We start from the raw sequence: 57,194 nt of genomic DNA, 5'->3' as shown, positions 1-57,194 counted from the left end.
TGTCAACTGACCCGCATTCGGGTGTATCAACCCAGACAGCAGACCTCCTAGGGAGGACTGACCATTGCCTGAAACGCCAACGATACCAAGGATTTCACCGGCATGGACAGCGAAAGACACATCATCCAGCCGCAACTCACCGTCTTCTTCGACGCGCACATCGCTTGCGATCAGGACTGGCGCTCCAATCTCGTGGTCCTGACGTACAGGCCGTTCCACCTTGCGGCCAACCATCAGTTCTGCCAGTTCTCCGGGGGTGGTTTCAGAGGTTTTGCGTTCCGCAACCATCTTACCGCCACGAAGCACTGCCACACGGTCAGAGGCAGCCATGACCTCATGCAGTTTGTGGCTGATGAAGATAAGCGAAAGACCCTCTTTCGTCATGTCGCGCAGCGTCTCGAACAGGCGCATCGCCTCAGGCCGGGCCAGAACGGCGGTAGGTTCATCCAGGATCAATATGCGCGCGTCGCGATAGAGCGCTTTGAGAATTTCGACCCGTTGGCGTTCACCCACGGACAGTGACCTGACCTTGGCTTCGGGGTTCACAGGCAGGCCGAACCGATCTGCGATCTGCAGCAACTTTTTGCGCGCCTCGCCACGAGCGGAACGTGCTCGTGTCAGGGGCTCGGAACCAAGCATAACGTTTTCAAGAACCGTGAGGTTGCCGGCAAGAGTGAAGTGCTGGTGTACCATTCCCACACCCACCTCGATCGTTGCGCGCGGCAGGCCCGGTGGCAGCTCTTGACCAAACACCCTGACAGAGCCTTCGTCAGCAGCGTAATGGCCGAACAGAATATTCATTAACGTCGTTTTTCCCGCGCCATTTTCGCCCAGCAGGGCAAGGATTTCCCCCTCTGCCAGCGTGAGGGTCACATCATCATTTGCGGTAAGCGTTCCGAAACGCTTGGTAATGCCGATTAGTTCCAGAACCTTGGTCATGCGGGCAAGCCTGCGATTGGGGACGGAAAGGAAAGTTCGGGCGCGCGGGCCTCGATCAGTGCACCGAGTTTTAACAGCGCAAAATCAGAGCCAGGGGGGCCGATCAGCTGAACACCAAGCGGCAAGCCGTTAGCCATGCCAAAAGGCAGCGCCAAAGCTGGCAAGCCCGCCACATTGGCAAGCGCGGCGTTGGGGGCAAAAGCCTCCAGCCGCACCATGTGATCGTCTGGGGAGGAGCCAGACAAATCCAAAGTGCCAACTACGGGTGGCGCAGACGAGAGGACCGGCATCAAGACAGCATCGGCGGAGTTAAAAAGCTTGCGTGAGCGATGTGTCAGACGTGCGAGCTGACGAGAGGCCGCAAAAAGTGCGGTGGCAGGTGTCGCACGGCCCTCGCCGGCCATGGCGGCGGCAAGCAGGGGGACCTGATCATCAGAGATTTCGAGAGCAGTGAGCCACTCGGCCAAGGAAACTGCTAGTATGGTTCGGGCAATGGCGTGAGCCTCGGCTCCTATCCGGTCAGGGGCACGAATATCAAACACCTCACAGCCTGCATCGCGCAGCGCTTCAGCGGCACTTTTCGCGGCACAACACTGGTCAGCTCCGCAACGCTCTGGCAATGCAATCGCGACACGAGGGCGTTCCGGCAGGGCTATTGGGGCCATGGGCTGGACTACAGCTTCAAAGGCGGTCTTCACGTCACGGACCGACCGCGCCAGGATCAGCTCAGAGGCTATGCCCATCAGGTGATTGGCAAAATCAGGGCCACCGGGCACCGCACCACGAGAAGGCTTGAGCCCGGTCAAACCGCAACAGGCTGCAGGCACTCTGATGGACCCGGCTGCATCCGTGGCATGAGCAATGGCAACGATACCGGCTGTAACTGCTGCTGCAGCGCCACCGGATGAACCACCGGGTGTCAGCGCGGGGTTCCATGGATTGCGGGTCGCAGCCATGCCATCGGGTTCGCATGTCAGTGAAAGGCCAAATGGGGGTGTTGCGGTCAGGCCGAAAGGGATCAGGCCGGTTTGGCGCAATCCCTGCAACAAGCGACTGTCGGCTTCGGGTTTACGCTCTTGTGCGCGGATTGCAGCAGATCCCGCCGCAGCCGGTAGTCCTCTTGCGGAACCACCAAGGTCTTTCACCAAGAACGGAACCCCGTGAAATGGCCCGCGCTGTTCAGCGGGCAAAGCATCTGCCGCCATCGCCTCAGCACGGGCCATATCTTCGTCCAGATAGACCACGGCCCCCAGATCCGCCCGCGCGTGGCAGGCGGCAAGGCTCGCATCCATCACTTCGCAGGCAGTGATCTGGCCTGCTGTGATGGCAGCCGCTAGAGCTGTGGCATCGGTCACGTCAAAGCCCTCGGGATCAGGAGGGCTCGCTTTCGTCAATCGGAACGTTCCATTCACCGGATTGGATCGCGGCCTGTTTGGCCTCCATAGTCGGGATGGCGTCAGCTGGCACTTCTTCGGCGACATAGATCAGCTCATTGCCGCCATGGGCCATAAAGGAGTACTCCGTGTAATTGCGCCCGGTGGGATTACCCGCCTGCACATCCGCTACGATGGCTTCGATGGTTGGGCCATAATTCCAGATCGCATTGGCAAAGACCGTGCCTGGGTAGCGCGGTGTATAGTCGATAAGAGAACCGATGGCCTTCACACCACGCGCTTGGGCGGCGTCCGCGGTACCAATGCGTTCGCCAAACAGGATATCCGCTCCCGCATCGATCTGGGCAATCGCAGCTTCCTGCGCGCGAGCTGGATCGAACCATGCACCGATAAAGCCGTTGACGAAGGTGGCATCTGGGTTCACTTCACTCACGCCCATGCGGAAAGCATTAATCAACAGGTTCACCTCGGGGATCGGATAACCACCGACCGAGCCATAAACGTTGCTTTCGGACATTTGCCCCGCGAGCATTCCTGCCAGATAGGCGGCCTCGTGGTTGCGGGTGCCAAAGACACCAAAATTGTCACCTTCCGGCCCACCGGAAGAGCCCATCAGAAATGCGGTGTCGGGATAATCGCCCGCCACTTCTCGTGCTTCGCGTTCCACTGCGTAGGATTCGCCCCAAATGATTTGCGCACCGCCTTCGGCATACTCGCGCATTGCGCGGGGATAGTCGGTTGGAGCTACTCCTTCTGAAAACTCATACTCTATCAGGCCAGCGTCAGCGGCTTCCTGCATCGCCACATGGATGCGGCTGTTCCACGCATTTTCGACCGGAGACATGTGCACTCCGGCGACGCGCGTCGCAGATTGCGCGTTGACGCGGCGGACATAAGCCGGCAGGGCCAGCGTGGCCGCGGCTCCGACCATCAGTTGACGGCGGGTTGTGGTGAGTTTCATTGGTAGATCCTCTTCTGTTGGTGGCAATTGTTCTTGTTCTTAAGCTTCCTGAGTATTGGGCCTGGGCGCGTAGTCTGCGGGATCCAGGGTCGTGGGGCGGCCGGGCAACGAAAGCGCGGCCATTCGGGGTTCTGTACGGGCCAACACCTTTCCGTTTTTGATAACGGCCAGGCGGGTGGCTTTCGTGCGAATAGCTTCAATCGGGTCACGCGCTTGCAGCACAACCATATTGGCAGGGCCGCCTTCGCGGATTGTCGGGTTTGGCAGGCCCATGGCTTTGGCGCCATTCTGGGTGACAGAAGTAAACGCCCATTCCATAGCTTCGCGAGATGTCATCGGCACGGCATGCACGCCCATATGAGCTACTTCCAACATGTCGGCAGAACCAAGCGAATACCACGGGTCCATCGTGCAATCCTGTCCGAAGGCGACATTTACACCTGCCGCGCGCAGCTCTGGAACGCGGGTAAGACCTCGGCGGCGCGGATAGGTGTCCGAACGCCCTTGCAGCGTTATATTGATGAGCGGGTTGGGCACCACGTTCATGCCGCTTTCTGCGATTAGCGGAATGAGCTTCGATGCATAGTAATTGTCATACGAATGCATCGCCGTAACGTGGCTGGCCGTGACACGGCCTCCAAGACCAAGGCGCGTGGTCTCGTAGGCCAATGTTTCCACATGTCGCGACATCGGATCGTCACTTTCATCGCAATGCAAATCCAGCATCAGGCCGCGATCTGCCGCAATTTCAGCCAGTCGCGTAACCGACCGGGCCCCTTCCGACATCGTGCGTTCGAAATGTGGGATGCCGCCCACTACGTCGACACCCATATCAAGGGCCTGGATCAGGTTTTTCTCCGCGTTTTCTGCGCGGTAAAGGCCATCTTGCGGGAATGCTACCAGTTGCAGATCAATATAGGGAGCGACCTGCTTGCGGACCTCCAATAGGGCTTCAACACCAACTAAAGGAGCGGATGAAACATCCACATGCGAACGGATGGCCAGTAACCCCTGTGAAACGGCAAGGTCGCAATAACGCATGGCGCGCTCAATCACTGTTTCGGGTGTCAGCAGGGGCTTCAACTCACCCCAAAGCGCAATGCCTTCCAATAGTGTGCCCGAGACATTCATGCGCGGCGTTCCCAGGCTCAGGGTCGCATCCATATGGAAGTGCGGGTCGGTAAACGGGGGCGAAACCAAGCGCCCAGCCGCGTCAATTTCTTCGCCCGCCTCAGCCTTGATCTTGGGGGCAATTTCTGCGACGCGGTCACCCTTGATCGCAATATCCAGCGGCCCTCGGCCATCTGGCAGGCGGGCTTGTCTGATGATAATGTCGAGCATTCATCCTCCCCCAAATTTGACCACATGGTAAAAAGTATTCCCAAAAAATGCTAATTGTTTTTGCGGCATCTGAGGAACCGGCGCATCCGCCACTCTCGTACGTGCCGATTAACAAGGTTCGGATCGACCAATCTAGCATTTGAAGCTGTCATATCGGCCAGCGTCCGCATTCTGGGTTTATGGCGCATTCCTTGTTGGCGCTTTTTCAGCTTTACGTCCCATCAACGATCAATATTAGCGATCCGCGACCGAGCCTTGATAGGCGTTGAGTTTCGCAATCAATTCCGATCCCACCGAGGCTTCTTTTCTGGAGCAAAACTCTGCCCACACAGCACCATAAGGAAGATCCTTGAGCTCTTCAGTCAGTGCTAGGCGAGAGGAGAAGTCCAGCGCATCTTCTGCTGCACGTAGACGATCCCAGGGTTTCAGAAAGGCTTGCAATAGGGCTTTTTGCATGTTGCGAGTACCAATCACCCATGCGGTCGTGCGGCTGATCGTGGCGTCGAAGAAGTCCAATCCAATATGAGTTCGCTTAAGAAGATCACCACCCACCAGCTCGTGTGCCATGGCGAGAATATCGTCGTTCAAAAGGATGACGTGATCACTGTCCCACCTCATTGGGCGGGATACGTGTAAAAGAACCTCGGGCATAGAAAGGGATACTGCTGATAGCTTATCGGCAATGCTTTCGGTTGGATGGAAGTGCCCCATGTCCAAACATAACAGCGTGCCCTTTCGGATTGCGTATCCAAGGTAAAACTCGTGGCTGCCCACGGTGCATGCCTCAACACCGATACCAAAGAGTTTAGACTCGACTGCGTCCTTCATATGTTCTTTTGGGTCGGTCAGCATGGCGTCTAACGACGCCTCTAGTCGTGCGCGAGCTGCCATACGGTCAACAGGGATGTCTTTGTAGCCATCTGGCACCCAGATGTTGTTGATTGCAGGCAAGCCCAGTTCTTTACCCATCTTCGCTGCGATGTCGCGCGTGCGACGGCCATGTTCGATCCAGAAATCGCGGATACCTGCGTTTGGATGGGACAGAGTGAGATTGTCATCCGCTTTCGCGTGGGCAAAAAAGGTCGGGTTAAAGTCCAATCCGATGCTTTGGTCCTTCGCCCAATCGACCCAGGGGACAAAGTGGCGAAATTCGATTTCATCGCGATCCGGCGACTCGTCCGTATCCAGATACATGGCGTGCAGATTGAGACGGTGAGCGCCCGGGATTTGCGAGTAGGCAAACTCCAGATCAGCTCGAAGCTCGTCAGGGTTGCGCGCGCGCCCAGGATGATTTCCAGTCGCTTGGATACCGCCGCCTGAATTGCCAGATCGATTTTCGAACCCAACAACGTCATCACCCTGCCAACAATGAACCGAAATCGGAATGTTCGTCAGTCGTTGAATTGCTGTTTCGGTATCAACACCCCAATCTGCAAACTGTGCCTTGGCACTCTCGTACCCCATTCTCCCACCCCCCTTTTAACGCGTGAATGCTTGAACATTCCCCGCATCAACATTCAGAATGTTGCCCGTCGACTTGGAAGATGTCTCTGCGGCAAAGAAATAACAGGCTTCGGCGATATCTTCAGGCAGAACAGAGCGTTTCAGCATCGAGCGATTGCGATACATTTCTTCAAGCCCCTCTTTGTCGGTTCCATAGGTTGAAGCTCGCTGCTCTAGCCAGTCGCCTTCCCAAATTTTGGAGCCTCTCAGAACAGCGTCCGGGTTCACTACGTTGACCCTGATACCCGCTTCGGCCCCCTCCAGCGCAAGACAGCGTGCGAGATGGATCTCGGAAGCCTTCGCTGTACAATATGCCGATGCGTTGGGTGACGCCGCAAGACCGTTTTTGGAGCCCACAAAGACGATTGATCCACCGAGATCCTGCATACGCATTACCTTAAAGGCTTCACGGCTGACCAGGAAGTAACCGGTCGACAGGATGTCCATATTTCGGTTCCAAAGCGCTAGCGTCGTGTCTTCGACTGGTGCTGAAGAAGCGACGCCTGCGTTCGACACGAGGATGTCGATGCCTCCGAATTCGACAGACGTCTCTTTCAACGCGAGTGCCACGGCAGCTTCATCCGTTACATCCATCAGGACGGATCTCACGACATCCACTCCGAACTTTTTGTTCAGCGCAGTTTCAGTGGCCGCCAGATTTTCAGCATTGATATCGGCCAACATTACACAGGCACCTTCAGCCAAGCAACGCTCGGCGGTTGCCGCACCGATACCGCCAGCGCCACCGGTGATAAGGGCTATGCGCCCGGCGAGCGATTTAGGCTTTGGCAACCGCTGCAGCTTGGCCTCTTCCAAAAGCCAGTATTCAATGTCGAAGGCTTCTTGTTCGGGAAGACCGCAATATTCGCTGACCGCGCTTGCCCCACGCATCACATTGATTGCGTTGACATAGAACTCACCAGAAACCCGTGCCGTTGCCTTGTCCTGTGCGAAAGTAATCATGCCGACGCCTGGGATAAGATAAACCACCGCATTCGGGTCACGCATTGCAGGCGAGGTTTCATGTTTGCAGCGTTCATAGTAGGCAGCGTAGTCATTCCGATAGGCTTGCATCTGGGCAGGAAGACCTTCCAAGACCTCATCAACTTTTTTTCGCAGGGGATCAAATTGCACGACAAGCGGTCGGATTTTCGTGCGCAAGAAATGATCAGGACAAGAGGTGCCAAGGGCAGCAAGTGGCTCTAGTTCTCTCGCATTTATGAATTCGAGAACTGTGTCTGAATCGTTGAAATGCCCAACCATATGCTGGGCGCTGCTGACGAATCCACGAAACGCAGGCATAAGGCGGGCAGCAATGGCGCGGCGCTCATCTGGCGAAAGGTTCACATGCTTCGCTCCACCGAAGGCAGGCACATCCTTTGAACGTTTTGCCAGCCAATCAGTTGCGACATTTATGACATCGATCGTGCAATCGTAGCAGTCCTTCGCCGTGTCAGCCCAAGTAAAAAGCCCATGGCTCTCCAGAACCACGCCTTCTGCATGTGGGTTTTCAAGGCAGAATTTTTCCAGCCAAAGGCCGAGCTCATATCCGGGGCGCTTCCAAGGCAACCAGCCGATCCGATCACCGAAGATCTCTTGCGTCAATTCTTGCGAATTCTTTGAGGCCGCAATTGCAATGATCGCATCTGCGTGGACGTGATCAACATGCTTACGCGGTACATAGGCGTGCAGTGGCGTGTCGATAGAGGCAGATCGGGGGTTCAATTTGAATGTGCAGTGCGGCAAGTAAGCGACCATCTCATCTTCAAACTCTACCCCGCGATAAAGTCCTTTCAGAGCGTTCAGCTTCTCCATGTACAGCGTTGCGAACCCATCGAGCTTCATCGACCCAATGTCGCCTCCCGACCCTTTGACCCAGAGCACCTCTACTTCTTGACCGGTTAGCGGATCGGTTTCCTTGACCTTGGCAGAGGTATTCCCACCACCGTAATTGGTCACACGCTTGTCTGATCCAAGGATGTTGGAGCGATAAAGCAGCAGGTCCGATTCGGACATTCCCACCACAGCTTCCGTGTCCCATTGGTTTTCTAGAAGCTGATTCTGAAATGTTTTCAACATTTTGTCCTCTCTGTCGCCCAGTTCGGAGATGGGAAGATGTTGTTTAGAGCCTTAATCTGATATGGCGACATGTCAATCACTAACAATCAAATACAATCAGCATTTAGCGCAATTTGATGATTCATGATTGAAAATGATTGACAGAAGGGCCGAATCTGCGCACGGTTCAGGTCACGGGAGGCGCACTTGCACGAAAAAGAACGACATAGAGTCATCCTTTCAGCGGTTCAGGATCGCCCGGTGGTAACCGTAGTTGACTTGTGCAGCTTGACGGGTGCTTCCGAGGCAACAATCCGGCGCGACATATCCAACCTGCATATGCAACAGAAACTCCGCCGTGTACGCGGTGGCGCTGAGGCCATGACGCCTCCCCAGTTCGTTGGACTTGCCGGTCGGCCCTTTGCGGTAAACGAAACGCTGAGGATCAAGGAGAAGCAAGCCATCGCGCGCGCGGCTGTTGGGATGTGCGAAGATGGCGACAGTATCATAATCAATGGCGGCACGACGACGTTCCAGATGGTGCATCCACTAGCCAGCCGTCGGCTTCAAGTTTTTACAAACTCGTTTCCAATTGCCGAGCATTTGCTGAAGCACTCCAAAAACACAGTCATGCTGTCGGGTGGTGCGATATACCGCGAACAGAACATTATCCTGTCGCCGTTTGACAATGATGTAACGCGCAATTTCTATGCGAGACGCATGTTCATGGGTGCACAAGGGCTTAGTGCAATTGGCCTTATGGAAGCCGACCCACTCCTGATCCAAGCCGAGCAAAAACTCATCGGCCAGGCCGACGAACTCGTCGTTCTAGTTGACAGTTCGAAATTCAGTCAACGGTCGAGCCTCGTTTTGTGCCCGCTTGAACGTATCTCTACCGTCATTACTGACGACGGTATCCCGGACAATGCGGCGGCCATGCTGGAAGCTGCAGGTGTGAAACTGGTCGTCGCAAATTCAGGCGGCATTCAAAGCGAAGAGGCGGCCTCATAATCGATTCATAGACGAACTACACAATATGACCTTGAGGGAGGATCAAAATGAAACGTCGCACGTTTACTTCGGTTGTTGTCGGGCTCAGCCTCGCGGCAAGTATGATGGGAACAACAGCAATAGCACAGGACAACATGCGCATTGCTTTGGTTGTAAAGGCTCTCGGCATTGGCTTTTTCGAAGCCGCAGCTGAAGGCGCCGAAGAGGCCGCTGGCGAGCTTGGCAATGTCGAGATCATTTATACCGGTCCGACCGATACCACCGCAGAAGGTCAGATTGAGGTCATCAATTCGCTGATCGCGCAGGGCGTCGACGCCATTGCGATCTCGGCAAATGACCCTGACGCGGTTGTACCCGCACTAAAGAAAGCGATGGATCGCGGTATCACTGTTATTTCGTGGGATTCTGGGGTGGCCGAAGGCGGTCGCCAGATGCACCTGAACCCATCGTCGACTGACCTGATCGGGAACACGATCATCAAGCTCGCTGCCGATCATATGCCGGACGGAGGTGACGTAGCGATCCTGTCAGCATCTGCGACAGCGACCAACCAGAATGCGTGGATTGAGGCAGCAGAAGGGTTTTTGCCGAACTACGAAGGCGTAAACCTCGTTGCAACGGTTTACGGCGACGACCTTTCAGATAAGTCCTACCGCGAAGCGCAGGGGCTAATGGCGTCCCACCCAAACCTGAAAGCGATTATCGCGCCGACGACAGTGGGTATCCTGGCATCCTGCCAAGCTGTAACCGACGCAGGAAAAATTGGAGAGATCAACGTAACGGGTCTTGGCCTGCCATCTGAAATGGCAGGCTGCGTCGACTCGGGCGCTACGAAGAGTTTTGCGATTTGGAACCCGATTGATCTTGGGTACTCCGCGACCATGTTGGCACACGCGATCGCGAGCGGGGCCGAAGCCGCTCCGGGCGCTGAAATTCCGATGGGTCGCATGGGTTCTGTAACGCTGGACGACACCAATTCGGCCGCAATGTCGGATCCGTTCACGTATGACAGCTCGAACATAGACCAGTTCAAGTCGATATTCTGAATTGAACAGTTTTCGGCGCGGGTATTGATCCGCGCCGGAACAACTGCAAACCCTTAGACATCGAAGCGAGCCAATGCAGTTGGAGATCAGACCAGACGTGTCCATCCGAGCCGCCTCTGATATCGATCCCCTGTTGTCGCTTGCAGGGATTACCAAGACCTTTCCCGGTGTACGGGCGCTGTCGGACGTATCGCTGAAGCTCTATCCAGGCAAGGTAACGGCGCTGATCGGCGAAAACGGTGCCGGTAAGTCGACCGTGGTGAAAGTCTTGACTGGAATTTACCAGCCCGACGAGGGCGATATCCGGATTGCAGGCGAGCCGGTTCGGTTTCCAACCCCGCAATCGGCTGAAAGTGCCGGTGTAACGGCAATCCACCAGGAAACCGTTCTGTTCGATGAATTGTCCGTTGCCGAAAATATTTTCCTTGGACACGCGCCGAAAGGTAGGTTTGGGCTAATCGACAAAAGTGCCATGACCACTCGCGCAAGCGATCTACTATCCAGCATAGGTGCAAAAATAGATCCTGGCGCAACGCTGAAGGACCTGGGCACCGCGAACAAGCATCTGGTCGCAATTGCCCGCGCGCTGTCCATCGATGCAAGTGTCGTGATCATGGATGAACCGACCGCGGCACTCAGTCAGAAGGAAATCGAAGAGCTGTACGACCTGGTCGATGACTTGAAAGCCCAAGGTAAGGCGATCTTGTTTATCAGCCACAAGTTCGATGAAATTTTCCGGATCGCCGACTTCTATACGGTGTATCGAGATGGCCAGATGGTCGGTGAAGGTGCCATCGAAGATGTAAGCGAACCAGAACTCGTCAAAATGATGGTTGGTAGAGATGTCAGTCAGATCTTTCCGGATCGCGATCACAACATCGGTGACGAAGTGCTTGTGGTCGAAGGCTATGAGCACCCAACCGAGTTTGCAGGGATCGGATTCAGGCTCCGCCGCGGTGAGCTTCTTGGTTTCTATGGTCTTGTCGGCGCGGGGCGCTCTGAGTTCATGCAGGCGCTTTTCGGGATCACTCGTCCGTCCGGCGGAGATATAAGAATCGACGGAGCATCGGCAACCATTCGAACACCGGCGGATGCAGTGGGAAATGGTATAGTTTACGTTCCCGAGGACAGGAGCAAACAAGGTGCCATTGGTGCCCTACCCATTTTCCAGAACGTGACTTTACCATCTCTTTCACGCACGTCTCGCAATGGCTTCATCAGACTGGCTGAAGAATTCAAACTTGCGCGCAAATATACTGAACGCCTCAGTTTGCGTGCTGCCTCCCTGGACACCGAAGTCGGAAATCTGTCTGGTGGTAACCAGCAGAAAGTTGTGATCGCCAAGTGGCTGGCCACGCAGCCAAAAGTCATAATCCTCGATGAACCGACCAAAGGCATCGACATCGGATCGAAGGCTGCTGTGCATGAGTTCATGGCTGAACTTGCTGCGCAGGGGCTCGCCGTAATTTTAGTGAGCTCGGAAATTCCGGAAATTGTCGGCATGTCGGACCGCGTTATCGTGATGCGCGAGGGTCGTATTGCCGCCGAACTGGATAGAAAAGACATATCGCCAGAGAGTCTGGTCAGCCACGCCGCCGGAATCGGGGGGGTGGAGCAATGAAACGTATATCCGCCTCACGAGAACTTTTGCTTCTGATTGCCATCGCATTACTTCTCGCGCTGATCGCATCGCGCTTTCCAGCCTTCGTCACGCCAGCCAATCTGGCTGCAGTTTTCAATGACACCTCACCGCTCATTTTGCTGGCAATCGGGCAGATGATCGTGATCCTCACCAAGTGTATCGACCTATCCGTTGCCGCGAACCTGGCACTGACAGGAATGGTCGTGTCGCTGATCAACATCGCTGCACCAGGACTGCCCATGGTCGTGATCGTCGCCATCGCAATAGGGTTTGGCATACTGCTTGGGATGATTAATGGCATACTGGTTTGGAAGCTTGCTATTCCTCCAATCGTCGTAACCCTAGGTACCATGACCATCTTTCGTGGGGTTATCTTCCTTCTTACCGAAGGCAAGTGGGTTAACAGCCACGAGATGAGTGATGCATTCAAGGCAGTTCCGAGAACTGAAATTTTTGGATTACCTGTTCTGAGCTGGATAGCCATTTCGGCCGTAATTCTATTTTGGATTGTTTTGACGCGAACGACCCTTGGTCGCTCATTTTACGCCGCAGGAGGCAATCCGAACGCGGCCACATATGCAGGGATCAACGTCGGTCGAACCCAGTTTTGGGCCTTTACAATTTCGGGGGCTTTAGCCGGCCTTACCGGATACCTGTGGGTTTCCCGTTTTGCGGTGGCCTACGTCGATGTCGCGGGTGGGTTCGAATTGACCGTTGTAGCTGCTTGCGTGATCGGCGGTGTATCCATCATGGGGGGCATCGGCACAGTGCTGGGTGCGCTTCTGGGTGCATTGTTCCTTGGCATCATCGCCAACGCCTTACCTGTCGTGAACATCTCTCCTTTCTGGCAAATGGCGATTTCAGGCGGCGCGATCATTATCGCGGTTGTTCTGAATGCTCAGGCAAACCGCTCGCCAGGCCGCATCATCTTGAAACGCGCGGAGCACGCGACATGACCACCTCCCGGAACATTCCTGACCGCCTGCGTTCGCCTTTGGAGCAGAGCTTAAAAAGTTGGGAAAGCCTTTTGTTTCTGGTCGCAATTGGCATCTTTATCGCAAACTCATTTGCCTCACCTTATTTCCTGAATGCTTGGAATCTCTCCGACGCGACTTTCAATTTCACCGAAAAGGCGATGATCGCATTTGCCATGGCGCTGTTGATCATTTCAGGAGAGATCGATCTTTCCGTAGCAGCCATCATCGCGCTCGCCTCCACCGCCATGGGGGCAGCTGTGCAGGTGGGCGTCGGCACACCGGGGTTGGTTATGATCGGACTTTCTGTCGGGCTATTGTGCGGGGCGGTCAATGGGTACTTGGTTACAGGGCTCGGTCTGCCTTCCATTGTGGTCACAATCGGAACAATGAGCTTGTATCGCGGCATCAGCTTCATCGTCCTTGGCGATCAAGCCTTTCGCGGTTACCCGCCCGATTTCGCCTTCTTTGGTCAGGGATATGTATGGTGGGTTGTTTCGTTTGAGATTGTGTTGTTCGCGCTCATTGCGGTCATCTATGCCATCATTCTTCACATGACCAATTTCGGCCGAGCGGTTTATGCCACCGGCAACAATGTCACCGGTGCGCTCTTCTCTGGTATTCGCGTGGGACGTGTGAAATTTATCCTGTTCCTTTTGACCGGGCTCATGTCCGGGGTCGCGGCGATTTGCTTGACATCCAGGCTTGGATCAACGCGACCGTCCATCGCTCTGGGTTGGGAGCTTGAAATCGTTACAATGGTCGTCCTTGGGGGCGTCAGTATCCTTGGGGGTTTGGGTTCGATTCCTGGCGTGGTAATCGCTGCTTTCGTCATGGGGCTCGTGACCTTTGGGCTGGGCTTGTTGAACGTGCCGGGGATCGTAATGTCGATCGTGATCGGGGCCTTGTTGATCGCGGTCATCGCATTACCCAGGCTTTGGTCCATGTGGAGGACGCATTAGTGGAAAAATACGCTTTCAAGATGCAACTCAATCCAGGCTGTAAGGATGAATACAAAAAACGCCACGACGAGATTTGGCCAGAATTGGTGAATTTGTTGAGGAATGCAGGCGTGTCGGATTATTCCATCCACCTTGATGAAGAAACCAACACACTTTTTGGCGTACTCTGGCGGGCTGAAGATCACAAAATGGGCGATTTGCCCAGCCGCGAAATCATGCAACGCTGGTGGGCCTATATGGCTGATATCATGGAAACTAAGTCCAACAACGAACCCGTGGCGATACCATTGACGCCCGTCTTCCATATGTCATGACCCCCGAACACGTCGCAGTCATCGACGTCGGCAAGACCAACGTGAAGCTTGCCCTCGTCGACACTTATGATCTATCGGAGATGGCTGTTGTCACTCGGCCAAATACCGTTCTTGAAGGGCCGCCCTATCCTCATTTCGACGTTGAGACGATATGGATACTTCTCCTTGATACGCTCGCTAGGTTTCATGAACAGCACCGCGTCGACGCGATTTCAATAACAACACACGGAGCTTCTGCGGCCCTCTTGGCCACGGACGGAAACCTTACCGCTCCGATACTCGACTATGAACACACCGGGCCTGAGTTGATGGCAAACGATTATGACGCGCTGCGTCCTGCGTTCGAGGAAACCGGATCTCCAAGGTTGCCCATGGGGCTAAACCTTGGTGCGCAACTTCACTGGCAATTCGCGCAGGACAAATCACTCTGCGAGCGAACGGCGGCCATCGTTACTTATCCACAATACTGGGTTCATCGGCTGACCGGGGTACTCGCATGCGATGTTTCTTCTCTTGGTTGCCACACTGACCTGTGGAACCCATTCGAGGCGCGATTTTCTTCGCTCGCTGACCATCTGGGCATTTCAGACAAGATAGCTCCGGCGCGAAAATCTACCGATGTCATCGGTACTCTTTTGCCTGACGTCACGGCCCGAACGGGCCTCAACCCGGATACACAGGTTGTCTGCGGAATACACGATTCCAACGCCTCACTTTTTCCCCACGTGATGCGGCGCGATCCTCCGTTTTCTGTAGTTTCGACAGGCACATGGGTAATTGTGATGACGGTTGGAGGACCCCAAACGCCGCTGGACCCATCACGCGACGTTCTGGTTAACGTGAATGGTTTGGGCGAACCCGTTCCTTCTGCCCGCTTCATGGGCGGTCGAGAATACGAAGTAGTCCAGGCCGGCCAGGCCGCGATCTATGACTCGGGGGTCATGAGCACAGTTGCGGATAACGGTCCTCTATTGATGCCGGCTGTGGTGCCTGAAAGCGGCCCTTTTCAAGGGTACGCGCATCATTGGATCGGACCAGTGCCAAACCGGGGAAGTGCAGAGCGCAGTGCAGCACTCAGTTTTTACCTCGCTATGATGACAGCGGAATGCCTATCGTTAACTGGCCACAAGGGGACGATCATAGTCGAAGGGCCTTTCGCGACCAACGCTGGCTATTGCACGATGTTATCTGCCGCAACGGCGTGTACCGTAGAGATTGCCGCCAGTGTAACCGGAACCAGCCAAGGCGCGGCGATGTTGGCATCCCAAACGGGCAAATTAACGAAGAGCCCGAATGCCAAACGGATTAATCCCGATGACTGCTCCGAATATGAAACATATGCGAGAAATTGGCGAGAAGCCCTGCGCGATTGTGAATCCAATAAAAGCAAAAATCAGAGTTCTTTAAAATGACGTTGATTTATCTGACAGCAAAATCCGCTCCGACAACTTTCGCTTAGAAGACTGTGATGCAAAGGCGGCGGATGAACGATTTGGCGGGTGAATTGCAGCCGCCGAAGTCCCAGATGAACGTCAGGTCCTGGCCGCCAGCGAAGGTGACCAATTGGCACTAGATCTCAATGGCTTCGGCGATGGTCAAGGTCTACTCGAGTTCGACGCCGAGATACCGGACTGTACTGTACATCTTGGTTTAGCCTAGCAAGAGCTGGGCTGCTCTGAGGTTACCGGTTTTCTTGTAGATTTGGATGACTTTCGTGCGCCTGCGTTTCAACGAGCATAGTTTTCCCTTCTGATGCCGTATCCGTGGTCAGCACATGACTAAGTGTACTGCTGACTGAGTCATAAGCCACCCCGGGCGCGGTTGCGTCTGGCGGGCGGGGTAACTAGCAAGCAGCGAAGAATATCTGGAACACAGGCACCTTCGCTGTATGCCAAGACCTCCCTAACTGTGTGTGCGAGCTTTTTCGGGGTCGTAAATTGGGCTGGGCACAATTGTTGCGTTTGTGGCGAAATCACTTCCTGAGACCTTTAAAGTGGTCCCGATTTCAAGCCCTGGCTGAACATGGGCAAGCGCAAGCGATTTGTTCAGGCGGCGAGAGTAACAGGGGCTGTTGATTACCCCAACATCTTCGCCGTCCAGGGACAGCGTCTCCCCACCTTCGAACATGTCGGAGTAATTGATGTCCAGACAGACATTGTTAACTTTTTCGGCACCTTTTGAGGCCATGACCATCGATTTGCCTCGGAAGTCGTCCTTTGTCCTGCTGACGGTGAAGCCGAGGCCGACCTCCCACGGGGAATTCTCCTGGGTCATGTCGTAGCCATAAAACAATAGCCCAGCTTCGATGCGCACCTTGTCCAGAGCGGTGAAGGAACAAGGCATGACGCCCACATCCGCCAGATTGTCCCAGATGTCGGTGATCACTGAGCCATCTGCAAAAATCTCGTAGCCGCGTTCGCCTGAATATCCGGTACGTGAAATACGGCAGGGATGACCAAAAAGTACACTAGGCGCATGTTCGAAGTAGCCCAGATTGGCTAGGTTAATGTCGACATGAGCGTTGAGGATGTCCAGCGAGGCCGGCCCTTGCACAGACAGGTCATGTAAATCGTCGGTAAACTCGACCTGAACGTCACGCGCTGCCGCCGAAGCTTCCAAGAGCGCCATGGTGTCACCCGAACCGTGCACGATCATCCATTCGTTGTCACCGTTGTTGGACACGATGGCATCGTCGGCGATCCCGCCGCTTTCGGTCAAAACGCAGAGATACGCCGCTTTCCCCGGCGCGAGTTTTGACAGATCCCGCGTGGTCAGGTGGTCAAGAACCGACTGAGCGTCAGGACCACGCACGAACACCTTCTTCAAAGGCGACATATCAAACATGCCGACGCGTTCACGGACTGCATCATGTTCATCATTGGGGTCAGTGTCATAGGTCCATGCCGTACCCATGCCGTTCCAATCCTCAAGCCCTGAGCCAAGAGCGGTGTGCCGTGAGGCAAGGGCAGATGTACGGCTGAGTTCTTCGGTCATGGTTCTTCCTTTCTAGTACCATTCGTCCGGCATTCGCGCTTTGCGCTCTGACACGAAGTCTTCAAGCGCGGCCTGGATGTCGGGTTTCATTTTGGGGCGTTGATAGTCGTTCAACATCTGACGCCACCGCCCGGTGGCGCGTTGATCTGCTGTGAGAGCACCATTTTCAGACCAGGTTTCGAATGGTCCGGGGTCAGAAATCTGCGGCTCAAAATTTGCCGTCGCGTAGTGTCGCAGCGTGTGACTGGTCGACAGGAAATTCTCGCCCGGGCCCGATTCAAAATAGGCATCACGGCCAAAGGCTTCGTCATCCGTTTCGAAGCCCTGCAGCAGTTTCAGCATCGCGCCGCAGTGGTCGAGATCCATGATAAATTTCTCGTAAGACATCACAAGCCCACCTTCGAGCCAGCCCGCCGCATGCCAAACCTGATGGGCTCCGGACAAAAGCGTGGACCACATGGCACCGGTGCTATCCTGCATCGCTTGCCCGTCGGGCGCATTGGAGGCGGTGATATGCCCGCCGCCAGAGCGCACAGGTACGCCAAGTCTTCGGCCCAGTTGCGTGAGCGCCATCGCAGTCATGTTTGCCTCTGGGGATCCAAATGTCAGCGCACCTGTGCGCAGGTTCATTGTCGAGTGGAACGAGCCGAACACCACCGGACAACCTGGATGCACCAGTTGCGCAAGCGCAATGCCAACCATTGCTTCGGCCAGAGTTTGCGCCGCCACCGCGGCCGGCAAAAGTGGCCCCATGGCACCTGCGAAAATCGCAGGGGAAACGCAGACACATTGGCCCGCCTCCGCATAGATACGCAGAACCGACGACATGGTGTCATCATAGATCAGCGGCGAATTGACGTTGATATTGGCCTGCATCACTGCGCGGCGTTCCATGAAGTCACGTCCAAAAACGAGGCGTGCCATCTCGATGCTGTCCTGCGCGCGCTGTGGTGCCGTAACAGACCCCATAAAGGGCTTGGTCGAGAGGGTGAGATGCGCCAGCATCATGTCCAGATGCCGTTTGTTCACCGGAATATCTGTCGGCTCCACAACCGTGCCGCCGGAATGGTGCAAGGCGGGCGCACTATAGGTCAGCTTGACGAAATTACGGAAGTCCTCCAGCGTCGCATAGCGACGGCCCGTCGAGAGATCGCTGACAAAGGGAGAGCCGTATCCCGGCATCAGCACAACATTGTCGCCGCCGAGTGTCACGGTTTTGGTTGGGTCTCTGCCATGCAACTGAAATTCGCTCGGGGCCGTAGCGCAAAGTGCGCGGACGTGACCTGGTTCAAACCGCACGCGTTCGCCATCGATGCGCGCACCTGCTTGGGCGAAGTGATCCAGCGCCGTACGATCCCCCCGAAACTCGACGCCAACATTACTTAGAATCCAATCGGCTTGATCTTCGATCCGGGTCAGTGCCGTTTCGTTTAGTAGATTGTAAGCAGGTATTTTGCGACCCTTGAATGGCGTGCTCTCAGATGGCTTAACATCACGGGCCAAGCGGCGTCGGCCTACGCGTCTGCGGCGCCCCGCCGATGTTGATGTGTCTGCTACTGCGTTCAAAGGATCCAACGCCATCTCTTCGTTTCATGAGCCTGAATGCAGATATTGGGTATGAAAATTTGTTTGGAAATCGAAAATTTCTTTTCTCCGCGTCTAAGAAATTTATACACTATTCCTATGACTTCTCGCTTTCATCACCATGACTTGCTTAGGCTTTTTGCCGAGATCGCCCGCTATTCCAGTTTTTCGACGGCGGCGTTGGCGCTCAATATGACAAAGGGCGCTATCAGCTATCAGATCAAAACGCTTGAGGCGGATCTTGGGGTAACCCTGTTCCAGCGCACAACGCGTGGTGTCACACTCACCGGCGAAGGACTGAAACTGCTGGTGATCTGCCAGACCCGATACAAAGAAATCGAATCCGAAATTCAGGCGTTGAAGGGAATCTCAACGCGCTCTTTGACCGTTGGGGTCTCGACCTATTTCGCTGCGCGCTGGCTGTCACCGCGCCTGATGTCATTCATGCACAGCCACCCGGACGTTCAGCTGCGTATTCAACCGATGATCGAGTTTTCTCAAGCTGAGATGCAGGAAGTGGATCTGGCAATCAGGTGGGGCAACGGGAATTGGAGTGACGGCACTGTTACACCATTCATGCACTTACCACCCTATCCTGTGGGCAATCGGGCGGCGGCCGATTTGGTGACTGAGTTAGGAATAAAAGTGGCAATATCGCAACTTACGCTGCTGAGAGATCGTGATGACAGCAGCGCCTGGTCTGACTGGCTGAACGTCGCAAAGCTTCCCCTGCAGTCAAGGAGAGATGTGCTGATCGTTCCCGACCCGAATGTCCGGGTGCAAGCGGTCATCGATGGACAGGGAATCGCTTTGATGGATGACTTGGTTAGGGACGATTTGAATGGGAAAAGGCTGCTTAGGTTGTCGCAAACCGTTCTGCCCAACTACGGGTATTTCTTAGTTCAACCGCACAGAACAGCTCCAACTGGCGCGGTGCGAGCATTCTCGGATTGGATTCAGAGCCAGACCTAACGCCCATTCCCCTTGAGCATCGTCAAAGATATGCCCATCGTCAGGGGCTTTGGACAGATGGCGCTCTGATCTAAGAGAGGATGTGGCTCATCCGATTGGTCTGATTGTGCGGCGGATTTGCGGTGAAGCAGGCGCCTGGTTTGGATTGTCTTCCGTTTGATCCATTGTCTTTTTTTTAGAATGGTCTGCCCGCGTCCGAAGTAGACATCAGTGGGCGTAAGGTTTTGTGAGCTTTCATGGTGGCGCCGGTGATTGTAGTGGTCGACGAAAGTATCAATCCTGCCCCGAGTTTGCGGATGGTATGGCGCCCCTCGATCATGGTCCATTTTCTGATCTTCCAACCATTCGGCAAGCTCACCAGAGATGTAGCTGGACCCATTGTCGCTGAGCAGGCGTGGTTTGTGCAGCACCGTTGCGTGATCACAGCCTGAGGTTTGCAAGGCGAGGTCCAGTGTGTCGGTCACATCCTCGGTCATCATCGTCGTACAAAGCTTTCAGGCGATGATGTATCGGCTGTTATCGTCCAGGATCGTGCTGAGATAGTACCGTCCCCAGCCGATCACCTTCAGATAGGTAAAGTCGGTCTGCCAGAGCTGGTTCGGTCGTGTTGTCTTGTTTTGGAACTCGTCCGCAGCGGACAGGACCACATAGGCTGGGCTGGTGATCAGATCGCAGGACTTGAGGATGCGATAGACCGAAGCCTCTGACACAAAATATTTTTCCGTGTCAGTGAAGCTCTCACGACGGCACAGCATCTGCGATGCTGCACTCGCCTTTCAAGCCGTTCGGCACGATCCTGATCTTCTTTTCTGCGAAATACTACTTGCGGGTCGCACGGCGAATGTCCTTTACAACCTTCTCACCGTGGCTCTGCCTGGTTCCGGGTTTCTTTCTCATCTCCACTCCTTGGCGGTTGCGATGAGCAAGAGACCCTCTCTTATCAAATCAAACTAAACTGTCGCATTGGAGCTGACGTCAGCCACTACCCAACGGTTCAGCGTCGCGTGATCCAGGTCAACACCACGTTCGGCCATGATCTCTTCCAGATCCCGGTAGGAGACACAGTAGCGCAGGTAGAAGAAGACCGCGTGCAAGATCACGTCCTATGGAAAATGTGCACTTTTGAATGAGATAGTCACGGTTTGCTCCTGTCTGATCCAAGCGCGTTAACAAAGCCGCAGTCGGAATGACAGTTGAGAGCAGAGTTTGCAACAGAACCAAAGAACTATCCGCTGAGAACAAACAGCGGAACCTGCGTACTTGTCAATCCAGGTGAAAAAGTTTGCGACACATCCTTTTTTCACCCCGTGGCGGGCACGCACAATCCGCCGATCTCTGTCTTCGCAATACGTATGGTCAATGCCATTGCGACTGCCCAGCCGGTCACTACTGCCGCTGCCGTGCCGAACCACACTCCGGTTTCGTTGAAACCCAATATGCCAATAAACACCCAAACAAAGAACGCGACCCCGAAGGCCTGGCGATAAAGGCTGATCCAAACGGTCCAAATGGGTTTTTTGAAGGCCTGCAAAAGTGAGTTGATTGAAAACAGCATCATGTAAAAAGGCAGGATCAGACTGTCGACTCGTAGATATCCCACACCAACGCGAACAACCTCGGGGTCCGCTGTAAAAAGGCGCATCACTAAGGGGCCACCGAGCCAGAGGATCGGGATCGCAACCAGTGACATGTAAAACCCAACTCGCCAGCAATAGAACAACGCGGCGCGCACCCGCTGGCTGTCCCGAGCACCGAAATTCTGCGAGGCGATCGGAAGAAGCGCACCCGTGACGCCCAGAATGGGCAGCAACAAAACCTGTTCAAGCCGTATAGCGATTGCATAACCGGCAATTGCATGTTCACCAAACAGCTTCAGTGCAAACTGCAGGACAAAGGCCGACAACAACATAATCGTGAATGAAAAGGCAGTAGGCAGAACCTGCAGCGAAATTTCTGCAAACCGTTTCAGGCGTGGTCTGAAATAGGCCGCGCGCATACGTTTCATTCGCCTTCGTCGAAGAACCTGCTGGGTCAAAAAGATCATCACGCCTGTTTGGCTGATCACCGTAGATAAAGCCAAACCGTTGAAGCCGATGCCCGGGATCACGCCCGGAATTCCGTAGATCAGAAGGGGATTCAGAATGATATTTGCCAGAAACGCGACAATAAGTGCCCGCTGCATAGACACTGCGTCGCCATGGGCCTGCAATATGCCATTACACCCATGAGCCAGAAGGAACCCGGGCATTGCCAAGAGCAGCCAATAGAAATAGCGAAGCCCGGCTTCACGATAAACGCCTGGTTCCGAGACAAGCTTGATTAACAATGGACCGAACCAAAGCCCTGCCAGGGCAAGCAGGCAAGACGCAACGATTCCGTAAGTTATCCCTTGGGCCGCTAGGCGTCGTGCCGCTCGGTTGTCGCCTGAACCCAGGGCGTTTCCGACCAGTGCACTCATAGCTGCACCCAGCCCGACGCCCACGGAAATAGAGATGAAAAAAGCTTGAAACCCAAGGGCCAGCCCGGCTTGGGCGCTGGTCGACAACAGCCCGGCGAAGAAGATGTCGACGATGTTGTACAGTGTACTGAAAAGCATTCCGACCGCGCCGGGTATCGCCAATGTTCGGAAATGGCCTGCAATGGACCCTTGGGTCAGATTAAGGTCGATTGCCTGAGCCATGTTAACTGGGTGTCATGGGCGCTCGGCCTGAACTGTTAGAAAGACAAACTCAGGGGTCAGAACATCTTCGAACCCGTGGTTGAGCTCAGCATCCACACTGATCGAGTCGCCAGCTGACAGCGTAAAGCGGGCCTCGCCATATCGGTAAACGGCTTCGCCTTCGAGTGCCTGTACAAACACTACGCCGTGGCCGACATAAGTGGGCGGCGGCCCGCCTTCGCGCAATAAAGTCACGCGACGCGCCTGAAATCGCAGGTCCTTACGAGAATGCAGTGAAAGATTAGTGTATTCGTGGCTATGCCCCGCAGAGATACGGTTGGATTTCAGTCCCTCACCATGACGCACGAGAGTGTAGTCGGTGTGATTTGTCCGCGCTTCGCGGAACAAGGAAACAATCGGAACTTCGAGCGCTTCAGCCAGTGCCGCCAGAGTGTCGATTGAGGGAGAAACCAACCCATTTTCGATCCGGCTGATCATGGCGGCTGAAATACCGGACTGTTCTGCCAGCCTACGAGCGGATTGCTTCCGACTTTGGCGCAGTTCCTTCAGCGAGGCGCCGATGGCACGGTCGATCTGTCTGCCTGGAGTGTCTCCTTGCATGATCCGTCCTTTCAGTCGCTGCTATAATACCCCACCACATCGCCATCGGTGGTGACACCAAGGCCATTCAGCAACCGGTTGGCGTAGTTGAAGTAACCTACGATCTGGTTGATTTCGAGAATTTCGCCATCCTCCCAGCCGGTGTCTTTCAGGGCTGCCACATCAGAATTGACCATCGTACCCGGCGAAAGTGTCAGCTTTTCAGCATAGGTCAGCGCCGCCAAATGTGCGCCGTCGAACGCATCTTGAGGGCGATGTGCCTCGAGTGCGGCTTCGATTTGGTTGGCGCGGGCGGCGTCGTCGATCAGGTGTCGGGCGTTGGACCAGTGGTTGGCAAAAGAATAGGGGCAGGTGTTGAGAGTGGATACGTAGGAACTGATCACTTCCTGAAACCACATGGGAACTTTGTTCGCCTCATCGTGCAGACAGGCTCGATAAAGAATCACGTGCCCCTTCATGGTGTTAGGCCGCAGCGAATGCACCCGCATGACATTGTCGACGGTGCCGTGCGGTGTACGCGCCAGATCCAAAGTGGCCTTCAGGTGCGCATCAGCATCTTCGTCAGATATCATCCTGATCCAGGCAGACATTTGCGGTTCCTCCCTTGGTCGTCAGTATTATCTGAGGGCAGTTCAAAATTTGTCCTCTGAGTTTTTTTATTGACGAGTATTGCATATTAAGCAACCATATTAATTAGTGTGCAACGTATTTGAGGAGGCTCAGGCCTTGCCCGACTGCCCCAAACAATCGCAGCGCCAGCCCGGCCTCGGCTGTTTCGGCAGGCCCGGCACCACAACACAGCGACCCGCCTGTAGTGTAACGGTGGGGGAAACTCCTTTGCGCGCCCGGTCCATCAAAAGACAACCTCGCATGATGTCACGAACCCAGGCAGGTACGACATGAACCAAGCCACTCCGATGATTGAAGTGACCAATCTGGATAAATTTTATGGTGCGTTTCACGCGCTCAAAAACATCGATCTGACGGTCCATCAGGGTGAAAAAGTCGTGATCTGCGGCCCCTCGGGATCGGGAAAATCGACGCTGATCCGTTGCTTTAACGGGCTGGAGTGGCACAATTCCGGCCGCCTCGTGATCGATGGGATCGAGGTTTATGATGGTGCCAAAGAAATTCGCGAGCTGCGGCAGGAAGTCGGTATGGTCTTTCAGCAGTTCAACCTGTTTCCACACCTGACAGTGCTAGAGAATCTGACGATCGGTCCGATGAAAGTGCGCGGGATATCCAAGGCGCAGGCCGAAGAAACCGCACGCAACTATCTTGAACGTGTTCATATCCCGGAACAGGCCGACAAGTACCCTGCGCAGCTGTCGGGCGGGCAGCAGCAGCGCGTAGCAATTGCGCGATCTCTATGCATGGAAACTCGGATCATGCTGTTTGACGAACCGACATCCGCGCTGGACCCCGAGATGATCAATGAGGTGCTGGACGTGATGGTCGAGCTGGCCGACACCGGCATGACCATGGTTGTCGTCACTCACGAGATGGGCTTTGCCCGTAAGGTCGCTGATACGATGGTCTTTATGGAGGCGGGCCAGATCGTCGAAGTCTCACCACCCGAACAGTTTTTCACCAACCCCTCGAGCGAACGCTGCCGTTTGTTCCTAGATCAGATCTTGGCGCATTGACATGAGCGATCTGGGCATTTCCCGGCCAAAGGGTCAGCCGCTGCCTAAGCCGCCTTTTTTGAAGCGGTTTTTTGACTCGACGCTGATTTCGGTTGGGATCTATGTCGTTATCGTCGGGCTGATCGCCTATGGCGCATATATCGGTGCGCAGGGCATGGGGTATAACTGGCAATGGTACCGAGTACCGCAGTTTCTGTATCGAAATACCGAGGTCGGGTTTGAATGGGGTGAGATTCCCATCGGGCTGGTCGCGACGATCAAATTGTCGGTCACGGCTTTCATTCTGGCTATGGTCATAGGCCTGCTTGTCGCGTTGCTGCGCCTGTCGGATCTGGTCATCGGGTCGGCAATTGCGGTTGGATTTCTGGAGTTGATCCGTAACATCCCGCTGCTGGTTCTGCTTTATCTCTTTTATTATGTTCTGGGGCCGATCTTTGGATTTGACCGATACACAGCCAGTATTCTTACCCTGGCCGTGTTCCATTCTGCCTTGATTTCGGAAATCTTTCGGGCCGGGATCAACGCCGTCCCCACCGGCCAGTGGGAGGCCGCCAAATCTATCGGGATGAGCCCTTCCCAGACTTATCGCTATATCATCCTGCCACAATCCGTCCGCTTCATGCTGCCGCCGATGACCGGCGAGGTCGTTCACCTCATAAAATCCTCGGCTATTGTCAGCGTGATTGCAGTGGCCGAGCTGACGACCTTCGGACGCAACATCATTTCGGACACATACATGAGTTTCGAAATCTGGTTCACCATCGCACTGGTTTATTTGGTGGTGACCCTGATCCTGTCGATCGGCGTAAGCCATCTGGAGAAGAAATATGCCGTCGACCAATAACCCGGAAAATATGTCGGACAACAAGGAGAACCAAGATGAAGCTTTCTCGCAGAATGCTCGGGGCTGCCCTCGGCGCGGTCGTGGCTACCGGTGTGGCGACCTCAGGCTGGGCGCAGAGCACTACGCAGGAACTATCCAGCGAAAGTGTGATTGAAACTATCAAACAGGATGGCGTGATCCGGATCGGTCTGTCGCTATTCGTGCCATGGTCGATGCGCGACAAGAATGGCGATCTGATCGGATTCGAGCTGGATGTTGGCCGTCAACTGGCCGAGGATATGGGGGTAGAGGTCGAATTCGTGCCCACCGCTTGGGACGGTATCATCCCGGCGCTGGTCTCGGGCAATTTCGACGTGATCATCTCGGGCATGTCGGTGACGGCGCAGCGGAACCTTACCATCAACTTTACCGACCCATACGCCTATTCGGGTCTGGCCATTCTGGCCAATAAATCGATGACCGAAGGCATGACACTTGAGGATTTCAACAAACCCGAAGTGACCTTTGCCGCCCGTCGCGGTGCGACACCTGCGGCGGTGATCGCACAAAACTTCCCTGATGCGACATTGCTGTTGTTCGATGAAGACGGTGCCTCGACTCAGGAGGTTCTGAATGGGAACGCTCATGCTTCCATGGCAGCGCAGCCGACTCCGAACCGCGAGGCTGGGTTGCACCCTGAAACGCTGAGTGTGCCGTTCGAAAATCTTTATGATCCGCGCGGTGAAGCTTTTGGTGTGCGAAAGGGTGACCCGGACGCCATGAACTATTTCAACAACTGGATCGCCCAGCAGTGGCGTTCCGGCTGGCTGAAAGAGCGTCATGACTATTGGTTTGCTGGAAACGAATGGGCTGACCAGGTCGCCCAGTGACCATGACCCACCCGGGGGGCAGCGATGCAGCCCTCCGGATCTGATACGGAGCGTCTCGCGTGCAGGATTTTCTCAAAAAACTCAGATGGCCGGATTACCTGATCGCCGCGGTTCTGTTCGTGTTTTTCGGGTATATCTGGCTGTCGATCGAAGGCACGCTCAATTACAAGTGGCGCTGGGAGGTCATCCCCAGTTACATTGTCGGCTGGCATTCTGGTCGTGAGGAATACTTTGCCAATTTGCTGCTGCAAGGGCTAGCCGCAACGGTTCGCATCAGCCTATATGCCGGAATTCTGGCGTTGATCCTGGGCACCATTCTGGGTGTAGCCCGCTGTTCATCCAATCTTACCATCCGTATGCTGGCGCGTACCTATCTGGAATTTCTGCGCAATGTGCCGCCGGTTGTTGTTGTTTTCATCTTCTTCTTCTTCCTGTCCCAACAATTGATCGATGCGCTGAACCTGGAGCGCTGGGCGCGCGGTATCGCGCGTCAGGAAAACAATCAGGTCTGGGAGTTCTTCTTCGGTGAAATGCGCCGCTTCCCTTCGCTTGTTTCGGGCGTCATTGTACTGGCCCTTTTTGAGAGCGCATTCGTTGGTGAAATTGTGCGTGCCGGTATCCAGTCGATCCCGAAAGGTCAGCGAGAAGCCGCGCGCTCTATCGGTATGAGTCGCATTCAGGAGCTGCGCTATGTAGTACTGCCGCAGGCGATGAAGAAAGTGGTGCCACCGCTCGCCAATCAGTTCATATCGCTGATCAAAGACAGCTCAATCCTTTCGCTAATTTCTGTGCAGGAACTGACTTACAAAACGGTTGAGCTCGTGGCCTCATCCCGCATGATCTTTGAGGCGTGGATCACCACGGCCGCTTTCTACTTTGTGGTTTGCTTCGGCCTTAGCCGATTGTTTGCGCGGCTTGAAAAACGGTCGGACAAGCGCTGACTTAAAGGCCAGTATGATACGTCTCTATGATTTCCGGCTTTCGGGCAGTTGTCACAAAGTACGACTGTTGCTGTCCATGCTGCAGCGGGATCACCAGATCATCGACGTAGACCTGCTGAACGGTGACCAAAACCAGAGCGCGTTTTTGCAGGTCAATCCGCTGAACAAGGTACCGGTTCTGGACGATGATGGGTTCATCCTGCGCGACAGCACAGCCATCATGGTTTACCTGGCGCAGAAATATGGCGCAGCCGAATGGGCCCCGGCCACACCGAAAGAACACGGCGACATACAACAATGGCTGTCGTTTTCTGTGAATGAAATCTTCCACGGCGTTGCAACGGCCCGGGCGATTGTTCTGTTTGAACGCGACATCGATCTAGCCAAGCCGCGGGCGCTGGGGCAGAAATCCCTGAAGATCATGGAGCAACACTTGTCAGACCACCGCTGGCTGGCGTGCGACCGCACCACCCTCGCGGACCTCGCCTGCTATCCCTACATAGCTCTGGCGTATCAGGGTGGAATATCGATGTCTCCATACCCGGAGGTGCGCGCGTGGATCGCGCGTGTTGAGGCTTTGCCGGGATATGTCCCGATGCCGGGGTTGCCGGCACCGGGTTAAGGGCAATCGGGACTATGCTCTGATCTGCACCATGCCGTTTTCGACCCGGGCTTCAAATACTTTCATCGGCCTGGTCGCAGGCGCTGAAACCGGGCGCCCGTCTCGCACATCAAATGCGCCCTGGTGCAGAGGGCACTCGATGATATAGCCATCGAAATACCCGTCACACAGATCTGCGCCGCCATGATTGCACAGTGCTAGCGAGGCATAGATACCACCGGGCGTGTCATAGATTGCGATGATACGTGAGCCGAGTTCGACCCGTGTGACCCAATTTTTTTCCAACCGAGCAGTCTCGATCACGTCTTTCCACGGTTTTACATCTGTCATGGATCACGCCTCCTCCTTGTGCCGGATCTGACGCAGGATTTCGCGGTGGGCAGCCAGATAGCCGCCGGGCTCGATATGGATGTGGTCTTTTAGCTTCTCATGCAGGCGCGGGAGCGCGTGAAACGGGACCGAAGCGACATAGTGATGTTCCGCGTGGTAATTCATGTTCCAGCACAAAAAAGACCATGGTGCCGAAACCAGATTGGTGCGCGTATTCTCCGACATCTGCGCGACGGTCGGGCGTCCGACATGTTCGGTCATTCGGATGAAACGCATCACCGGCTCGCCCAGAAACAGGGGGATGAGCCAGTACCAGATCAGCCCCCACCAGCCCGTGATGGCCATGCCCAAAAAGATCGCTGCATAAATAGCCAACATTCTGCGGGCATCACGGTATACGGCCTGATGTTCGACTTTCGGAATGAACCGTAGCTCGGTTTCGCTGAGATTGCCGCTGGCGTGGCGAAACAGTTCCGTAAATTTACCGCGCCAGTAGGGCAGGGCGGACAAATAAATCAGATATTCTCCCATCGTCTTGGGCAAAGGGATCAGTTCGGGGTCTTCCCCGGTCAGTTGCGTATAGGTGTGATGATCGCAATGTTCGTAGCGAAAGAACCGATGTGGCAGAATGATGATCAGGCCGCAGATCTGACCTACCAAATCATTCAGCCACCGGGTTCGAAACACCGTATAATGCACGCATTCATGCTGTAGTGAGAAATGGTGCACCAGAACGATGCCTTGCAGGAACATTGCGGGCCAGATTAGCCAGCTGTTCCAGGCTAGGGTGACAAGGGTAGTTGTGCCAGCCAGCACCAATACCCAAAGCACCAGTTGGCGCAAGCCGGGGCCGTCGGACCGTTGCATGAATCCTTTCAGTTCTTCACGCGTGAGCTTGCCTTCGGCCAGTGCCTGAGACAGGGGCGTAACGATTGCTTGTGACATGTGAGTTCCACATTTTTGCCGGTGCGGGGGCTTCGCCCTCATCGCATGTACCGGCACCGGAGACGGGAGTGCTCCGCACCATAGGACCGTGTCAGGTAGGTCCTATTGCGACCAGTTTAGCGCGATGACGCGCGTTCGATCAAGCGGCAAGGTTCAACCCGTGCGGCGTAGACCGATGTCCAGATCGGGGTCAGCGAACAGAGCGGCTGCGCAGGGGTGCTTGTCCAGAATGGTGGCTCCGCCGGGCAGCCGGTCGGCGTGGAAAGCCCCGTTTTCCCAGTAGGTCACACCGTCAATCACGATCGTCGGATCAAACACGTTCCAGCTGATTTCGCCTGGGGCATAAGCACCGCAAGTGTGGAAGTGCAAAATACGCGGATTGCCGAAAGCGGACCCGCCCCAACGCTCGAAATTCTCGCGCATGTCCCATGGGTAGCCGCAGCCCGGGTGGATACCCGCATGCCAGGAATGCACGAAATTGCGGTCTATGCCGAACTGACCCGCGACCCGGTCATAATGAGCCTCGGCCCGCGCAGCGTCGGCAGGATCGCCGTCAAACCCTGTCAGGCGTCCGCTTTCCAGCATCGCAAACACTGGTCCTTCGAATTCCACAGTATAATCATCATAGTACTTTGATCCGGTGCCAGTCAGAAATTTCAACGCCACCCGACCCGAAAAGCTGTGTGCCGGGACTGGCGTGAAGACCGACATGGGAAAGCGCAGGATCGACGTATCGCCCGTCATATCCAGGTTCATCTCAGGCCGTCCCCGAAAGTCCGTACCCAGAGGGCAGGTGACCCGCACGTCGGTGGCCCTGCTCAGAACGTCATTGATCCCTGCCTTGATGTCGAGAAAAGCATCGTGATGCCCGTTCGAAAAACCAGAACCAAAAAGCTCGCGGTTCAGGGCGAAACTGACGATGATCTTCTTGCCCTGTGGCATTTCCGAAAACCGGAGCTGATCCCCGAGACGGGCCAGAAACAGTATGATATCGGCAGATTCGAACCGCGCCAGAAGATCAGCGGACAGGTGTGGATTGTCCGGATTAAATCCCACATCCACCGCATCAACTGACAAGCCCATGGATCGCGCGGCATACGTGACGATTTGCACACTATCCGCATCGAAATAGCCATGTTCGGGAGGTTCATAAGCGATCAACAACCGGTCGCCAGCCGTTGCGTGGGCGCAGTTTGTCAATAGATTTCGCGCGCCGCGCTCGGGTGTGATGTCCGACATTCGCGTCTCCTACGGGTTCCGGTCAGTATAGATTAGGCTCGGGTTGAGCGCCTAATCTATTTGAAAGTGATTATGCCTGACATTAGGGTGACTAATATGATCGTAAACCTGCCCTATTCCGCCCTGCGCGCCTTCGAGGCAGTTGTCCGGCATTCCGGCTTTTCTCCTGCTGCAGCTGAGCTGGGCGTCAGCCAAAGCGCGGTCAGTCAGCATGTGCGGGCGCTTGAGGAATGGCTTGGTCGCGATCTGCTGGTACGTGGCGCGAGGTCATCGCGCCCGACTCGCGAAGGAGAGCTGCTGGCGCTGGCCATTTCTGAAGGGTTGGGACGTATTTCGGACGTTTGTACCCAGCTGAGGGACAAGACTCGCACCGACAGGACCATCGTGATTTCATGTCTGCCGGGTTTTGCGTTCAACTGGTTGTTTCCGCGCCTTTTAAACTTTGATCTTGCTCATCCGGACCTGTCGATTTCCATTGCCACAGATACCGGGCAATATCCGTTTTCAGGGGCGGATGCGGATATCGGTATTCGCTATGGTCTGGGTGATTATCCTGGCTATCAGGTCGATCTTCTGATGACCGAGCAGCTGTTTCCGGTCTGCGCTCCCTCTTTGATTCCAAGCTTGCGCGGGGTCGAAGATCTGGCGCGACACACGATGCTGGTGGATGAAAACCTGCATCATGGGCCCGCAAGCCCGACATGGGATTTTTGGGCGCGGCAATGCGGATTGACGCTGCCGTGGCCCTTGCGAACTCGGCGGTTTGGGCAATCCAATCTGGTCGTTCAGGCGGCCATCGAGGGGCTTGGCGTCGCTTTGGGACGGGAACCTCTGGTCATTGACACGCTGTGCGATGGACGTCTGGTGCGACCAGTTCCGCAACTGACGCAGTCTCCGTTGTCTTATTGGCTGGTTCGACCCCATGAAACTAAGGACAGCCCGAAAGTCGGTGAGTTTCTGAACTGGATCCGTGCCGAGGTTGAGGCGCAGCCGGACATTCCGCCATCTGCGGGCACAAGGAATTAGCCTGACTTATACGAGTCATTACCATTCCAGCATGGCGCAAGATCAGCTTGCCGCCCATACTTGCACAAGCCATCTGACGATCTGGAGAGCATTTCAATGTATCTGAGAAACTGCTGGTATGTCGCCGCCTGGAGCAAAGATATCGGGCGCGAGCTGAAGGCCGAGATGCTTCTGGGCGAGAATATCGTGCTTTATCGGCAGGAGGATGGCAGGCCAGTCGCATTGGAGGATGCTTGCCCGCACCGCAAGCTGCCGTTGTCCAAGGGCAACCTGATTGGGGATGTAGTGGAATGCGGCTATCACGGTCTAAAATTTGACTGCACTGGAAAGTGCACGGACAGCCCGACGCAGCGCGGCATGACCCCGCGTCGGGCGGTGGTGAGATCATATCCGGTTGTGGATCGGTATCGGTTCCTATGGATATGGATGGGCGATCCGGAACTGGCAGATCCCGACAAGATTTTCCCGATCGAGAATTTCGATGATGACAGCTGGGGCAAGACCGACGGTGGGGTGATGGATATCGACTGTCATTACCTGTGGGTCTGCGACAACCTGCTTGATCCCAGCCATGTCGCCTGGGTGCATGTATCTTCTTTTGCAGGCGCCGGAACGGATGAAGAGCCGCTGAACGTCGAGCGGACCGACCGTGGCGTCGTCGTCTCGCGCTGGATCGCGAACAAACCGCCATCGCCCTATTACGCCAAACTGGTGGCATTTGACGGCGATTGCGACCGGCTGCAGCATTATGAGATGTGCATGCCCGCGATCGGGCTGAACAAATCCATCTATACGCCGGTCGGGACCGGCGGGTATGACATGCAACCCACTCCTGAAACGTTCATCAATATCTCCTATAATTTCATGACCCCAATCGATGAAGACCGCACCAGATACTTCTGGTTTCAGCACCGAAATTCCGATCCCAAAAATGTGGAAGTGTCCAAATTTATGAATGATGGCGCGCGCATGGCGTTTCTTGAGGACAAGGACGTACTGGAAGAAGTCCACAAGGGTATGAAGTTCGCCAAGACGCCCAATATCGATCTCGGGTTGGACGCGGGTGCCAAACTGTTTCGCAAAACGCTTGATCGCGCGATCGAAGCCGAAACCACCCCTGTGAGTACAACTGTTCCGGCTTGAGGCGCCGTCTGCGAAGGTTACTCATGTAGTTTCACTTGATCGGGTTATTTGAAGTTGACCCCACCCTGCCGGCCGAGTTTTTGGCAAAAAGGACGGAGTCTGTGTGCGACGTTTGTCGCTTGTTATGACGCTCTGTAGATCACCGGAAACCGGCCCCCGGCAAAGGGCGCACCGGGGCGTAAGCTGTCGTCGTGCAGCCATTCGGTGACAGTATCGCGGGGCTCATAGGTTGCGCCGTCCACAGCGAACCGGATCGCATAGCCGCGTCTGCGTCGGGTTGAGGTGCGGTTGCCCATCGCTGAATGTACGGTCATGCCATCAAATGCCAGCGCATCACCGGGCTTCATATTCGGGTAATGAAAGATGTCGTAGTCAGCGCGGTTCATTTCGAAATCGGGCATGTCGATATAGTCTGGGTTGTCCACTTCCAGATAATGCAAAAAGCCCCCAAGCTGGTCCGTTTTGAAGGGTCGGTATTTAGCGCCCCAGGCATGCGAGCCCCTTACGAACTCCAACGCACCGTTGTCGGGGTCCACAGGGTCCAGCGCAATCCACATGGTCATGATCGGGCCTGAGACCGGCCAATAGGGTTGATCCGTATGCCAGCCGGTTTGTGTTTTTGTGCCCGGCTCTTTGACAAATATCTGGTCGTAGATCAACGAGGTCCAGGGGCTGTTTGCTACCTCTGCCACACGCTGCCCAATATCAGAATTTAGGCAGTAGTCTTGAAACACGCCGGGACTTTCACGCATGTTTTTGTAAGCAAAGTAACGGTCGCCTTTGGCGACTTCGTCATCGACAGCCTGACGCAGCTTGCTCAGCCAATCCTGCGGCAGCACTTGTTTCAGCAGCACGACGCCGTCGCGCGCATAGGTTTTCTGAATGGTTTTCAGGTCAGGTGTTTGTGTCATGTAACGTCCATTTCTGTCACCTCTTTCACAGAGGCGGTTGCAGAGGGCAGGCGCGTTGCGCCCGGATTTTCTGGCGTTACGAGGCGGGTGAACTGCGGCAGTTTATGATGAAACAGGGCCAAAGCGAACGGGCCGACCATTTGCCGGCAAGACGTCGATGAAACTGTTCCACACGGAAGCTCATTGCGTCACCTTTCTCCGTTACCTTAGCCGCATTTTCCACATTGGAATAGAACCCAGTTTGGGTTGTTTTGCATATCGATAAATTTATTGACTATATGTGCATAGTGATAAATATTATTACCATCATGCAAAATTACTCTGTTTTCTCGCTCGTCCGTAATGCGCTAACCGGGCACCGAAACTGGCCGCAGGTTTGGCGTAGTCCGCCGTTGAAAGACCGCTATGATGTCGTGGTGATCGGGGCAGGAGGTCACGGGCTGGCAACTGCCTATTATCTGGCAAAGGAATTTGGCATCACCAATGTCGCCGTGCTGGAACGCGGCTGGCTGGGCGGCGGCAACATCGCGCGAAATACGGTGACTATTCGGTCGAACTACATGAGGGATGAATCGATCCCATTCTATGTCAAATCCGTCGCCATGTACGAAGGGCTCACGGACGAGTTGAACTTCAACATGATGCATTCCAAACGAACTATGGTGGATGTGGTTCAGACCTGGCCCAAACTGCGCGAGCTGCGGCGGCGGCAGTTGGTGATGGACATCTACGGCTCGACCTACGATCAGATCACAACCGAGGAATTGCGCCGCCGCATTCCTGCGTTGACTGGCGGCGGCCCAGATGCGCGGCTGCCTGTGATCTGCGGCATGGTACATACGGATGCGGGTGTGAACCGGCATGATGCGGTGGCCTGGGGCTATGCCCGCGCGGCTGACGCACGCGGGGTTGAGATTCATCAGCAAACAGAGGTGCAATCCCTGCTGCGCGGGGCGGATGGGTCCATCGAAGGGGTCGAGACCAACCGGGGCACCGTTCGGGCAAAGAAAGTGGTCGTGGCCGTCTCGGGACATACAACGACGCTGACCGAAACCGCAGGCCTCAAACTGCCGCTGCGGACGATGAACCTGACGGCCTTTGTGTCTGAGCCGGTCAAGCCGCTGGTTGATGTGATCGTAAATTGCCCGGACAGCGGGTTCTATTTCAGCCAGTCCGACAAAGGTGAGATGGTCATCGGCGGCGCGCCCGATATGGGTCAGAGCTTCCGTCGAGACATAAAGCAACATGTATTCGAGGATACCGTGACTGCCATGCTGTCGCTTTTCCCAAGTTTCAAGAAGCTCAAACTGATGCGGCAGTGGGGCGGGCATCTGGATATTGCCCATGATGCCTCACCCATCATGGATCATACAGAGGTACCGGGCCTGTTTGTCACCGCCGGATGGTGGGGCGGGTATAAGGCTATCCCTGCGGGCGGGCTGACGCTGGCGCATCTGGTGGCCAAAGGTGAACCGCACCCGCTGATGGCACCCTTCACACTGGGCAGGTTCCGGCATCTGGATTTCGTAATGGAAGCCGGGACCACCACTGCGCGATAGGAAAGGACAGGATCATGATGCTTATAACCTGCCCGTTCTGTGGCAAGCGCAATGAAAGCGAATTTATCCATGGTGGCCCAGTAGGGGCGGTCCGCCCAGATCCCAATGCCGTCAGCGATGAGGAATGGGTCGAGTATCTGACCGTGACGCCGAATCCACTGGGTCCGGTTCAGGAGAAATGGTGGCACGCACGGGGATGCGGTGAATGGTTCACGATCTGGCGTGATACACGGACCCATGACATTGTGGAGGCGCCGGATGGCACAAAGTAACCGTCGCGCGGCAGGCGGACGTATCGACCGAAACCGCCCCGTGCGGTTTACGTTCAATGGTAAATCTTTTGAGGGCTTTGAGGGTGATACATTGGCCTCCGCCCTGTTGGCCAACGGTGTTCGGGTCACGGCCCGCAGTTTCAAGTATCACCGCCCGCGCGGGATCATGGGCCACGGTCCCGAAGAACCAGCGACTTTGGTTGAGTTGGACGGGGAAGACGCCTCGGGCAATTGTCCAGTGACCACAGTCCCTTTGCGCGACGGCCTGAGCGCCCGATCCGTCAATTGTTGGCCTTCGCCCGATTTCGACCTTGGCGGTATCAACCAGCTATTCGCGCGGTTTATTCCGGCAGGGTTTTACTACAAAACGTTCAAGTGGCCCAATTGGCATCTGTTCGAGCCATCAATCCGCAAGGCTGCTGGTCTCGCAGCTGCCCCGTCCGCGCCTCCTGCACAGGGCCATTTCGAGGCACGTAATGCCCATGCCGATGTACTGATCGCGGGGGCCGGTCCTGCCGGATTGCAGGCTGCGCTGGATGCTGGGCGCGCTGGTAAGCGTGTGTTCTTGGCGGATGAAGGAACAGAAGCGGGTGGGAGCCTGCTCAGTCGGAACCTGACTGTCGGCGGCCGTGCGGCAATGGATTGGGTGGCTGATACAGTGGCAGAGTTGAGCAAGATGGAGAATGTGATCCATCTGCAAAACGCAACCGTGTGGGCTTATCGCGAGCACAATCTGATGATTGTGAATGAGCGTGCTCCCGATCAAAATTCGATCCTAGAGCGGAGTTGGCGGGTTCGTGCAGATGAGGTCGTGATCGCAACAGGCGCCACAGAGCGGGCGTTGGTGTTCGGCGACAACGATCGCCCGGGCGTGATGCTGGCCTCTTCGGTTCAGGCTTACGTCAATCGCTGGGGTGTAACACCCGGCAAACACGCGGTGTTGTTTACCAACAATAACAGCGTCTACGAAGTTGCGGTCGACATGATTGCGGCTGGCATCGCGGTTGAGGCAATCCTCGACAGTCGAAACGAGGTACCTCAAGCAGCGTTGGATTTGGTTTCCGGGGTCACGGTCCATACCGGAACCGTCATCGGCGGCGTCCGTGGACGCAAGAGCGTCCGCGGCGTAAGAGCTGTGCCCAAAACCGGTGGTTCTGGGGTTTGGATTGACTGCGAGCTGTTGGCTTGCTCTGGGGGGTGGAGTCCGACGGTTCACTTATGGTCCCAATCTCGCAGTACGCTGCGATTTGATGACGATCTGGCGGCGTTCTGTCCTGATCAGCCAAAACAAGCGTGCCGGGCCGTGGGGGCGGCGGCCGGTAATCTGACGCTGGATCAGATCATCGAAGGCGGCGAAGATCTGAGCTATGGGATCGAACCAATGTGGCGAGTGGACGTTTCAGGCCAGCGCGGCAAGGCGTTTCTTGACGTTCAGAACGATGTGGCCGTCAGCGATGTGCATCTGGCTTTGCGCGAAGGCTACGACAATGTCGAACATGTCAAACGATATACCACCGGTGGCATGGGCATCGATCAGGGCAAGACCGGCAACATCAACATTATTGGCACTGTTGCGATGCAAAAGGGTTTGCCGCTGCAAGAGGTGGGCACAACCACCTTTCGTTCACCCTATACACCGGTTTCCTTCGGGGCGATCGGCGGCCTGCGTGAAAACTGGGGGCTTTTCCCTTATCGTCATACTCCGGTAACCCAGTGGAACAAGGATAACGGCGCGGTCATGTACGAGGCTGGCGCGCGCTGGCGGCGACCGGGTTATTTCCCGAAAGCAGGCGAAGGTCTGCAAGAGGCCGTGAACCGCGAATGCCAAGCCGTGCGTACGGGCGTCGGGGTCTATGATGGTTCCCCGCTGGGAACCTTCGAGCTGAAGGGGCGCGACGTCCCGCGTTTCCTTGATTTCATCTATTCCAACATCATGTCTAGTCTGAAACCCGGCGATGGGCGCTATGGGCTGATGCTGTCCGAAGACGGGTTGATCCTGGATGATGGCGTGGCTTTCCGGTTGGATGAAAACCGCTGGTTGATCTCGACCTCAACCGGGCACGCGGATGCGGTGAACCAACATATGGAAAAACTGCTGCAAACCGAATTCCCCGACTGGCAGGTGATGATCACCACTGTCACCAGCCAGTGGAATAATGCCACTATCTGTGGTCCCAAGGCGCGTGAAGTTTTGCAGGCGGTAGGCTCGGATATCGACCTCGCGCCCGAGGCGTTCCCTTTCATGTCCTTCCGTGAAGGCACCGTCGCCGGTTTCCCTGCGCGGGTGGTGCGGGTGAGTTTCACAGGTGAACTGTCCTATGAGGTCAACGTAGCCCCACGCCACATGGCGGCCCTTTGGGACAAGGTGATGGAGGTTGGTGCGCCCTTTGGCATCCTGCCTGTGGGTTCGGAATCCAGCCATGTGCTGCGCGTCGAAAAAGGGTTCCTGTCGCTGGGGCATGAAGTCGACGGTACGGTAGATGCCTATGATCTGGGAATGGGATGGGCGATGTCCAATAAGAAGCCTGACTATCTGGGCAAACGCTCGGTCGAACTGCGCAGGTCCGGCGGCGGCACCCGGCGCGAGCTGGTCGGAATTCTGGCGGATGATCCCAACCGGCAAATCCCTGAAGGTGCACCACTGACGCCCGGAGGTCGGAAAGAAGCCACCGACGGGTTGGTCACCGCCTGTGTATGGAGCGTGGTACACAACCGTTGGGTTGGGCTGGCGTTGCTGGAAGATGGCCACGCGCGGCAGGGCGAAACCGCCCATGTCCGGCTGAAGGATGACGTGATCCCGGTCACGGTCACGAAACCGGTCTTTCACGACCCCGAAGGTAAATTGCTGAGGTCCTGAGATGAGTTATGACGTCACAATTGAACGGTGCGGCCTGATGGCTCTGTTCGACCTCAAGGGCGCGCCTGACGCGGTATCGAAATGGGCCGGGGACGCTTTGCCTAGTTTGCCGTACCGCCCCAACAGCCGGACAGAAAAGGACAGCATCGAACTGTTCTACATCGGTCGTGACCACTGGATCACCCGCGCCCCACTGGCACAGGAAAACGCGATGGAAGCCCGGCTGATGCCCACGGACTGCCCGGCAGATATCAGTATTGTTCGGGTCTCGGACACGATGACCTTCTTTCGCATAGTCGGCCCAGATGCAGGTCAGGTGATGTCAATTGCCTGCCCGATGGACCTGCATGACAGCGTGTTCGGGACGGACGCGGTTTCCTATACCGAAGTATTTGGCCTCAAGGCTTTGGTGATGCGGTGTCAGGATGGCATTGAGTTCGCAGTCGAACAAAGTTTTGCGGATATGGTCGAAGACTATCTGATCCGCGCAACGGCTTGAGGGGAAATCGGCATGGTTCGAACGCACATCCACAAGTACCAGACGCGCTATCACGCGAAAGCAACCTATTCCAAGGCGATCCGAGCCCGGGGTGACTTTGTTTTCATGCAGGGACAGGTCGGCACGCTGATGGATGGCACACTGGTTGGCGAAGGCGACCCGGGCGCGCAGGCAGATCAGGCCTGCCGCAACATCCAGCGCTGGATGGAAGAGGCCGGGGGAAGCTTGACCGATGTTTGCAAGTTGACAGTCTACGTCACCGATATTTCGTACCGTCCAGCCGTTTACGAGGCGATCAATCGCTGGTTCGAAGGTGTTCATCACTGTTCGACAGGCGTGGTTGTGCAGGGGCTGGCCGATCCGTCGCTTTTGGTCGAGATCGACGCGATGGCTGTCATCGACGATGATGCTGATACCCCCGGCTGAAGGAGTCGCGTCTATCCGACATCGCATTGCGTAGAAACGCCAGTCATGAGAGTGTCCGGTCGAGCCGGTCCGGTTTTGTCTGCGAATTGTAATGCTTTCGACACTCACCTCGATACTGCCGATCTTTTTGATCATTGCGCTGGGCTTAGCCCTGCGCAAAGGCGGCATTCCCAGTACGGATTTCTGGAACCTGAATGACAAGCTTGTTTATTGGGTTCTGATGCCATGCCTTCTGTTCAGCAAAATTTCCCTGTCGCCATTGGACAAGTCGGCGCTGGGCCTTTACTCGGTTGCCATTCTGGGAGGGTTTGTTGTGGCGCTTCTGTTTGCGCTTCTTAGCGCCCGTTTGATGGGTTTTGCGCCGCCGCAAGCCACCTCGATCCTGCAAGGCAGCGCGCGACATAACTCATTCATCGGACTTGCGCTGGCTGCAAACTTGTATGGGCCAGCGGGGCTGGATATCGCGATCCTGGCGACTGCAATACTCGTGCCCACGACCAATATCGTCATGGTGGTTCTTATGGTTGGTGCGCTCAAAGGCGATCGGACCAACAGTCTGGCCGTTGCAATCCTGCGGGAACTCGCGCGCAATCCGTACGTGATTTCGATCTTTCTGGCGGTTTGTGCCAACCAGTTGGTCGGTGACAGGATAGCGGTCGTGCATGATGTGACGGATGTTCTGGGTGCGGGTGCTTTGCCGATCACATTGTTGGCTGTCGGTGCAAATCTGAGGGTCCGGGCCATGGCCGCAAGTGCGCTGCCCTTAATACTGGCCTTCACGGGCAAGATGATTGTCTTCCCTCTGGCAGTATTGATGATCGGATTGATGGTAGGGTTGCCGCGGGAGGTTCTGCAGATCGCCGTCGTTTATTCGGTAGTGCCCACCGGTGCGTCTTCGTACACGTTGGCCAAGCACTTGGGTGGAGACGCGCCGCTGATGGCGGCCATTGTCACGTTGCAGACGTTGATAGCAGCCGTCAGTATTCCCGTATCACTTGCTTTGCTGCTGCCCATAATTCCCTAGGCGGTCATTGCGGCAAGTGCTCATAGGCCCAGACCGCGATGTCCAGCAGGCGGGCGTCATCACCCTTTCGACCGATCAATTGAATACCCAGCGGTAGGCCATTCTGGTCAGTCCCGAATGGCAAAGCGACCGAGGGCACCTGCAACAGGTTCCACATCCGGGAAAAAAGCGGATCTCCAGTGGCGTCCAAACCGGCCGGGGCTGGTCCGGGTGCCGACGGGACCAACAGAGCGTCCACATCGCGGAACATCTGATCCAGCATCGCGCCCGCCCGGTCGCGCAAGTCCAGCGCAGCTTGGTATTCTGCGTCGGTGACCGCCCGCCCGGCTGTGACAAGGTCATGAAATTGCGGGCTGATGGCGGGCATGCCGATAGTATATTCCGCAGCGCGCTGCCGTGCGACTTCGTAGCCCATGACGGTGATTTGAGCCTGAGTGAGTTCAGAAAAAACGGGTGGAAAGGCAATTTCTCCGGTCTCTGCGCCCGTTGCGGCAAGGGCGGCTAGCGCGCGCGTGCAGGTGTCTCGCATCACGACCGAACCATCCTGCCAGTGCGGGCCGCGCATTAGGCTGATCCGAGGCAAAACCTCGTCGAACTCGACCGGCGGTGCCGGGTCAGTTCGGCACATTACCGCATCGGTCAGCACAAAATCGCGGGGATCACGAGCCAGAAGGCCGAGTGTATCCAGGCTTTGGGACAAGCCCATGACACCCGTCAGAACATACCGCCCGGTGGTTGGCTTGAACCCGCAGACCCCGCAATACGCTGCTGGTCGGATCAGCGAGGCTGCGGTCTGCGAGCCAAATGCCAGCGGAGTCATGAAATCGGCCACAGCTGCGGCTGAACCGGAAGACGAGCCACCCGGCGTATGCGCCGGATTTGCCGGATTGGCGGTTTTACCGGGCTTGAAGTAGGCGAATTCGGTGGAGATGGTTTTGCCGATCGGAATCGCGCCCGCGTCCAAAAAAGCCTGAACGCAAGCTGCATTGCGGTCGGGGTGGCGGCCGGCATACAGGTCGCTACCCCATCCTGTCGGCATGTCATCGGTGTCGATGATATCCTTGATCACAAACGGCACGCCATGGAGCGGCCTACCAACGGGGAGAGTATCGGCGGCCTTGGCACGCTCCATGGCGCGGTCCGCATCGAGGGTTTGAAAAGCCCCGATGACGGGTTCACGGTTCGTGATCCGGTCCAGATGGGCCGCCATCACCTCGGAAGGCTTCACCTCGCCTGCCTGGATCAATGTGGCAAGTTCATGGGCAGAATGATGGTTCAGCCCAGTCATGCCTCCAGCGCTTTCAACGCGTCGGCAAAGGGGGCGACTGGCATGTCGTAGATGCCACCGCCCAAGCGCCCGGCCTCGCCCAATCGGTCAAGAATGCCTAACCCGATCACAGGCCCCGAACCCTGTTCCACGGCGCCCCGCGCGGTGCTTCCCAGCTGAACATCCAATGCCCGGAAATACGGATGCGTTCCGACTGATAGACCAGACATTCGCGCTTGAGCGTCGTCGGGCAGATAGGCACCCAGCCCCTTCTTTTGTTGGGGGCTCAGATCGATGGCCATTGCCCCCAGCCCGAATGCCTCGACCACGGCACTGTCTCCGATCGCGCCGAGGGCGCGGTCCTGCGGCAGATCCACTTCAAACGCCCCCTTGGGAGGGCTGGCCGGGATTGTGAACCAACGGCCCGGCAGACCCGCGATTTGGATGCCAACGTCACGCCCATTGCCGCCTGCAGCGGTGACGAAGCTTGACCCTTCAATACCCTCCGCCAGTTTCATCATGCATTTGGTCGCCGCCATCCAGAGGTTGAGAAACAGGGAGGGCGAGCTGTCCATAAAGGCCAACACGTCGTCATCCGTGATCCCGCTGGTGGTGCGATCCTTGAGTTCAGCAATCAACGCCTGTGCGGCCACGGGTGTGCGGCCATGGCAATCATCCCCACCCATCAGGCCGATCACGGCCAGCGGGACCAGAGCGATCCCTTCGGCAATCCCTTTCTCCAGAACATCAAGAAACCGGGTGTTGAGCCAACGAATGTGGTTGAGCACCGCCTCGGACCTCAGCCCTAAACGCATCGCTGGGCGGCTGCCTGCATTGATCGGCGCGTAAACACGTTGTTGGCCGCGCCACGCGTCATAGACGGTGTGCAACGGCATATCCGCCGAGACCACGGCGGCCAGAGGTGTCACGACATCATGGTCCTGCGCGGGTTTCAGCACGATCTCACCCGCGTTGATCATCGCCTCGGCCTGATCGAAATTCTGCGCCAGCCCTTGCCAGACGGCAGCGACACAGGCCGAGTTCAGGATCGGCGCGGTGATCTGATCCGGGCTAGCGAAGGCGGGACCGGCATGTAGCAGGACATTTTCGTCCAACCTCAGCGCCTCGGACGCAGTATTGAACCGGTTCCAGACCGGTTGTGTCACCATGGCTTTGTCGAACGCCAACTGATCAGCCGGATGCAGCATCAAGTATCCTCCGGCGGGATGATCCATGTTTCCGAAAAGTAGAGGAAGGCTGTCGTCGTCTCATACCCAGCCTGCACCCGTGTGCCCAACTTGCCCGGCAATGCGTGACCATTAACGATGATATGGGCCGAATGCGCGGGCACCAGAAGCGAAAACATGTTCTGCTCGCCCGAAGCGACCTCATGCGGAGACAGCTCCAGTGCGCGAGGCGGCTCGAGCCCTTCCCAGACCAGTTCAACAGTCAGGTTTTCTCCGGCGATGGTTTCGGTATAGCGGTGGCTCATCGGATCGCCCGAGGATCGGACGACCTGCGCGCCTATTTCGGGCAGGGAGGCAAAAGCGGGAGCATTTGCGAAAGCGGCCAGTTTGCTGATGAAATTGGTCTTCAGAAAGGCGGTCAGATCGGGATTGTCGCTCAGGATTACATTCGGTGCCTCGGGCGGTCCGTCCACTTGATCTGGTGTTCCATACAGCAGCAGCACCTGACCCTGACCGACCGGAGACCATGCCACGCGAAAGAACAGCGCCATGGCGGTGAAATTGTCGTTTTTGTCTTTCAGCAGGATGCCGGGGTTCTCGCCGGTCCAATCGACGGTTCCGGGTGTGATCGGTTCATTCAACGGCATCACAGATTCTCCTGCGGGGTCACCCAGGTTTCGGAAAAGGCCAGAAAGGCGGTCGACATGGTGCGGCCAAAGAACTGGCGGCTTGCGACCTGACCGGGGAGCGGGGTGCCGTTGATAACGACCTGCGCCGCCTTGGCCTCAAGGAACACTGAATACATTTCATGCGCTTTGGTTGCCGAGTTTTCCTTAGTGACTTCAACGGGCAAGGGTGGGCCCATTTCCTGCCAGATCATCTCGACCGTGACGCCTGAGCCGCGTAGGGTCTCGGAATAACGCGATCTCAAATCACCAGGGCGTTTTTCGACGCTGTCACAGTCCAGCCAGCTCATCGCGTCGAGGCCCGCCTTTCCGATGAAGGTGGGCATCTTAGTGACCCAGCCATCCACGATCCAGCGCATCATGCGTTGGTTGTCCGTCATGATCAGATTGGGTGCGTGCGGCCAACCCTGTGCTTGATCCGGTGCGCCCAGGATCAATGCGGCATGGCCCCGACCATATGGCGACAGAACCACCCGGAAGAACAGCGCCAGCGTGTCATAGTGGTCCTGCGTCGAGCTTTGTTTCAGATAAATGCCGGGGTTTTCGCCGGACCAGTCGACCCGGCCCGGATTATGTGGAACACGATTTGTCATGACCAGCTTGCCTCGTACTTTTTCAGCGCATCGACGATGAACGTCTTGCGGGCCTCGCCCTGCAAATGGTCGCCGGATTTGTAGATCTCAGCCACCTGATGCGAGATTTCCTTAAGCACCGCACCATCGTCGCGGCCGTCCTGAAGCGGGATGCGCAGCATTGTGTCCCCGGCATAGGTCGGTATCACCTGACCGGCAAAGCTGTCGGTCGGTTGCGGCGGGGACTGACCATCTTTCAACGCGCGAATGGCGTTGCGCAGCAAGCGGCGTGCTTTGGCCACGCCCCGATCCGTAAAGCTGAGGTTTTCGCGGGCATGGACGTTCCGCGGCCCCTGACTGACCCAGGCGTCATAGTCGCCGGGGTCTCGTTGGCGCATCTCATAGGGTCGATCGGGATCCTGGCCATAGAAATCGGTCATTCCAAAGCCCACTTTACTTTTGTCCGTCAGACCCTTTGGGTCGTCATTCGCGGCCGCATCCCGGAAGTGGCGCCATGCGATGACCATCGTGTTGGTGTCGTCAATCGGGGTTATCCAACGCGACAGCCCGCAGCGCCCGAAATAGCGCGACCCGTCTGGCACCGGGAAATGGCCGCCATTTTGCGTGAACGACGGCAGCATATGGTCATGTATGCGCACCCAAACGATATCTTCGACACGTCGAACATTGGTGTAAAAATCGCCCGTTTGACTATCGTGAAACTCGATCATCGGCATCTCGGCAAAGGCGTCGATGAACTGGCTGCGTACGGCCAGAGTATGCAGGTAGACAACATGGAACGGGTCCCATGCGTTTTCCATCACTTGAAGCCAGTTGCACGGGGACTTGATGAGGTAAGGCACCAACTCATCGCCATCTTCGTCAAATGTGTCCATCACTGGGAATGGGGGTTGCTCTTCGGGGGGGCCCATAAATGCAAATGCCAAACCCTTGTATTCAATCACGGGATAAGCCCCCAGACAGGCCTTTGTCTTGACTTGTGAGGCGGGCGGCTCACACGGGGTTTCCAGAATGGTGCCGTCCAATCCGTATTTCCAGCCGTGGTATGAGCATCTAATTCCGCCTTCCTCAACGATGCCGAATTCCAGGCTCATGTTGCGGTGACAGCAATGCAGATGGGTCAGGCCCAGCTTGCCCTCTTTTTTTTCGCGGAACAGAACCAGATCTTCGCCCAGAATACGCAGGCGATAGGGCAGGTCGCCAACCTGATCGGTCATTGCCACCGGCATCCAGAACCGGCGCAGGTATTCGCCGCACGGAGTGCCCGGTCCAACTTCGGTTAGTTCCGGGTCAGGTTGCTGTTGCCAGACTTTTTGTTGGTCGTGACCGCGGAAATTGCCCTTGGGGGCTGAGAAATGATCGTTCATGCCGTCCTCCGTGCGTATCGGTGGTCAGGGAAACGGATCGGGCACCGGCTTGGTGCCGGTCCAGATCGATTTGACCTGACAGAAATCCCTTATGGCGTCCGGACCCAATTCACGCCCGTAGCCCGACAGTTTGACCCCACCAATCGGGCAGGCGGGGTCAACGCTGCGATAATGGTTGATGTAAACAGTGCCCGCCTCGATTGCTTCGGCTACTCGCGCGCCCTTGTCGGCATCGGTGGTCCAGACCCCGGCGGCCAGCCCGTAGTGGCTGTCGTTAGCCAGCGCGATGGCTTCGTCTTCGGTGGTGAAAGAGGTGACGGCCAGAACCGGGCCGAACACTTCTTCACGCCAGAGCTGCATGCCGGGCGTCACATCGTCGAAAACCGTTGGTCCGATATAGAACCCATTCCGGCCTGCAGTTGTGGCGGTGCCGTCCAATAAGCAAATCGCACCGTCGGCTTTGGCGCGTTCGATCATTGCCGTAACCTTTTGCAGATGCGGTTCATTGGCCAGCGGTGCGACCTGAGTATCCGGGTCCATCGGATCCCCCACCTGCAATGTGCGGGCGCGGTCGATCAGGCGGGATAACAACCTGTCCTTCAGCCCGGCCTCAACGATCAGCCGCGATCCAGCGACGCAAGTCTGGCCATTTGACAGGAAGATGCCGGACAGAATTCCGTTGACCGCATTGTCCATGTCACAATCGGCAAACACCACCTGCGGAGATTTGCCGCCCAGTTCCAGCACCGCCGGGATTACGCCGGCCGAGGCAGCCTCGGCCACTTTTCGCCCGCCTCGGTCCGAACCGGTAAAGGTGACCTTGCGTGTTAGAGGATGGCGAACCAGTGCTTCACCTACCTCATGACCCAATCCGGTGACAACGTTCAGCACCCCGGGCGGTAGTCCCGCCTCATGCGCCAGCCGCGCGAATTCCAAGGTTGAAGCCGAGGCCATTTCTGAGGGTTTCACTACGACCGTATTGCCTGCTGCCAGTGCCGGGGCCAGTTTCCATGCAAGGATCATCAGCGGAGAATTCCAGGGCGTGATGGCGACCACGACGCCATAGGGCCTAAAGTGGCCCACGCTATGCACACCGGGGATGGAATTGGCCTGAGGTTCCGACCGCAGCTTGCGTGCCTCTGTCGCAAAAAATCGAAACCAGCTGTGCAGCCCGGCAAACTGCCCGCGCACCTCGGTTATGCGTTTTCCGTTGTCGCGGATTTCGGGTGTGACAAGGTCTTCCCACCGGGTTTCCAGCATGTCAGCCAAACAGTCGAGCATATCCGCCCGCTCTGCAGACCCGGCTTTGGCCCATGGCCCGCTGCGGAAGGCTTGGTCGGCGTCCCGGATGGCCATGTCGGCGGTCTGAGTGTCGCCACGGGCGATGGTGCTCCACATCTGACCGGTGGCAGGGTCGACACTGGGCAGCGTTTCACCATCCCAATCGACAAAGGCACCGGAAATGAATGGGGAATAGGTTTTCATTCAATGTTCCTCGGACACCGGTTGAGCCACCAATGCCAACAGATCGCCACGGCGCACCATGCCACGATTGCCATGAGCCAGAACGTGCCCGGATGCGGGAAAGGTAAGTTTGACGGCAGAGCGTTCCGGTTCGGCGGGGAAATGCAGCACGCCTGCTAGATCGCCTCGTTTGACCTGTTGCCCTGCGGTGCAGCGCCGGTCGAATAACCCATTTGCGGGTGCATGGACAGAATGCAATGGATCGGCGATTTCGACACATTGCGTCGGAACAGGGTCCGGAGCACCACCTGGCAGGATACCTAAATGCTTCAAACAGCGTTTGAGCCCGGCTTCGGCAAGGTCCGCGGCATGAGGATCGACACCACCCCCGCCGCTGAGTTCAGCTGCGATCATCGGGATCCCAACCCGCGCGGCGGCGGCATTCACACTTCGGTTGTCGTTATGTGCGCCCAGCACCCAAATCAGAGGCAACCCGAAAGCGCGGGCCAGTTCCATGTTGGAAGCGGTCAGGTCTGCGTCGTGCCCCCGTGCCGCCAAGGCACAGGGCTCGAATACAGATGCCTTGCCACCCGAGTGCAGGTCAATGGCGGCATCCACGCGCGGCAGCAGTACAGTTTCTATGAAATTCGCCAGCATCGCTGTCGGGCCGCCATTTGCGTTGCCAGGAAAAGCCCGGTTCAGGTTCTGCCCATCCAATGGTGAAACCCGCGATGACGCCAGAAACGCGGGTGCGTTCAAGGCCGGGATCAGGATCACCTGTCCGGTCAAGTCAGATGGGTTCAGCTGTGCCGCAAGCCGCAGGATCGCGGCGGGTCCTTCGAACTCGTCTCCATGTGTGCCGCCCAAAATCAGAACAGAATGTCCGGGTTTGCCACGTAAGCTGATGACCGGGATCGGGTGGTATCCCAACGGTACAGCATTGTCGGACCATTTCAGCATCAGATCACCGGACTGTCGACCTGGCGCATCCAGATCGATGGTCAGGTGAAGCCTGCTGGGTTGGGGTGAAAACGTTTCGGTCATCCGGGTTCTTTTGCTGAGTTACAGTCTTCATATCATAATTTTTTTGAAAGTGAATTGCTAAAAATACGATGCTATGTGATATATGATGAAAATCGCCATTGCCGCCATCTGGTGGTGCCGGAGGAATTGGATGGGCATTACCCTCGCAAAATCAGGAATAGGCAGGATCAAACCTCATATGGTGGGTGGAGCATCTGCTGACGTTCCACCGCCTGCGATTCTTCTGAACTCGAATGAAAGCGTGTTTGGCCCCAGCCCGTCTGCCCGCGCTGCCGCTTGTGCGGCTATCAGCAACGTCGAACGGTATTTGGAAAACCCTGACGATATCCTGGCCCCGGCGATTGCCGCCCAGTACGGGTTGGATGCGGCCCGGATCACCACAGGGCAGGGATCGGACGATCTGCTGGCCCGTCTGGCCCGCGCCTATCTAGGGCAGGACACCGAGCTGATCCGCAGCGCCAATGGCTATCTCAAAGTGCCCAACTATGCTTTTGCCAACGATGCCGAGGTGGTGTCGGTCGCGGATGACGCATTCAAACCTTCGGTCGACCGGATGATCGACGCTTTGACCGAACGAACCCGGATCGTCTATCTCGCCAACCCTGAGAACCCGGCAGGCACCTACCTGAATGGCTCAGAGCTGCGCCGCCTGCATGCCGCGTTACCGGAAAACGTCCTGTTGATCATCGACGCTGCCTATGAGGAATACGTCGATGCGGCAGATTATGAGCCCGCGTATAAGCTTGTAGAGGCTGCCAATAACGTGGTCATGTGCCGGACGTTTTCCAAGATATTCGGGCTAGCTGGCGCGCGCGTTGGTTGGATGTACGGGGCCAACGATGTGGTGGACAATGTGCGTCGGATTGGCCTGACCTTCCCGGTAGCGTCCTCTTCGGTTGCAGCAGCTGTTGCGGCGTTGGAAGACAAGGCACATACTCGTTTCGTGCGAGAGACCAATCTGAACAACCGGGCCTGGCTTAGCGCCGCTTTAACGGAAATGGGTCTGCATGTTGTCCCAAGTCAGGCCAATTTCGTGCTGGTTCATTTTCCGGACCCCGAGAAATCTGCCGAAGCGGCCGATCTTTTCCTACGCGGACAGGGGATTGCTGTGCGTCGGTTCGCCTCACCCGCCTATCGCGAGTACATTCGCATCACCATCGGTCACAGGCATGAACTGCAAGCGGCGCGGGATGGGCTGGCCGCTTTTCTGGACGGAGGTGCCTGATGGTTGCGTCCCCTCTACCAACCGAATGTACGCCGCAGGTCAAGCATCCGTCAGGTGCGGCTATCATCGCTGCTATCAAGGCGGCGGGTGTCGGCGAAATCGTTGCATTACCGGACATCGTAACCAGTGACGGGCTGCTCTGGCCGATCTCGCGAGACCCCGAATTTCGCCTGACCCGTATCTGCAAAGAGGATGAGGGCGTCAGCATCTGCGGAGCGATGTCCTATAACGGCACGCGCGCAATCCTGATGATGCAGCAAACAGGGCTGATGGATTCATTGAATGCGATCCGGGCCATTGGTGTCGATTATGAACTGCCGGTGGTCATGATGGTTGGCCTGCAGGGTAAGGAGCCGCATCTTCACCCGGACCAGTCCGCCTCTTACGGAGTGCGGATAATACGGCCGGTGTTGGATGCGATGGAACTGTCACATTCCCTGATCGAATGGCCAGGGGACGAGGCTCATATCCCGCAGGCGATTGAAGTGGCTTATGCAACTTCGAGACCCCATATTTTCCTGGTCGGCCGAGCACCGGAAGCATCATGACCATGCACCGCGACGCAGCGCTTAAGGCCCTGATCCCTCATGTCCGCGAGGACGATATTGTTGTCGCTGTGTATCAAAGCTGTTTCGACTGGCTTGCCCTGAACCCGCGCGACCTGAATTATGTGGCCGTCGGGGCGATGGGGCAGGCGTCGTCCCATGGTCTGGGTCTGGCGCTGGCCAATCCCGACCGGCGGGTGATCGTTCTGGATGGCGATGGCAGCCTGCTGATGAATCTTGGGACATTGGTGACGATTGCCAATGCCGGGGTGACGAACCTCTATCATTTTCTGTCGGCTAACCGGGTCTATGAGGTGAATGGGTCGCATCCTCTGCCTGGTGCGGATAGGGTTGATTTCGCAGCCATGGCCTGGGCTGCCGGGTATGCCAGTGTGCAGCGCTTTACCGAGCTGGATCAGTTTTCAGCTGCGGTGCCTCAGGTTCTGTCATCCACCGGCCCGCAATTCGTCTCGATGGAACTGACGGCAGGTGCCCCGTACCCTCGGGACTACGCCTATATCCACAGCGCGCAGGCGCGAGCCAGTTTTCGCGAGGCGCTTAATCGTCGCTGATCTGCGATTGCACGATCTTCAAAAAGGACTGTCCCACAGCAGACAGGGGCTTGTTCTTGGACCAGAACAGGACTGCTCGAAACGTCAGAGGCGCGGCAAAAGGCAGCGCGACACAATCGGGAATGGTTTTGAGATAATCCAGGCTTGCTCCGACAACCGAAACTCCTAGGCCGCGCGCGACCAGACGGCACACCGCGTCGGTGGTGCGGGTCTCATACTGCATCTGACGTGAGATGCCTTTGGCCTCAAAAAACTGGTCAATCTCGAACCGGAAGCGTGAGGACGGCATATATGAGATAAAGTTCTTACCCGCCAGGTCCTGCGCCTGAACTATGGTTTTCTCTGCCAGAGGATGGCCGGTTGGAACGACGCAACAGACGTCGCTGTTCCGAATAACCAGACTGTCAAAGGACGGGTTGGCGGGTTGGGTTGTTGTGATCCCGAAATCGTAATTCTGCGAAACCATCCATTCGACGGCATCATCGCTGGGCGCGATTTCCATTCGGGCCATGGCCTGTGGCCACGTGACAGAAAACTCCTGAAGCAGATCCGGAGCTAGCTGAGAGGACACCCCCGGGGTGATGACGAGGTTAAGTCGCGCGTGACCGAACTTGCCAATAGCTGTGGCGGATTCCTTTATGTGCTCCATGCCGCTGACGGCCTGCCGAACTTCTTCCACGAGCAGACGTGCTTCATCCGTGGGTACCAGGACCCGGCCCGAGCGCTGAAACAGCTGAAAACCGACTTCGGCCTCGAAATCCGAGATCAGGCGGCTGACCGCGGGTTGTGAGATTCCCAGCATCGCCGCCGCTTCGGTTACAGTTCCGGTGGAGACGACGGTTCGAAATGCATCAACCTGTTTGAAGGTAATTTTCATGGGGGCTCAGTGCCTGATTGGGATATGCGGTCGGATTATTCATAGTTTCACATAATACAAGAATATGAAACGGGTCCGATAGGTTATACGGTCTGAGGGCGCCAAATCACGGTCTGATTTACTGCGGGCGAGTTGATACAGTGATGAATTCGATCTCATCCGACATGATCTTGCAAAACCCGTGACGCAGCTTGGCATCGAAGCTTAGGGTGTCGCCAGTTGCCATAACAAAATCCTCGGTGCCACACCTGTATATAGCGTCGCCCATTATCATATAAAGAAAAACACAACCTTCGTGCTGGTAACTGGGCAATGTCCCAGATTGGTCCTTTGAAATGGTGATACGGGCAGATTGAAACAGACCTCCCGGCCCGCCATGTTTACCAAGCAACAGGTAGTTATGCACGTGGCCCTGCGTAATACGCCGGGACATGAGACCTTCGCCTGCTTTGACATGATGTACGTCGGCCGAAACTTCGGTGTCCGCAAACAAGGCCAGCAGAGGAACATCCATCGCGTCGGCCAATGCCTGTAGCGTGCCAAGAGACGGAGAGACGCTACCATTCTCAATACGGCTAATCATCGAGGTCGAGACCTGCGATGTTGTCGCCAGCTCAGAGAGGATCAGATTGCGTTCCTGCCGCAGCCTTTGCAAGGTTTGCCCGACGTCACGCTCGATATCTCTTTGTTTGATCACGGTTTTCAGTGCCGATACTGCTGTTGTTGCTTAGAAGATTGTTTGCTTTAGTTGTGTCAATTTTTGGCATTCAGTCAATTAGTCTTTGTCAGGTTAGTGAAGGCCACTCAGCAGAGTAGCGATACACCATTCTGAAAGTACCCGACTGTCCCGCAGAGTGTTCACATCAAGAGCCCAGTCACCGACGATAATCGGCCGGAACCATGTTTGAGGTATCTACGGGGAAAGGCATTCACACGACGCAGCGCCCCCCGGTTATGTCGCAAAAATTGTGAAAGCCAGAGTCAGCGTCCTACTGGGCGCAGTTATCCTGCGATCTCAGCAAACATCCGAATGTCCGAGGCCGCAACGCTGGTGAATAGCTGTTTCCGGATCATGTGCGCAACCTCGATGCCTGCTAGCGTTGCCGATGCTGAGGCGAAGGCCTTGAACCCCAGCATCGACCGAGTGCGTCTCTTGATGAAACGGTAATCCTGTTCGACAATGTTACTGAGATTTTTCCGCCTCACCATCTCGATCGGAATCGGGCAACCAAATCTTTTGAACATCTTGTTGATAGTTTTGCTGCCAGCTGTGTTGGCGCTACTTTTTGTCGATGGCAGTCTTTAAGGGTTGGTCGTTGAGTTCCAGCATCCTGGCGAAGAACTTTGCGGCGGCCGATTTATTGCGACGTCGAAAAAATATGAAATCAAGCGTTTTACCGTTTTTTGTCGACGGCTCGATAAAGATAAACCCATGATCCCTATACCGTGATGTAAGTCTCGCCCGTTCGCCATGATCTCTTCCAGGTCACGAGATGACACGCCGTGTCGAATTTAGAAAGATACCGCAACAAGACCTTCAGAAAGCATCAAATTGAAAACACGGGTTTTTGTCACCGAAACAGACTGTGAACGGTGGGATAGCGTTCCTTTCGAATAGATTTCGCCTGCCTCGGCCTTCCGGCGTAAGTGCCCCGGGGCAACAAAACGCGCCATCACAAGTGTACGAGATACCTTGTTGTCCCAGACGATAGCCAGCCCGCTCCGGATTTCAACCAAAACGGGCTGACTGATCAGATCACAAGCAATCAGCTAGCGATTTTGCAATGTTGCGGATCATTTGCGGGTAAAGCGCAGCGCCGGGCTCAAGATCAGAGCCAAGCGGGTCAATCAAAGCCGTCTTCGCCTCGGTCCCGTCCATGACAGTGGCCACGAGGCCTGGGTTGAACTGGGGTTCCGACAGAACGCAATTGATCCCTTCTTCACGAATGCGGGCCTGGATTTCGGAAATCCGTGCCGGGCTGGGATCCGACGCGTCGCTGAGCGAAATTGCACCCGATGCGGGGAAGTCGAATGCATTCTCAAAATACTGATAGGCATCATGGAAGACGATGAAATTGCTTCCGCGAACCGGGTCCAGAGTTTCACTCACCTCAGCGGATAAGACCGCCATCTCTTCGCCGGCTGCTGCTGCATTTGCGAAATACTGACCAGCGTTCTCCGGGTCCGCAGCTGAAAGCTGCGCGGCAATCACGTTTAGCCAAGTTTCGGCGTTTTTGGGAGAAAGCCAGGCATGGGGATCGTGTTCGCCATGTGCGTGGTCATGGTGGTCGTCGTGGTCGGCATGTTCGTCGTGATCGTGCTCTTCACCGTCAGCATGCTCTTCGTGTTTATGATCGTGGTCGTCTCCCTCAGCGTGGTCTTCGTCGCCGTGGCCATGATCGTCATGATCTTTGTCGTCGTCATGATCCTCGTGATCATGATCCTTATCTTCAGCGTGATCTTCATCGCCATGATCATGTGCTTCAAACAGGGCATCTTCGCGGAACTCCAGAAGGACGGTGCCATCCGATTCCAGCAAAGTTGTAATTGTCGCGCCGCTGGCCAACGTCGCGACCGCGCCTTCCATCCATGGGGTCAGATCCTCGCCCACCCAGAATACGAGATCCGCACCCTGCAGGGCCGCTGCCTCAGAGGGGCGGAGGTTGTATTCATGCGGCGACGCGCCGGGTTGCACGACTAGGTTCGGTGTGCCAACACCGTCCATCACGCGGGCCACCAGCGAATGTATTGGAGCAATATCAACTGCAACACTGGGGGCGCCGGCCATTGCTGTACCCCCCATCAATGCAGCCGTGATCGAAACCGGAAGAAGCTTTCTGGACATCAAACCCTCTATGTGATTTTATAACGTTGCGAGCGGCATACATGATATGGAATAACATGACAAGTAAGACGAGACCTGCACCTGCTGATGACTCCGCCCTTGTCGGATTTCAAAAGCATGACCACGCGCATTGTGTCGAAAGCAGCCTGACCGTTGCCGAGACCCGGTGCAAAGACGAAGGTCTGCGGCTGACGCCGGTTCGGCGGAAGGTTTTGGAAATGCTGCTGCAGGAACATCGGGCCTTGGGTGCCTATACAATCCTTGATCGGTTGCGCGAAGAGGGCTTCGGGTCGCAGCCGCCAGTGGCCTATCGCGCCCTCGATTTTCTTGTTGAGAACGGGTTTGTCCACAAAATCGAACGTTTGAACGCGTTTGTCGCATGTACGCATCCCGGAGCAACGCATTCTCCGGCCTTCATGATTTGCAGGAAATGTGACGCCGTGGCCGAGACTCATTCCGCACCTGCAAAAGGAGAGCTTGGTGAGGCTGCACGCGCGGTGGGTTTCGAGATTGAGCGGACGGTTGTAGAAGCCGAAGGTGTGTGCCCCGACTGCACCAAAAAGGCGTAGAAATGAACCTGATTACCGTAGAAGACCTTAGCGTAAGCTATGGGGCAAACACCGTGTTGAAACATGTCAACATGGGGGTCGAACCTGGTGAAATTGTAACAATTGTCGGCCCCAACGGTTCGGGTAAGACAAGCCTGCTGCGCGCCATAATCGGTGCGACCAGACCGTCTGCGGGGCAGGTCAAAAGAAAGCCAGGGCTGAAAATTGGATACGTCCCGCAAAAGCTGCATATCGACCCGACCCTGCCGATCACGGTCGAACGGTTCATGCGGTTGACCCATCGTGCGTCGAAGAACGATTGCACGAATGCGTTGGAAACAGCCGGTGTGCCCGATCTGCTCAAGCGCCAGATGTCACAGCTTTCAGGCGGGCAATTCCAGCGCGTGCTGCTGGCGCGAGCCTTGATCAACCGGCCCGAAATCCTATTGCTGGATGAGGCCACACAAGGTCTGGATCAGCCCGGTTCGGCGGCGTTTTATAGGCAGATCGAAGACGTCCGTCAGGAAACAGGTTGCGCGATTATCATGATAAGCCACGAACTCCACGTGGTGATGAGTGCCTCGGACAGGGTTATTTGTCTGAACGGCCATGTCTGTTGCGAAGGCTCGCCGGCGGTGGTGGCGTCGGCCCCCGAATACCGCGCGCTGTTCGGAACCGGAACAGGTGGTGCGCTTGCACTTTACCGTCACGACCATGATCACCACCACGATCACGATCATGACCACGGAGCAGAGTCTCAGGAAGCCGCAGAATAATGTTTGATGATTTCATGACCCGGGCCACGCTGGCCGGTGTTGGCGTGGCCTTTGCCGCAGCGCCGTTGGGATGTTTCGTTGTTTGGCGCCGCATGGCTTACTTTGGCGACGCCACGGCGCACGCAGCTATTCTTGGCGTAGCTTTGTCGCTGACTTTTCAGATGTCGGTTTTCACAGGTGCGCTGGCAGTGGCCCTTCTGATGGCGCTGACCGTGACGCTGTTGGCCGGTCGTGGATACGCAATGGATACGTTGCTAGGTGTCATGGCACATTCCGCCTTGGCATTTGGTCTTGTCGCGGTCTCATTCCTCTCTGGTGTCCGGATCGATTTGATGGCCTACCTGTTTGGCGACATTCTGGCCGTATCCCGTTCGGATCTGGCCGTGATCTGGGGCGGCGCAGCATTGGTCGTAATCTTGATCGTCTGGCGGTGGTCCCAACTTTTGACGGCAACGTTGAACGAAGAACTGGCCTATGCCAGCGGGTTCGACCCTAAGCGTGAACAATTGATACTGACGCTAGCACTGGCCATCACTGTGGCAGTCGCCATCAAGGTTGTGGGCGTTCTGCTGATTGCGGCAATGCTCATCATACCGGCTGCTGCGGCGCGCAGTCTGGCACGATCGCCGGAGTCGATGGCGCTGATCGCGGCCGCAATCGGGGCGACGTCCGCTGTGGCGGGGTTACGGGCCGCTTATGTCTTCGACACGCCCGCCGGGCCCTCGATCGTCTGTGTGGCTGCCATTCTGTTTGCCTGTTTCAGCCTGATTGGGTGGCAACGTCATTCCAAGTATTAATACCAGCCCAGATGTGAAACGAACGGGATGCCAACGCGTAAACTTTCACAGCCTGTGGGAATAGCCAGAATGCAGGTTGTTCGCAGTGGGAGCAAAGCTCAAGTTCGGTCGAGCCAAGCATGGTGGGACGTACGATATGTCCGCGTGCTTTGACGATTGATCTTGGCTTTCCTGCTCGGCCGGAGAAGATTAATGATAGCACTCGTCCGTTCAACGCAAACCATTGCATTAACAACGCCCAAATCTTCGAGGATCGGAGGACCAATCATTTGGGATGCTTGGCACTCAGAGCCTTCCATCTGCCCGTAGGTGCCCGACCACGCGGTTAGCCATGTTTGCGCATCTTTTGCCCCCGAAGGGAAAGATAGCTTCGAACCCGCCCCGCACCTGTCGTTCAAGTGTTGAGCGCAGTCGGCGACGGGCGCGAAATAGACGTGTTTTTACGGTGATCGGATTGATCTGAAGTTCACGAGCGATGGCCAAAACGCTCATCTCCTCGGATTCCCGCAACAAAAACGGAAGGCGCAAGTAGGGTGGCAGTTCGGAAACCGCAGCCTCCAATAATCCGCGAAGCTGTGCCCGGCCTATGGCCGCATCGGGAAGCTCCGGATTATGACCAGGAAACGTCAGGACCCGCGACAGGTCAGTTTCCTCGACTGTGTCATACTCTTCCTCTGGCCGCATACGCCTTCGTTGCATGCGCGAGGTGTTGATGACGATCCGGGTAATCCAGGTCGAAAAGCTTGCACGCTCCTTGAAACTGTCGATTTTGCTGAAAGCGGAACAGTAAGCCTCTTGTAGTGCGTCTTCGGCCTCGGCATCTGTTTCGACGATACCGCGCGCAACGCGGAACAGACGCGGATTCAGACGCCGGACAAGCTCACGGATGGCCATTTCGTTTCCATTCCGGGCGTCGGCTACAAGCTCTGCTTCGGATTTTACCGATTCAAAATGTGTTTCTGTCTTGCGATTTGTCCCGATCGTCATGATCCGTCCTTTCGCGTGATGGCGTCATTCGCGATGATATCTTCTACCGATGGCAAAGCCGCCAGAACCTGATCGGACACGTCGGTCTGATCTTCCGAGAGGCCTTCCCAACCTGCATCGGCCGGAGTTCCAACCACGATGCGGCCGACCATCGCCGCCATTTCGTGCGGCAGGCAATAGTAATCATACACGCCGGGAACGGTAAGCGTGACCTCGAAGTACTCATCGGGCAGCAGAAAGTCGCTATCCCAGGGTTCCGCCCCTGCGGGAATTCGGCGTTTTCGGT

Annotated in this window: 54 protein-coding genes and 4 pseudogenes (2 of these 58 running past the window's edge); 27 read left to right on the top strand and 31 right to left on the bottom strand. The window is 56.1% G+C overall.

The features are described from left to right. The 6 genes from GOW16_RS13945 to GOW16_RS13920 form a co-directional block, all read right to left on the bottom strand. Positions 1–939: the 5' portion of an ABC transporter ATP-binding protein gene (locus tag GOW16_RS13945; protein WP_170416001.1), read on the bottom strand. Its footprint begins 582 nt before the window's first position; only the first 939 of its 1,521 coding nucleotides appear in the window; it begins with the start codon at positions 937–939; its stop codon lies beyond the left edge, outside the window. Beyond that, a complete protein-coding gene (locus GOW16_RS13940) occupies positions 936–2,333 on the bottom strand; it encodes an amidase (protein ID WP_170415999.1) in 1,398 nt (465 codons plus the stop codon). The genes GOW16_RS13945 and GOW16_RS13940 overlap by 4 nt, the downstream gene beginning before the upstream one ends. Beyond that, a complete protein-coding gene (locus tag GOW16_RS13935; RefSeq protein ID WP_170415997.1) occupies positions 2,311–3,294 on the bottom strand; it encodes a BMP family protein in 984 nt (327 codons plus the stop codon). The genes GOW16_RS13940 and GOW16_RS13935 overlap by 23 nt, the downstream gene beginning before the upstream one ends. 39 nt (positions 3,295–3,333) lie before the next feature. Then, positions 3,334–4,635, bottom strand: coding sequence for an amidohydrolase family protein (locus GOW16_RS13930; protein ID WP_170415995.1), 1,302 nt, complete (start codon positions 4,633–4,635; stop codon positions 3,334–3,336). A gap of 234 nt (positions 4,636–4,869) precedes the next feature. After that, positions 4,870–6,099 (bottom strand): L-rhamnose isomerase, encoded by a 1,230-nt coding sequence (locus GOW16_RS13925; RefSeq protein WP_170415993.1) that lies wholly within the window; start codon positions 6,097–6,099, stop codon positions 4,870–4,872. Between the two features lie 15 nt (positions 6,100–6,114). Continuing rightward, positions 6,115–8,217, bottom strand: coding sequence for a bifunctional rhamnulose-1-phosphate aldolase/short-chain dehydrogenase (locus tag GOW16_RS13920; protein WP_170415991.1), 2,103 nt, complete (start codon positions 8,215–8,217; stop codon positions 6,115–6,117). Between the two features lie 186 nt (positions 8,218–8,403). Between GOW16_RS13920 and GOW16_RS13915 the strand changes: the two genes are divergently transcribed. The 7 genes from GOW16_RS13915 (at position 8,404) to GOW16_RS13885 (ending at position 15,557) form a co-directional block, all read left to right on the top strand. Further along, positions 8,404–9,207, top strand: coding sequence for a DeoR/GlpR family DNA-binding transcription regulator (locus GOW16_RS13915; protein ID WP_170415989.1), 804 nt, complete (start codon positions 8,404–8,406; stop codon positions 9,205–9,207). A 47-nt stretch (positions 9,208–9,254) separates the two neighbouring features. Continuing rightward, the gene (gene rhaS, locus GOW16_RS13910) at positions 9,255–10,253 is read left to right on the top strand and encodes a rhamnose ABC transporter substrate-binding protein (RefSeq protein WP_170415987.1); all 999 of its coding nucleotides are present in this window, start codon (positions 9,255–9,257) and stop codon (positions 10,251–10,253) included. Between the two features lie 73 nt (positions 10,254–10,326). After that, on the top strand, positions 10,327–11,874 hold the full coding sequence (locus GOW16_RS13905) for a sugar ABC transporter ATP-binding protein (protein WP_170415985.1): 1,548 nt from the start codon (positions 10,327–10,329) through the stop codon (positions 11,872–11,874). Next, positions 11,871–12,851, top strand: coding sequence for an ABC transporter permease (locus GOW16_RS13900; RefSeq protein ID WP_170415984.1), 981 nt, complete (start codon positions 11,871–11,873; stop codon positions 12,849–12,851). Before GOW16_RS13905 ends, GOW16_RS13900 begins: the two co-directional genes overlap by 4 nt. After that, positions 12,848–13,831: an ABC transporter permease gene (locus GOW16_RS13895; protein WP_170415982.1), complete on the top strand. Its 984-nt coding sequence runs from the start codon at positions 12,848–12,850 to the stop codon at positions 13,829–13,831. The genes GOW16_RS13900 and GOW16_RS13895 overlap by 4 nt, the downstream gene beginning before the upstream one ends. Beyond that, positions 13,831–14,145, top strand: coding sequence for an L-rhamnose mutarotase (gene rhaM, locus GOW16_RS13890; RefSeq protein WP_170415980.1), 315 nt, complete (start codon positions 13,831–13,833; stop codon positions 14,143–14,145). Before GOW16_RS13895 ends, rhaM begins: the two co-directional genes overlap by 1 nt. Continuing rightward, positions 14,142–15,557 (top strand): FGGY-family carbohydrate kinase, encoded by a 1,416-nt coding sequence (locus GOW16_RS13885; protein WP_170415977.1) that lies wholly within the window; start codon positions 14,142–14,144, stop codon positions 15,555–15,557. The genes rhaM and GOW16_RS13885 overlap by 4 nt, the downstream gene beginning before the upstream one ends. 190 nt (positions 15,558–15,747) lie before the next feature. Here the strand turns inward: GOW16_RS13885 and GOW16_RS22800 are convergent. From GOW16_RS22800 to GOW16_RS13875, 3 genes and pseudogenes are all read right to left on the bottom strand, one after another. Further along, positions 15,748–15,867: pseudogene (locus GOW16_RS22800) on the bottom strand (integrase); the annotation flags it as partial. A gap of 180 nt (positions 15,868–16,047) precedes the next feature. Next, positions 16,048–17,139, bottom strand: a complete 1,092-nt coding sequence (locus GOW16_RS13880) for an aminomethyltransferase family protein (protein WP_170415976.1) — start codon at positions 17,137–17,139, stop codon at positions 16,048–16,050. A 12-nt stretch (positions 17,140–17,151) separates the two neighbouring features. Then, the gene (locus GOW16_RS13875) at positions 17,152–18,720 is read right to left on the bottom strand and encodes a trimethylamine methyltransferase family protein (RefSeq protein WP_170415974.1); all 1,569 of its coding nucleotides are present in this window, start codon (positions 18,718–18,720) and stop codon (positions 17,152–17,154) included. A 102-nt stretch (positions 18,721–18,822) separates the two neighbouring features. Between GOW16_RS13875 and GOW16_RS13870 the strand changes: the two genes are divergently transcribed. Continuing rightward, the gene (locus tag GOW16_RS13870; RefSeq protein ID WP_170415971.1) at positions 18,823–19,695 is read left to right on the top strand and encodes a LysR substrate-binding domain-containing protein; all 873 of its coding nucleotides are present in this window, start codon (positions 18,823–18,825) and stop codon (positions 19,693–19,695) included. Between the two features lie 107 nt (positions 19,696–19,802). Here the strand turns inward: GOW16_RS13870 and GOW16_RS13865 are convergent. The 5 genes and pseudogenes from GOW16_RS13865 to GOW16_RS13845 form a co-directional block, all read right to left on the bottom strand. Then, a pseudogene (locus tag GOW16_RS13865) lies at positions 19,803–20,429 on the bottom strand (transposase); the annotation flags it as partial. Positions 20,430–20,678: 249 nt separating this feature from the next. Further along, positions 20,679–20,795, bottom strand: a pseudogene (locus GOW16_RS13860) (IS6 family transposase); the annotation flags it as partial. A gap of 200 nt (positions 20,796–20,995) precedes the next feature. Then, a complete protein-coding gene (locus GOW16_RS13855) occupies positions 20,996–22,375 on the bottom strand; it encodes an MATE family efflux transporter (RefSeq protein WP_170415969.1) in 1,380 nt (459 codons plus the stop codon). A 12-nt stretch (positions 22,376–22,387) separates the two neighbouring features. Further along, positions 22,388–22,975, bottom strand: a complete 588-nt coding sequence (locus tag GOW16_RS13850; RefSeq protein WP_170415967.1) for a helix-turn-helix domain-containing protein — start codon at positions 22,973–22,975, stop codon at positions 22,388–22,390. Between the two features lie 11 nt (positions 22,976–22,986). Next, a complete protein-coding gene (locus tag GOW16_RS13845; protein WP_170415965.1) occupies positions 22,987–23,565 on the bottom strand; it encodes a carboxymuconolactone decarboxylase family protein in 579 nt (192 codons plus the stop codon). A 309-nt stretch (positions 23,566–23,874) separates the two neighbouring features. On the opposite strand from GOW16_RS13845, the gene GOW16_RS13840 reads away from it, so the two are divergent. The 5 genes from GOW16_RS13840 to GOW16_RS13820 are packed head-to-tail and all read left to right on the top strand — an operon-like array spanning position 23,875 to position 27,897. Beyond that, positions 23,875–24,621, top strand: a complete 747-nt coding sequence (locus tag GOW16_RS13840) for an amino acid ABC transporter ATP-binding protein (RefSeq protein ID WP_302478070.1) — start codon at positions 23,875–23,877, stop codon at positions 24,619–24,621. 1 nt (position 24,622) lies between these two features. Further along, positions 24,623–25,465, top strand: coding sequence for an amino acid ABC transporter permease (locus GOW16_RS13835; RefSeq protein WP_170415963.1), 843 nt, complete (start codon positions 24,623–24,625; stop codon positions 25,463–25,465). 35 nt (positions 25,466–25,500) lie between these two features. Beyond that, a complete protein-coding gene (locus GOW16_RS13830; RefSeq protein WP_170415961.1) occupies positions 25,501–26,334 on the top strand; it encodes a transporter substrate-binding domain-containing protein in 834 nt (277 codons plus the stop codon). Positions 26,335–26,393: 59 nt separating this feature from the next. Continuing rightward, complete coding sequence (locus GOW16_RS13825) at positions 26,394–27,275, top strand: amino acid ABC transporter permease (protein ID WP_170415959.1); 882 nt, start codon at positions 26,394–26,396, stop codon at positions 27,273–27,275. Between the two features lie 13 nt (positions 27,276–27,288). Next, a complete protein-coding gene (locus tag GOW16_RS13820; RefSeq protein ID WP_170415956.1) occupies positions 27,289–27,897 on the top strand; it encodes a glutathione S-transferase family protein in 609 nt (202 codons plus the stop codon). Between the two features lie 12 nt (positions 27,898–27,909). Here the strand turns inward: GOW16_RS13820 and GOW16_RS13815 are convergent, their stop codons facing one another. From GOW16_RS13815 to GOW16_RS13805, 3 genes are all read right to left on the bottom strand, one after another. Beyond that, positions 27,910–28,227 carry a non-heme iron oxygenase ferredoxin subunit gene (locus GOW16_RS13815; protein WP_170415954.1) on the bottom strand — a complete coding sequence of 106 codons (318 nt, stop codon included), beginning with the start codon at positions 28,225–28,227 and terminating at the stop codon, positions 27,910–27,912. Between the two features lie 3 nt (positions 28,228–28,230). Beyond that, complete coding sequence (locus GOW16_RS13810; RefSeq protein ID WP_170415952.1) at positions 28,231–29,172, bottom strand: fatty acid desaturase family protein; 942 nt, start codon at positions 29,170–29,172, stop codon at positions 28,231–28,233. Positions 29,173–29,325: 153 nt separating this feature from the next. Further along, a complete protein-coding gene (locus GOW16_RS13805) occupies positions 29,326–30,411 on the bottom strand; it encodes a hypothetical protein (RefSeq protein WP_170415950.1) in 1,086 nt (361 codons plus the stop codon). A gap of 96 nt (positions 30,412–30,507) precedes the next feature. Here GOW16_RS13805 and GOW16_RS13800 point away from each other — a divergent pair, with 96 nt between their 5' ends. Then, positions 30,508–31,437, top strand: coding sequence for a LysR substrate-binding domain-containing protein (locus GOW16_RS13800; protein ID WP_170415948.1), 930 nt, complete (start codon positions 30,508–30,510; stop codon positions 31,435–31,437). 96 nt (positions 31,438–31,533) lie between these two features. Continuing rightward, on the top strand, positions 31,534–32,580 hold the full coding sequence (locus GOW16_RS13795; protein ID WP_170415946.1) for an aromatic ring-hydroxylating dioxygenase subunit alpha: 1,047 nt from the start codon (positions 31,534–31,536) through the stop codon (positions 32,578–32,580). A 122-nt stretch (positions 32,581–32,702) separates the two neighbouring features. Here the strand turns inward: GOW16_RS13795 and GOW16_RS13790 are convergent, their stop codons facing one another. Next, positions 32,703–33,491, bottom strand: a complete 789-nt coding sequence (locus tag GOW16_RS13790; RefSeq protein WP_170415944.1) for a phytanoyl-CoA dioxygenase family protein — start codon at positions 33,489–33,491, stop codon at positions 32,703–32,705. A 392-nt stretch (positions 33,492–33,883) separates the two neighbouring features. Between GOW16_RS13790 and GOW16_RS13785 the strand changes: the two genes are divergently transcribed. The 6 genes from GOW16_RS13785 (at position 33,884) to GOW16_RS13760 (ending at position 40,128) form a co-directional block, all read left to right on the top strand. Beyond that, positions 33,884–35,050 (top strand): FAD-dependent oxidoreductase, encoded by a 1,167-nt coding sequence (locus GOW16_RS13785; protein WP_254429774.1) that lies wholly within the window; start codon positions 33,884–33,886, stop codon positions 35,048–35,050. Between the two features lie 14 nt (positions 35,051–35,064). Continuing rightward, on the top strand, positions 35,065–35,322 hold the full coding sequence (locus GOW16_RS13780; RefSeq protein ID WP_170415940.1) for a sarcosine oxidase subunit delta: 258 nt from the start codon (positions 35,065–35,067) through the stop codon (positions 35,320–35,322). Beyond that, positions 35,309–38,179, top strand: a complete 2,871-nt coding sequence (locus GOW16_RS13775) for a 2Fe-2S iron-sulfur cluster-binding protein (RefSeq protein WP_170415938.1) — start codon at positions 35,309–35,311, stop codon at positions 38,177–38,179. Before GOW16_RS13780 ends, GOW16_RS13775 begins: the two co-directional genes overlap by 14 nt. A gap of 1 nt (position 38,180) precedes the next feature. Further along, a complete protein-coding gene (locus GOW16_RS13770) occupies positions 38,181–38,678 on the top strand; it encodes a sarcosine oxidase subunit gamma family protein (protein WP_170415935.1) in 498 nt (165 codons plus the stop codon). Between the two features lie 12 nt (positions 38,679–38,690). Then, positions 38,691–39,104 (top strand): RidA family protein, encoded by a 414-nt coding sequence (locus GOW16_RS13765; protein ID WP_170415932.1) that lies wholly within the window; start codon positions 38,691–38,693, stop codon positions 39,102–39,104. 91 nt (positions 39,105–39,195) lie between these two features. Continuing rightward, positions 39,196–40,128 carry an AEC family transporter gene (locus GOW16_RS13760; RefSeq protein WP_170415930.1) on the top strand — a complete coding sequence of 311 codons (933 nt, stop codon included), beginning with the start codon at positions 39,196–39,198 and terminating at the stop codon, positions 40,126–40,128. Between the two features lie 4 nt (positions 40,129–40,132). Here GOW16_RS13760 and GOW16_RS13755 read toward each other — a convergent pair whose 3' ends face one another. Genes GOW16_RS13755 through GOW16_RS13725 form a run of 7 tightly spaced genes read right to left on the bottom strand, consistent with a single transcriptional unit; the run spans position 40,133 to position 47,736 of the window. Further along, on the bottom strand, positions 40,133–41,416 hold the full coding sequence (locus GOW16_RS13755; RefSeq protein WP_170415928.1) for an amidase: 1,284 nt from the start codon (positions 41,414–41,416) through the stop codon (positions 40,133–40,135). Beyond that, positions 41,413–42,603 carry a DUF1116 domain-containing protein gene (locus GOW16_RS13750; RefSeq protein ID WP_170415926.1) on the bottom strand — a complete coding sequence of 397 codons (1,191 nt, stop codon included), beginning with the start codon at positions 42,601–42,603 and terminating at the stop codon, positions 41,413–41,415. The genes GOW16_RS13755 and GOW16_RS13750 overlap by 4 nt, the downstream gene beginning before the upstream one ends. Continuing rightward, positions 42,603–43,229, bottom strand: coding sequence for a hypothetical protein (locus tag GOW16_RS13745; protein ID WP_170415925.1), 627 nt, complete (start codon positions 43,227–43,229; stop codon positions 42,603–42,605). The genes GOW16_RS13750 and GOW16_RS13745 overlap by 1 nt, the downstream gene beginning before the upstream one ends. After that, a complete protein-coding gene (locus GOW16_RS13740) occupies positions 43,229–43,861 on the bottom strand; it encodes a hypothetical protein (protein WP_170415923.1) in 633 nt (210 codons plus the stop codon). Before GOW16_RS13740 ends, GOW16_RS13745 begins: the two co-directional genes overlap by 1 nt. Next, positions 43,858–45,228 (bottom strand): Rieske 2Fe-2S domain-containing protein, encoded by a 1,371-nt coding sequence (locus GOW16_RS13735; RefSeq protein WP_170415921.1) that lies wholly within the window; start codon positions 45,226–45,228, stop codon positions 43,858–43,860. The genes GOW16_RS13740 and GOW16_RS13735 overlap by 4 nt, the downstream gene beginning before the upstream one ends. Positions 45,229–45,252: 24 nt before the next feature. Beyond that, positions 45,253–46,713, bottom strand: coding sequence for an aldehyde dehydrogenase (locus GOW16_RS13730; protein WP_170415919.1), 1,461 nt, complete (start codon positions 46,711–46,713; stop codon positions 45,253–45,255). Next, on the bottom strand, positions 46,714–47,736 hold the full coding sequence (locus tag GOW16_RS13725) for a succinylglutamate desuccinylase/aspartoacylase family protein (RefSeq protein ID WP_170415917.1): 1,023 nt from the start codon (positions 47,734–47,736) through the stop codon (positions 46,714–46,716). It lies immediately after the preceding gene. Between the two features lie 130 nt (positions 47,737–47,866). Here GOW16_RS13725 and GOW16_RS13720 point away from each other — a divergent pair, with 130 nt between their 5' ends. From GOW16_RS13720 to GOW16_RS13710, 3 genes are read left to right on the top strand one after another with little or no spacing between them, the layout of a single operon-like run. Next, positions 47,867–48,961: a pyridoxal phosphate-dependent aminotransferase gene (locus GOW16_RS13720; RefSeq protein WP_170415915.1), complete on the top strand. Its 1,095-nt coding sequence runs from the start codon at positions 47,867–47,869 to the stop codon at positions 48,959–48,961. After that, on the top strand, positions 48,961–49,509 hold the full coding sequence (locus tag GOW16_RS13715) for a decarboxylase (protein WP_170415913.1): 549 nt from the start codon (positions 48,961–48,963) through the stop codon (positions 49,507–49,509). Before GOW16_RS13720 ends, GOW16_RS13715 begins: the two co-directional genes overlap by 1 nt. Further along, a complete protein-coding gene (locus GOW16_RS13710; RefSeq protein WP_170415911.1) occupies positions 49,506–50,078 on the top strand; it encodes a thiamine pyrophosphate-dependent enzyme in 573 nt (190 codons plus the stop codon). The genes GOW16_RS13715 and GOW16_RS13710 overlap by 4 nt, the downstream gene beginning before the upstream one ends. Here GOW16_RS13710 and GOW16_RS13705 read toward each other — a convergent pair. From GOW16_RS13705 to GOW16_RS13690, 4 genes and pseudogenes are all read right to left on the bottom strand, one after another. Next, the gene (locus GOW16_RS13705; RefSeq protein ID WP_170415909.1) at positions 50,065–50,955 is read right to left on the bottom strand and encodes a LysR substrate-binding domain-containing protein; all 891 of its coding nucleotides are present in this window, start codon (positions 50,953–50,955) and stop codon (positions 50,065–50,067) included. The genes GOW16_RS13710 and GOW16_RS13705 overlap by 14 nt on opposite strands. A 118-nt stretch (positions 50,956–51,073) precedes the next feature. Next, positions 51,074–51,652 (bottom strand): helix-turn-helix domain-containing protein, encoded by a 579-nt coding sequence (locus GOW16_RS13700; RefSeq protein WP_170415907.1) that lies wholly within the window; start codon positions 51,650–51,652, stop codon positions 51,074–51,076. Positions 51,653–51,957: 305 nt separating this feature from the next. Beyond that, positions 51,958–52,433 (bottom strand): annotated as a pseudogene (locus tag GOW16_RS13695) (IS6 family transposase); the annotation flags it as partial. 278 nt (positions 52,434–52,711) lie between these two features. Then, positions 52,712–53,800, bottom strand: coding sequence for a zinc ABC transporter substrate-binding protein (locus GOW16_RS13690; RefSeq protein ID WP_170415905.1), 1,089 nt, complete (start codon positions 53,798–53,800; stop codon positions 52,712–52,714). Between the two features lie 56 nt (positions 53,801–53,856). Between GOW16_RS13690 and GOW16_RS13685 the strand changes: the two genes are divergently transcribed. Genes GOW16_RS13685 through GOW16_RS13675 form a run of 3 tightly spaced genes read left to right on the top strand, consistent with a single transcriptional unit; the run spans position 53,857 to position 55,921 of the window. After that, the gene (locus GOW16_RS13685) at positions 53,857–54,369 is read left to right on the top strand and encodes a Fur family transcriptional regulator (RefSeq protein ID WP_170415903.1); all 513 of its coding nucleotides are present in this window, start codon (positions 53,857–53,859) and stop codon (positions 54,367–54,369) included. A 2-nt stretch (positions 54,370–54,371) separates the two neighbouring features. Further along, complete coding sequence (locus GOW16_RS13680) at positions 54,372–55,124, top strand: metal ABC transporter ATP-binding protein (protein ID WP_170415901.1); 753 nt, start codon at positions 54,372–54,374, stop codon at positions 55,122–55,124. Next, entirely contained in the window at positions 55,124–55,921 is a 798-nt protein-coding gene (locus GOW16_RS13675; RefSeq protein ID WP_170415900.1) for an iron chelate uptake ABC transporter family permease subunit, read from the top strand. The genes GOW16_RS13680 and GOW16_RS13675 overlap by 1 nt, the downstream gene beginning before the upstream one ends. Before the next feature lie 285 nt (positions 55,922–56,206). Here GOW16_RS13675 and GOW16_RS13670 read toward each other — a convergent pair whose 3' ends face one another. Then, positions 56,207–56,908, bottom strand: a complete 702-nt coding sequence (locus GOW16_RS13670) for an RNA polymerase sigma factor (protein WP_170415898.1) — start codon at positions 56,906–56,908, stop codon at positions 56,207–56,209. Beyond that, a protein-coding gene (locus tag GOW16_RS13665; RefSeq protein ID WP_170415896.1) for a plastocyanin/azurin family copper-binding protein crosses the window boundary here: on the bottom strand, positions 56,905–57,194 show its 3' portion. The gene runs 241 nt beyond the window's last position; 290 of the gene's 531 nt are visible here — the last part of the coding sequence; the start codon falls outside the window, past its right edge; its stop codon occupies positions 56,905–56,907. The genes GOW16_RS13670 and GOW16_RS13665 overlap by 4 nt, the downstream gene beginning before the upstream one ends.

Origin of the sequence: Ruegeria atlantica (assembly GCF_013033965.1) — a bacterium.
In the GTDB taxonomy this organism is placed as follows: domain Bacteria; phylum Pseudomonadota; class Alphaproteobacteria; order Rhodobacterales; family Rhodobacteraceae; genus Ruegeria; species Ruegeria atlantica_D.
Note: the sequence above shows the minus strand (reverse complement) of the source record. Positions and strands in the feature narration are given on the sequence as shown.

Bases quoted from the DNA above. Each gene is read 5' to 3' on its own strand.
- GOW16_RS13935 (WP_170415997.1), bottom strand. From the start codon at position 3,294: ATGAAACTCACCACAACCCGCCGTCAACTGATGGTCGGAGCCGCGGCC.
- GOW16_RS13930 (WP_170415995.1), bottom strand. From the start codon at position 4,635: ATGCTCGACATTATCATCAGACAAGCCCGCCTGCCAGATGGCCGAGGG.
- GOW16_RS13925 (WP_170415993.1), bottom strand. From the start codon at position 6,099: ATGGGGTACGAGAGTGCCAAGGCACAGTTTGCAGATTGGGGTGTTGAT.
- GOW16_RS13920 (WP_170415991.1), bottom strand. From the start codon at position 8,217: ATGTTGAAAACATTTCAGAATCAGCTTCTAGAAAACCAATGGGACACG.
- rhaS (WP_170415987.1), top strand. From the start codon at position 9,255: ATGAAACGTCGCACGTTTACTTCGGTTGTTGTCGGGCTCAGCCTCGCG.
- GOW16_RS13905 (WP_170415985.1), top strand. From the start codon at position 10,327: ATGCAGTTGGAGATCAGACCAGACGTGTCCATCCGAGCCGCCTCTGAT.
- GOW16_RS13900 (WP_170415984.1), top strand. From the start codon at position 11,871: ATGAAACGTATATCCGCCTCACGAGAACTTTTGCTTCTGATTGCCATC.
- GOW16_RS13895 (WP_170415982.1), top strand. From the start codon at position 12,848: ATGACCACCTCCCGGAACATTCCTGACCGCCTGCGTTCGCCTTTGGAG.
- GOW16_RS13885 (WP_170415977.1), top strand. From the start codon at position 14,142: ATGACCCCCGAACACGTCGCAGTCATCGACGTCGGCAAGACCAACGTG.
- GOW16_RS13880 (WP_170415976.1), bottom strand. From the start codon at position 17,139: ATGACCGAAGAACTCAGCCGTACATCTGCCCTTGCCTCACGGCACACC.
- GOW16_RS13875 (WP_170415974.1), bottom strand. From the start codon at position 18,720: ATGGCGTTGGATCCTTTGAACGCAGTAGCAGACACATCAACATCGGCG.
- GOW16_RS13870 (WP_170415971.1), top strand. From the start codon at position 18,823: ATGACTTCTCGCTTTCATCACCATGACTTGCTTAGGCTTTTTGCCGAG.
- GOW16_RS13855 (WP_170415969.1), bottom strand. From the start codon at position 22,375: ATGGCTCAGGCAATCGACCTTAATCTGACCCAAGGGTCCATTGCAGGC.
- GOW16_RS13850 (WP_170415967.1), bottom strand. From the start codon at position 22,975: ATGCAAGGAGACACTCCAGGCAGACAGATCGACCGTGCCATCGGCGCC.
- GOW16_RS13845 (WP_170415965.1), bottom strand. From the start codon at position 23,565: ATGTCTGCCTGGATCAGGATGATATCTGACGAAGATGCTGATGCGCAC.
- GOW16_RS13840 (WP_302478070.1), top strand. From the start codon at position 23,875: ATGAACCAAGCCACTCCGATGATTGAAGTGACCAATCTGGATAAATTT.
- GOW16_RS13835 (WP_170415963.1), top strand. From the start codon at position 24,623: ATGAGCGATCTGGGCATTTCCCGGCCAAAGGGTCAGCCGCTGCCTAAG.
- GOW16_RS13830 (WP_170415961.1), top strand. From the start codon at position 25,501: ATGAAGCTTTCTCGCAGAATGCTCGGGGCTGCCCTCGGCGCGGTCGTG.
- GOW16_RS13820 (WP_170415956.1), top strand. From the start codon at position 27,289: ATGATACGTCTCTATGATTTCCGGCTTTCGGGCAGTTGTCACAAAGTA.
- GOW16_RS13815 (WP_170415954.1), bottom strand. From the start codon at position 28,227: ATGACAGATGTAAAACCGTGGAAAGACGTGATCGAGACTGCTCGGTTG.
- GOW16_RS13810 (WP_170415952.1), bottom strand. From the start codon at position 29,172: ATGTCACAAGCAATCGTTACGCCCCTGTCTCAGGCACTGGCCGAAGGC.
- GOW16_RS13805 (WP_170415950.1), bottom strand. From the start codon at position 30,411: ATGTCGGACATCACACCCGAGCGCGGCGCGCGAAATCTATTGACAAAC.
- GOW16_RS13800 (WP_170415948.1), top strand. From the start codon at position 30,508: ATGATCGTAAACCTGCCCTATTCCGCCCTGCGCGCCTTCGAGGCAGTT.
- GOW16_RS13795 (WP_170415946.1), top strand. From the start codon at position 31,534: ATGTATCTGAGAAACTGCTGGTATGTCGCCGCCTGGAGCAAAGATATC.
- GOW16_RS13790 (WP_170415944.1), bottom strand. From the start codon at position 33,491: ATGACACAAACACCTGACCTGAAAACCATTCAGAAAACCTATGCGCGC.
- GOW16_RS13780 (WP_170415940.1), top strand. From the start codon at position 35,065: ATGATGCTTATAACCTGCCCGTTCTGTGGCAAGCGCAATGAAAGCGAA.
- GOW16_RS13775 (WP_170415938.1), top strand. From the start codon at position 35,309: ATGGCACAAAGTAACCGTCGCGCGGCAGGCGGACGTATCGACCGAAAC.
- GOW16_RS13770 (WP_170415935.1), top strand. From the start codon at position 38,181: ATGAGTTATGACGTCACAATTGAACGGTGCGGCCTGATGGCTCTGTTC.
- GOW16_RS13765 (WP_170415932.1), top strand. From the start codon at position 38,691: ATGGTTCGAACGCACATCCACAAGTACCAGACGCGCTATCACGCGAAA.
- GOW16_RS13760 (WP_170415930.1), top strand. From the start codon at position 39,196: ATGCTTTCGACACTCACCTCGATACTGCCGATCTTTTTGATCATTGCG.
- GOW16_RS13755 (WP_170415928.1), bottom strand. From the start codon at position 41,416: ATGACTGGGCTGAACCATCATTCTGCCCATGAACTTGCCACATTGATC.
- GOW16_RS13750 (WP_170415926.1), bottom strand. From the start codon at position 42,603: ATGCTGCATCCGGCTGATCAGTTGGCGTTCGACAAAGCCATGGTGACA.
- GOW16_RS13745 (WP_170415925.1), bottom strand. From the start codon at position 43,229: ATGCCGTTGAATGAACCGATCACACCCGGAACCGTCGATTGGACCGGC.
- GOW16_RS13740 (WP_170415923.1), bottom strand. From the start codon at position 43,861: ATGACAAATCGTGTTCCACATAATCCGGGCCGGGTCGACTGGTCCGGC.
- GOW16_RS13735 (WP_170415921.1), bottom strand. From the start codon at position 45,228: ATGAACGATCATTTCTCAGCCCCCAAGGGCAATTTCCGCGGTCACGAC.
- GOW16_RS13730 (WP_170415919.1), bottom strand. From the start codon at position 46,713: ATGAAAACCTATTCCCCATTCATTTCCGGTGCCTTTGTCGATTGGGAT.
- GOW16_RS13725 (WP_170415917.1), bottom strand. From the start codon at position 47,736: ATGACCGAAACGTTTTCACCCCAACCCAGCAGGCTTCACCTGACCATC.
- GOW16_RS13720 (WP_170415915.1), top strand. From the start codon at position 47,867: ATGGGCATTACCCTCGCAAAATCAGGAATAGGCAGGATCAAACCTCAT.
- GOW16_RS13715 (WP_170415913.1), top strand. From the start codon at position 48,961: ATGGTTGCGTCCCCTCTACCAACCGAATGTACGCCGCAGGTCAAGCAT.
- GOW16_RS13710 (WP_170415911.1), top strand. From the start codon at position 49,506: ATGACCATGCACCGCGACGCAGCGCTTAAGGCCCTGATCCCTCATGTC.
- GOW16_RS13705 (WP_170415909.1), bottom strand. From the start codon at position 50,955: ATGAAAATTACCTTCAAACAGGTTGATGCATTTCGAACCGTCGTCTCC.
- GOW16_RS13690 (WP_170415905.1), bottom strand. From the start codon at position 53,800: ATGTCCAGAAAGCTTCTTCCGGTTTCGATCACGGCTGCATTGATGGGG.
- GOW16_RS13685 (WP_170415903.1), top strand. From the start codon at position 53,857: ATGACAAGTAAGACGAGACCTGCACCTGCTGATGACTCCGCCCTTGTC.
- GOW16_RS13680 (WP_170415901.1), top strand. From the start codon at position 54,372: ATGAACCTGATTACCGTAGAAGACCTTAGCGTAAGCTATGGGGCAAAC.
- GOW16_RS13675 (WP_170415900.1), top strand. From the start codon at position 55,124: ATGTTTGATGATTTCATGACCCGGGCCACGCTGGCCGGTGTTGGCGTG.
- GOW16_RS13670 (WP_170415898.1), bottom strand. From the start codon at position 56,908: ATGACGATCGGGACAAATCGCAAGACAGAAACACATTTTGAATCGGTA.